This window comes from Micromonospora sp. NPDC047465 (assembly GCF_040643125.1).
GTDB lineage: Bacteria > Actinomycetota > Actinomycetes > Mycobacteriales > Micromonosporaceae > Micromonospora.
The window spans coordinates 1-56,728 of sequence record NZ_JBEYTP010000027.1 but is presented as its reverse complement, the minus strand read 5'-3'; the positions used below and the strand labels follow the sequence as shown (position 1 = coordinate 56,728).

Annotated in this window: 49 protein-coding genes and 1 pseudogene (1 of these 50 cut by a window edge); 25 read left to right on the top strand and 25 right to left on the bottom strand. The window is 73.6% G+C overall.

Features of this window, described 5'->3' with window-relative positions; translation table 11 throughout:
• The 3 genes in view from ABZ793_RS23185 to ABZ793_RS23175 are tightly spaced (each overlapping or abutting the next) and all read left to right on the top strand, a layout consistent with a single transcriptional unit that may run on beyond the window.
• Positions 1-606, top strand: partial view of a carboxymuconolactone decarboxylase family protein gene (locus ABZ793_RS23185; protein ID WP_357460647.1) — the 3' portion only. The gene continues 51 nt to the left of window position 1, outside the view; the window shows 606 of its 657 coding nt (coding positions 52-657); its start codon lies beyond the left edge, outside the window; the stop codon is at positions 604-606.
• Positions 603-974 carry a DUF6285 domain-containing protein gene (locus ABZ793_RS23180; RefSeq protein ID WP_357460645.1) on the top strand — a complete coding sequence of 124 codons (372 nt, stop codon included), beginning with the start codon at positions 603-605 and terminating at the stop codon, positions 972-974. The genes ABZ793_RS23185 and ABZ793_RS23180 overlap by 4 nt, the downstream gene beginning before the upstream one ends.
• Positions 971-2,161, top strand: a complete 1,191-nt coding sequence (locus ABZ793_RS23175) for an acyl-CoA dehydrogenase family protein (protein ID WP_357460643.1) — start codon at positions 971-973, stop codon at positions 2,159-2,161. Before ABZ793_RS23180 ends, ABZ793_RS23175 begins: the two co-directional genes overlap by 4 nt.
• A gap of 108 nt (positions 2,162-2,269) precedes the next feature.
• Here the strand turns inward: ABZ793_RS23175 and ABZ793_RS23170 are convergent, their stop codons facing one another.
• Positions 2,270-3,259, bottom strand: a complete 990-nt coding sequence (locus ABZ793_RS23170) for a phosphotransferase family protein (RefSeq protein WP_357460640.1) — start codon at positions 3,257-3,259, stop codon at positions 2,270-2,272.
• Between the two features lie 132 nt (positions 3,260-3,391).
• Positions 3,392-4,114, bottom strand: coding sequence for a GntR family transcriptional regulator (locus ABZ793_RS23165; protein ID WP_357460638.1), 723 nt, complete (start codon positions 4,112-4,114; stop codon positions 3,392-3,394).
• A gap of 136 nt (positions 4,115-4,250) precedes the next feature.
• Here ABZ793_RS23165 and ABZ793_RS23160 point away from each other — a divergent pair, with 136 nt between their 5' ends.
• The 5 genes from ABZ793_RS23160 to ABZ793_RS23140 all read left to right on the top strand — a co-directional run bounded on the left by ABZ793_RS23160 (position 4,251) and on the right by ABZ793_RS23140 (position 9,519).
• A complete protein-coding gene (locus tag ABZ793_RS23160) occupies positions 4,251-5,465 on the top strand; it encodes a CoA transferase (protein WP_357460636.1) in 1,215 nt (404 codons plus the stop codon).
• A gap of 59 nt (positions 5,466-5,524) precedes the next feature.
• Positions 5,525-5,935, top strand: coding sequence for a nuclear transport factor 2 family protein (locus ABZ793_RS23155; protein ID WP_357460633.1), 411 nt, complete (start codon positions 5,525-5,527; stop codon positions 5,933-5,935).
• Entirely contained in the window at positions 5,932-7,125 is a 1,194-nt protein-coding gene (locus tag ABZ793_RS23150; RefSeq protein ID WP_357460631.1) for a CaiB/BaiF CoA-transferase family protein, read from the top strand. The genes ABZ793_RS23155 and ABZ793_RS23150 overlap by 4 nt, the downstream gene beginning before the upstream one ends.
• 77 nt (positions 7,126-7,202) lie before the next feature.
• Positions 7,203-8,738 (top strand): acyl-CoA synthetase, encoded by a 1,536-nt coding sequence (locus ABZ793_RS23145; RefSeq protein WP_357460629.1) that lies wholly within the window; start codon positions 7,203-7,205, stop codon positions 8,736-8,738.
• 10 nt (positions 8,739-8,748) lie between these two features.
• Positions 8,749-9,519, top strand: a complete 771-nt coding sequence (locus ABZ793_RS23140) for an enoyl-CoA hydratase-related protein (RefSeq protein WP_357460626.1) — start codon at positions 8,749-8,751, stop codon at positions 9,517-9,519.
• Between the two features lie 10 nt (positions 9,520-9,529).
• Here ABZ793_RS23140 and ABZ793_RS23135 read toward each other — a convergent pair whose 3' ends face one another.
• Entirely contained in the window at positions 9,530-10,294 is a 765-nt protein-coding gene (locus tag ABZ793_RS23135) for an SDR family oxidoreductase (protein WP_357460624.1), read from the bottom strand.
• Positions 10,291-10,914, bottom strand: coding sequence for a TetR/AcrR family transcriptional regulator (locus ABZ793_RS23130; RefSeq protein WP_357460621.1), 624 nt, complete (start codon positions 10,912-10,914; stop codon positions 10,291-10,293). Before ABZ793_RS23130 ends, ABZ793_RS23135 begins: the two co-directional genes overlap by 4 nt.
• 206 nt (positions 10,915-11,120) lie before the next feature.
• Between ABZ793_RS23130 and ABZ793_RS23125 the strand changes: the two genes are divergently transcribed.
• From ABZ793_RS23125 to ABZ793_RS23095, 7 genes are read left to right on the top strand one after another with little or no spacing between them, the layout of a single operon-like run.
• Positions 11,121-11,879, top strand: a complete 759-nt coding sequence (locus ABZ793_RS23125; RefSeq protein ID WP_357460618.1) for a 3-hydroxyacyl-CoA dehydrogenase — start codon at positions 11,121-11,123, stop codon at positions 11,877-11,879.
• A gap of 29 nt (positions 11,880-11,908) precedes the next feature.
• Positions 11,909-13,096: a thiolase family protein gene (locus ABZ793_RS23120; protein ID WP_357460615.1), complete on the top strand. Its 1,188-nt coding sequence runs from the start codon at positions 11,909-11,911 to the stop codon at positions 13,094-13,096.
• Between the two features lie 17 nt (positions 13,097-13,113).
• Entirely contained in the window at positions 13,114-14,295 is a 1,182-nt protein-coding gene (locus ABZ793_RS23115) for an acyl-CoA dehydrogenase family protein (RefSeq protein WP_357460612.1), read from the top strand.
• Positions 14,292-15,122: a crotonase/enoyl-CoA hydratase family protein gene (locus tag ABZ793_RS23110; RefSeq protein WP_357460609.1), complete on the top strand. Its 831-nt coding sequence runs from the start codon at positions 14,292-14,294 to the stop codon at positions 15,120-15,122. The genes ABZ793_RS23115 and ABZ793_RS23110 overlap by 4 nt, the downstream gene beginning before the upstream one ends.
• Positions 15,119-16,285 (top strand): CaiB/BaiF CoA-transferase family protein, encoded by a 1,167-nt coding sequence (locus ABZ793_RS23105; RefSeq protein WP_357460607.1) that lies wholly within the window; start codon positions 15,119-15,121, stop codon positions 16,283-16,285. The genes ABZ793_RS23110 and ABZ793_RS23105 overlap by 4 nt, the downstream gene beginning before the upstream one ends.
• 58 nt (positions 16,286-16,343) lie before the next feature.
• The gene (locus tag ABZ793_RS23100) at positions 16,344-17,396 is read left to right on the top strand and encodes a phosphotransferase family protein (protein WP_357460604.1); all 1,053 of its coding nucleotides are present in this window, start codon (positions 16,344-16,346) and stop codon (positions 17,394-17,396) included.
• Positions 17,397-17,446: 50 nt separating this feature from the next.
• Positions 17,447-18,607, top strand: coding sequence for an acyl-CoA dehydrogenase family protein (locus ABZ793_RS23095; protein WP_357460746.1), 1,161 nt, complete (start codon positions 17,447-17,449; stop codon positions 18,605-18,607).
• Between the two features lie 9 nt (positions 18,608-18,616).
• Here ABZ793_RS23095 and ABZ793_RS23090 read toward each other — a convergent pair whose 3' ends face one another.
• The 3 genes from ABZ793_RS23090 to ABZ793_RS23080 are packed head-to-tail and all read right to left on the bottom strand — an operon-like array spanning position 18,617 to position 21,606.
• The gene (locus ABZ793_RS23090) at positions 18,617-18,997 is read right to left on the bottom strand and encodes a YccF domain-containing protein (protein WP_357460602.1); all 381 of its coding nucleotides are present in this window, start codon (positions 18,995-18,997) and stop codon (positions 18,617-18,619) included.
• A 51-nt stretch (positions 18,998-19,048) separates the two neighbouring features.
• Positions 19,049-20,008 (bottom strand): SMP-30/gluconolactonase/LRE family protein, encoded by a 960-nt coding sequence (locus tag ABZ793_RS23085; protein WP_357460600.1) that lies wholly within the window; start codon positions 20,006-20,008, stop codon positions 19,049-19,051.
• 59 nt (positions 20,009-20,067) lie between these two features.
• Positions 20,068-21,606 (bottom strand): long-chain-fatty-acid--CoA ligase, encoded by a 1,539-nt coding sequence (locus tag ABZ793_RS23080; RefSeq protein ID WP_357460598.1) that lies wholly within the window; start codon positions 21,604-21,606, stop codon positions 20,068-20,070.
• Positions 21,607-22,014: 408 nt separating this feature from the next.
• Here ABZ793_RS23080 and ABZ793_RS23075 point away from each other — a divergent pair, with 408 nt between their 5' ends.
• A complete protein-coding gene (locus ABZ793_RS23075; protein WP_357460596.1) occupies positions 22,015-22,914 on the top strand; it encodes a hydroxymethylglutaryl-CoA lyase in 900 nt (299 codons plus the stop codon).
• A 244-nt stretch (positions 22,915-23,158) separates the two neighbouring features.
• Here ABZ793_RS23075 and tnpA read toward each other — a convergent pair.
• Positions 23,159-23,582 (bottom strand): annotated as a pseudogene (gene tnpA / locus ABZ793_RS23070) (IS200/IS605 family transposase).
• A gap of 16 nt (positions 23,583-23,598) precedes the next feature.
• On the opposite strand from tnpA, the gene ABZ793_RS23065 reads away from it, so the two are divergent.
• Positions 23,599-24,834: a transposase gene (locus ABZ793_RS23065; RefSeq protein ID WP_357460593.1), complete on the top strand. Its 1,236-nt coding sequence runs from the start codon at positions 23,599-23,601 to the stop codon at positions 24,832-24,834.
• A gap of 13 nt (positions 24,835-24,847) precedes the next feature.
• On the opposite strand, the gene ABZ793_RS23060 is transcribed toward ABZ793_RS23065, so the two are convergent.
• From ABZ793_RS23060 to ABZ793_RS23040, 5 genes are all read right to left on the bottom strand, one after another.
• Entirely contained in the window at positions 24,848-25,249 is a 402-nt protein-coding gene (locus tag ABZ793_RS23060) for a DUF2267 domain-containing protein (RefSeq protein ID WP_357460591.1), read from the bottom strand.
• Between the two features lie 93 nt (positions 25,250-25,342).
• Complete coding sequence (locus tag ABZ793_RS23055; RefSeq protein WP_357460588.1) at positions 25,343-25,489, bottom strand: hypothetical protein; 147 nt, start codon at positions 25,487-25,489, stop codon at positions 25,343-25,345.
• A 174-nt stretch (positions 25,490-25,663) separates the two neighbouring features.
• A complete protein-coding gene (locus ABZ793_RS23050) occupies positions 25,664-29,050 on the bottom strand; it encodes a DUF4157 domain-containing protein (protein ID WP_357460585.1) in 3,387 nt (1,128 codons plus the stop codon).
• Between the two features lie 3 nt (positions 29,051-29,053).
• A complete protein-coding gene (locus tag ABZ793_RS23045; RefSeq protein ID WP_357460583.1) occupies positions 29,054-29,272 on the bottom strand; it encodes a hypothetical protein in 219 nt (72 codons plus the stop codon).
• A gap of 29 nt (positions 29,273-29,301) precedes the next feature.
• Positions 29,302-29,700, bottom strand: a complete 399-nt coding sequence (locus tag ABZ793_RS23040; protein ID WP_357460581.1) for a hypothetical protein — start codon at positions 29,698-29,700, stop codon at positions 29,302-29,304.
• Positions 29,701-29,890: 190 nt separating this feature from the next.
• Here ABZ793_RS23040 and ABZ793_RS23035 point away from each other — a divergent pair, with 190 nt between their 5' ends.
• The 6 genes from ABZ793_RS23035 to ABZ793_RS23010 are packed head-to-tail and all read left to right on the top strand — an operon-like array spanning position 29,891 to position 37,212.
• Positions 29,891-31,426: a phage tail sheath C-terminal domain-containing protein gene (locus ABZ793_RS23035; RefSeq protein WP_357460579.1), complete on the top strand. Its 1,536-nt coding sequence runs from the start codon at positions 29,891-29,893 to the stop codon at positions 31,424-31,426.
• A gap of 10 nt (positions 31,427-31,436) precedes the next feature.
• Positions 31,437-31,958 (top strand): phage tail protein, encoded by a 522-nt coding sequence (locus ABZ793_RS23030; protein ID WP_357460576.1) that lies wholly within the window; start codon positions 31,437-31,439, stop codon positions 31,956-31,958.
• Between the two features lie 43 nt (positions 31,959-32,001).
• A complete protein-coding gene (locus tag ABZ793_RS23025) occupies positions 32,002-32,721 on the top strand; it encodes a hypothetical protein (RefSeq protein WP_357460574.1) in 720 nt (239 codons plus the stop codon).
• On the top strand, positions 32,718-34,082 hold the full coding sequence (locus ABZ793_RS23020; RefSeq protein WP_357460571.1) for a hypothetical protein: 1,365 nt from the start codon (positions 32,718-32,720) through the stop codon (positions 34,080-34,082). The genes ABZ793_RS23025 and ABZ793_RS23020 overlap by 4 nt, the downstream gene beginning before the upstream one ends.
• A complete protein-coding gene (locus tag ABZ793_RS23015; protein ID WP_357460569.1) occupies positions 34,082-35,338 on the top strand; it encodes a DUF4255 domain-containing protein in 1,257 nt (418 codons plus the stop codon). Before ABZ793_RS23020 ends, ABZ793_RS23015 begins: the two co-directional genes overlap by 1 nt.
• Entirely contained in the window at positions 35,335-37,212 is a 1,878-nt protein-coding gene (locus tag ABZ793_RS23010) for an ATP-binding protein (protein WP_357460567.1), read from the top strand. The genes ABZ793_RS23015 and ABZ793_RS23010 overlap by 4 nt, the downstream gene beginning before the upstream one ends.
• Positions 37,213-37,257: 45 nt before the next feature.
• On the opposite strand, the gene ABZ793_RS23005 is transcribed toward ABZ793_RS23010, so the two are convergent.
• The 11 genes from ABZ793_RS23005 to ABZ793_RS22955 all read right to left on the bottom strand — a co-directional run bounded on the left by ABZ793_RS23005 (position 37,258) and on the right by ABZ793_RS22955 (position 52,981).
• Positions 37,258-39,216 (bottom strand): PQQ-binding-like beta-propeller repeat protein, encoded by a 1,959-nt coding sequence (locus ABZ793_RS23005; RefSeq protein ID WP_357460565.1) that lies wholly within the window; start codon positions 39,214-39,216, stop codon positions 37,258-37,260.
• Between the two features lie 84 nt (positions 39,217-39,300).
• On the bottom strand, positions 39,301-42,345 hold the full coding sequence (locus tag ABZ793_RS23000; RefSeq protein ID WP_357460562.1) for a DUF6519 domain-containing protein: 3,045 nt from the start codon (positions 42,343-42,345) through the stop codon (positions 39,301-39,303).
• 5 nt (positions 42,346-42,350) lie between these two features.
• A complete protein-coding gene (locus tag ABZ793_RS22995; protein WP_357460559.1) occupies positions 42,351-44,594 on the bottom strand; it encodes a phage tail protein in 2,244 nt (747 codons plus the stop codon).
• Positions 44,591-47,068, bottom strand: coding sequence for a hypothetical protein (locus ABZ793_RS22990; RefSeq protein WP_357460557.1), 2,478 nt, complete (start codon positions 47,066-47,068; stop codon positions 44,591-44,593). Before ABZ793_RS22990 ends, ABZ793_RS22995 begins: the two co-directional genes overlap by 4 nt.
• Positions 47,065-49,656 carry a hypothetical protein gene (locus tag ABZ793_RS22985; protein WP_357460555.1) on the bottom strand — a complete coding sequence of 864 codons (2,592 nt, stop codon included), beginning with the start codon at positions 49,654-49,656 and terminating at the stop codon, positions 47,065-47,067. The genes ABZ793_RS22990 and ABZ793_RS22985 overlap by 4 nt, the downstream gene beginning before the upstream one ends.
• Positions 49,653-50,027, bottom strand: coding sequence for a GPW/gp25 family protein (locus ABZ793_RS22980; protein WP_357460552.1), 375 nt, complete (start codon positions 50,025-50,027; stop codon positions 49,653-49,655). Before ABZ793_RS22980 ends, ABZ793_RS22985 begins: the two co-directional genes overlap by 4 nt.
• A complete protein-coding gene (locus ABZ793_RS22975) occupies positions 50,028-50,348 on the bottom strand; it encodes a hypothetical protein (protein ID WP_357460549.1) in 321 nt (106 codons plus the stop codon).
• Positions 50,345-50,842, bottom strand: coding sequence for a phage baseplate assembly protein V (locus ABZ793_RS22970; RefSeq protein WP_357460547.1), 498 nt, complete (start codon positions 50,840-50,842; stop codon positions 50,345-50,347). Before ABZ793_RS22970 ends, ABZ793_RS22975 begins: the two co-directional genes overlap by 4 nt.
• Positions 50,843-50,882: 40 nt before the next feature.
• Positions 50,883-52,016 carry a hypothetical protein gene (locus ABZ793_RS22965; protein WP_357460544.1) on the bottom strand — a complete coding sequence of 378 codons (1,134 nt, stop codon included), beginning with the start codon at positions 52,014-52,016 and terminating at the stop codon, positions 50,883-50,885.
• A 1-nt stretch (position 52,017) separates the two neighbouring features.
• Positions 52,018-52,284 carry a hypothetical protein gene (locus ABZ793_RS22960; RefSeq protein ID WP_357460541.1) on the bottom strand — a complete coding sequence of 89 codons (267 nt, stop codon included), beginning with the start codon at positions 52,282-52,284 and terminating at the stop codon, positions 52,018-52,020.
• 43 nt (positions 52,285-52,327) lie between these two features.
• Positions 52,328-52,981 (bottom strand): hypothetical protein, encoded by a 654-nt coding sequence (locus tag ABZ793_RS22955; protein ID WP_357460538.1) that lies wholly within the window; start codon positions 52,979-52,981, stop codon positions 52,328-52,330.
• A 206-nt stretch (positions 52,982-53,187) separates the two neighbouring features.
• Here ABZ793_RS22955 and ABZ793_RS22950 point away from each other — a divergent pair, with 206 nt between their 5' ends.
• Positions 53,188-53,970 (top strand): BTAD domain-containing putative transcriptional regulator, encoded by a 783-nt coding sequence (locus tag ABZ793_RS22950; protein WP_357460534.1) that lies wholly within the window; start codon positions 53,188-53,190, stop codon positions 53,968-53,970.
• Positions 53,971-54,001: 31 nt separating this feature from the next.
• Here the strand turns inward: ABZ793_RS22950 and ABZ793_RS22945 are convergent, their stop codons facing one another.
• Positions 54,002-55,261 (bottom strand): Gfo/Idh/MocA family oxidoreductase, encoded by a 1,260-nt coding sequence (locus ABZ793_RS22945; RefSeq protein WP_357460531.1) that lies wholly within the window; start codon positions 55,259-55,261, stop codon positions 54,002-54,004.
• A gap of 149 nt (positions 55,262-55,410) precedes the next feature.
• Between ABZ793_RS22945 and ABZ793_RS22940 the strand changes: the two genes are divergently transcribed.
• The gene (locus ABZ793_RS22940) at positions 55,411-56,652 is read left to right on the top strand and encodes a sugar ABC transporter substrate-binding protein (RefSeq protein ID WP_357460528.1); all 1,242 of its coding nucleotides are present in this window, start codon (positions 55,411-55,413) and stop codon (positions 56,650-56,652) included.
• Positions 56,653-56,728 lie beyond the last annotated feature (76 nt).

Genomic DNA, 56,728 nt, shown 5'->3' with positions numbered 1-56,728 from the left:
GTCACCATGTACGACCAGCTCTTCGGCCGCGACCGGGACCCGGTCGCCGAGCCCGGCACTGCCGCCGGCACCCCGGGCGACTGGTGGACGGTCTTCGCGCTGGTGCCGGACGTGCTCAAGCACGCCGTGCGCGGCTTCGCGCTCTACCGCAGCCCCAGGCGGCTGCTCGACCCGGTGCTCCGTGAGCTGGGGCAGACCCGCGCCGGCTGGCTGCGCGGCAGCCAGTTCGTCTTCTCCCAGCACTGCAAGTCGCTGCGCGCGCTGACGGTGAGCGAGGAGCGGATCGCCGCCATCCCGTCCTGGGGCGTGTCGGACCTGTTCACGCCGCTGGAGCGGGCGGTCCTGTCCTACACCGACAGCCTCGTCACCGGCGGCGGCCGGGTCGACGACGGCACCTTCGCGGTGCTCAAGGCGAACCTGACCGACGAGCAGATCCTCGAACTGACCTACATCACGTGCCTCTACGACATGCACGCCGTAATGAGCCGGGCCCTGCGCCTGGAGTTCGACGACCGCGAGGAACCGGTCGTGGAGGTCGCCGCGCCCGAGGGATACGAGGCCTTCGACGTCGGCGCGGCCACCAGCCTCGCCGAGGACCGCCGTTGACCACGACCGTGCCGCCCCGGGCCGCGCTGCACGACGTACCCACCGCCGCCGAACTGGTCGCGGCCGTGCGCGAGTTCCTCGCCGACGAGGTCCTCGGCGCCGTCGCGGGCGCCACCCGGTTCCATACCCGGGTGGCGATGAACGCCCTGGGCATCGTCGAACGCGAACTCGCGCAGGGTGGCGCCGACGTGCTCGCCCACCGGCAGCGGCTGGCCCGGCTCGGGTACGCCGACGACGCGGGGCTGGCGGAGGCCATCCGGTCCGGCGCCGAGGACGGCCGGTACGCCGAGGTGAAGGCCGCGATCGCCGAGAGCGTGGCCGCCAAGCTGCGTGTGGCCAATCCCGCGTACCTGAAGGAGACGCCATGACGTTCCAGGTCCCGGAGCACATCCGCCCACTGCGCGACAGGGTCCACCGGTTCATGGTGGAGCGGGTCGAGCCCCACGAGAGCGTCCTGCACGCCGGCGGGCCCGAGGCCGCGCGGCTCGTCGCGCAGCTCCAGGCGCAGGCCAAGGCCGAGGGGCTGTGGGCGTTGGGCCACCCGGCGGAGCTGGGCGGGGGAGGGCTGCCGTTCCTCGACTACGTCTACGTCAACGAGGTGCAGGGGCGCAGCGAGTTCGGGCAGCTCGCGTTGGGCACGTGGACCCTCCAGGACTCGATCATGCTGAACCGGCACGCGAGCCCGCACTGGCGGGAGGCGTACCTCGAGCCGCTGGTCGCGGGGGAGATCTCGCCGAGCTTCGCGATGACCGAGCCGGACGTGGCCGGGTCCGACCCCACCCGGCTGCGGACCACGGCCACCCTGGAAAACGGGGAGTGGGTGATCAACGGACGCAAGTGGTTCACCACCGGCGCGGCGAAGGCGGCATACACCACCGTGATGTGCCGGACCGAGACGGACGCCGCGCCGCACGCGTCGTTCAGCATGATCATCGTCCCGACCGACACCCCCGGCTACCGGATAGTCCGGGACACCCCCGTGCTCGGCATCGACAGCGGCCACTACGAGGTCGACTACGACAACGTGCGGGTGCCGGAGCAGAACCTGCTGGGCGAGCGCGGCAAGGGCTTCCTCATCGCCCAGGAGCGGCTCGGCCCCGGCCGGATCTTCCACGCGATGCGCTGGCTCGGCCAGGCCCAGCGGGCCTTCGACCTCATGTGCCGACGGCTCAACGAGCGGACCGCCTTCGGGGGGCCGCTGGCCGACAAGCAACTGATGCAGCAGCACGTCTTCGACTCGTACACCGAGATCCAGGCCAGCCGGCTGCTCACCCTGCAGGCGGCCGAGCAGATCGACCGGGGCGACCAGGCCCGGGTCGAGATCGGGGCGATCAAGGTCTTCGGGGCCCGCATGCTGCACAACGTCGTCGACCGGGCGGTGCAGGTCTTCGGCGCGGCCGGCGTCACCGACGACACCCCGCTCAGCCACATGTACCGCGCCGCGCGGTTCGCCCGCCTCTACGACGGCGCCGACGAGGTGCACATCCAGAGCGTCGGCCGGCGCATCCTCGGCGAGTACCGCAGGGGTGGGAACTGGGAGTTCGGGCTGCGCTGACCGCCCGCGCGAGGACCGGCCGGGACGCGTGGCGCCCGGCCGGTCCTCGCGTCGCCGGGCGGCTGCGCCGTTCCGTTCCGCCGACCGGCCTGGCGCCTCGTCGGCCGGTCAGGGGAGCAGCCGCAACAGCTCCCACTCGTTCTCGCTCACCCGGCGGCCGATCGTGGCCAGCTCCACCGAGCGGGTCGCCCCGGAGCGGTGCCGCTCGGTCTGGTGGATGCAGATGACGCCCCACTTCAGGGTGCCCATCACCTGCCACCAGTGCAGGGCCTCGCGGTCGACCGTCGTCCCGCTCTCCGCCTCGTAAGCCGCCACCAGGTCGTCGACCGCGCCGAAGCCGCCGACCACCGGTACCCGGCCGAACCGCCACGCCTTGACGCACAGCCAGCCGAGGTCCTCCAGCGGATCGCCGAGATGGGCCAGCTCCCAGTCCAGGACGGCGCGGATCCCCTCCGGCCCGACGATGAAGTTGCCGTTGCGGAAGTCGCCGTGCACGACCCGCGGCGGTACGGCCGCCGGCCGGTGCGCGTCGAGCCAGCGGATCGCGAGCTCGAACGCCGGGTGCGGGTGACCGTAGTCCGCGAGCGCCCTGCGCCAGGTGTCGAGTTCGTCGCGGGCCTCCAGCCCGGGCGCGGCAGCGGGGGGGATGCGTTGGATCCGGGCCAGGATCCGGCCACACTGCGCGGCCAGCAGCGGGCGGGCGGCCGCGTACTCCTCGTCGCGCAGGATCTTGCGGGGGATGGACTCGCCCTCGATCCGGGCCATCACGGCGTACGCCGCGCCAAGGTCGTCGGCATCGGTGCTGGACGCCAGGATGGCGGGTGACGGGACACCGGCCTCGCCCGCCGCGGCCATCAGCGCGGTCTCGCGGCCCATCGCGTCGGCCTCGAACCCGCCGGGAGCGTCCATCCGCAGGATGAGGCCCTGCGGGGGCGTGCGGTCACCGCGCAGGTCGAAGGACCAGGTGTGCCGGGACGCGCCGGCCGGCAGGCGGCGGAGGTTGTCGACCCGCACGCTCGGGTCGCCGGTGCGCTCGGCGAGCACGGCACGCAGCCGCTCCCCGAGCCGGCTCGCCTCGTCGGTCGTCGGTGCGGTCAAGCTGGGCACGTGCTTCCTCCCGGACCTGAGCTGCGGGGAACCCGCACGAGGATTGTATGCAATTCGCGGGCGGTTGTCGCGGGTGGAGACGGGCGGAGCGCTCAGGACGGGCCGCCCGCCGGTGGTACGGGGTCAGTCGGCGGCGTCCTCGACGGCCGTCGCCATCGCGAACAGCTCGCCCACCTCGGTGTCGTTGGCCTGGATGTGGGCGACCAGCACGTCGCGGCCCTGGAGCACGTGCTCGTACATGAGCGCCGACGCCCGTTGCCCGTCGCCGGCGACGATCGCGTCCCGCATCAACCGGTGGAACAGGTGCGACCGCTCGATCTGGGCGCGGTCGAACTGGCGGAAGGCCTGGAAGACCAGCGGCACGTCGACGGTGCGCTCCAGCAGCCGGCTCAGCCGCTCGTGCCTGGCCGCGGCCAGGATGGTGCCGTGGATCTGGTGGTTCGCCGCGTTGACGGCCCGGGTCAGCTCGATCGCGTCCGCGTGCTCGGTGTGCAGGGCGGCCTCGAAGGCGGCGATCCCGGCGTCGAGGAGGCCGACCTCCTCGTCCGTGATCCGCTCGGCCGCCAGTTCGGCGGCGTACGCCTCGAGGCGGGCGCGCAGGCCGTACAGGTCGGCCACGTCCTCGATCGACAGCCCGCGCACCACGGCTCCCCGGTTCGGCTCGCTGTGTACGAGTCCCTCGGCCTCGAGGCGGCGCAGGGCCTCGCGCACCGGTGTGCGGGAGAGCGCGAACTCCTCGGCGATCCGCTGCTCGACGAGGCGCTGGCCGGGCCGGTAGCGCCCCTCGACGATGGCCTGCCGGATGTGGGCGTAGGCCGCCTGGCTGTTCCCCTTGTGCGTCGTCACTCGTCACGTCGCCTTTTCGCGCTCGGTGGACTGATCGGGTGAAGTGTAGCGGCGCACACGCCAGTTGTATGCGATCTCCGATCCGTGTGGCGCAAAGCGGCGCGCCGGAGCCAAGGATTGTGTACAATTCTCGGCCATGGGTGGTTCCACAGGGCCGTTGCACGGCCTCCGCGTCCTTGAGTTGGGCAGTTTCATCGCCGGCCCGTTCGCCGGCCAGCTCCTCGGCGACTACGGGGCCGAGGTGCTCAAGATCGAGGCGCCCGGCACCGGCGACCCGATGCGCCGCTGGGGGATCACCGAGAATGGCGAGAGCCTCTGGTGGCCCGCGATCGCCCGGAACAAGAAGTCCGTCGCGATCGACCTGCGCCGGCCCGACGGGCGGGACCTGATCCGCAGGCTGGTCGCCGAGGTCGACATCGTGCTGGAGAATTTCCGGCCCGGCACGCTCGTCGACTGGGGGCTGGACTACGCCGCGCTGTCCGCGATCAACCCCCGGCTCATCATGGTGCACGTCAGCGGCTTCGGGCAGACGGGTCCGCGCGCCGGCGACGCCGGCTTCGGCAGCATCGGCGAGGCGATGGGCGGCATCCGGCACACGACCGGGAACCCGGGGCTCCCGCCCACGCGTACCGGCATCAGCCTCGGCGACTCCCTCGCCGCCCTCTTCGCCGTCATCGGCACCCTCGCCGCCGTACACGAGCGGGCGGCCAGCGGCAGGGGACAGGAGGTGGACGTCGCGATCTACGAGGCCGTCGCCGCGCTGATGGAGTCGACGATGGCCGACCACGAGGTCGCGGGCGTCACCCGTGGCCGGACCGGCTCGGTGCTGCCCGGCGTCGCGCCGTCCAACGTCTACCCGACCTCCGACGGCGCCGAGGTGCTGATCGCGGCCAACGCCGACACCGTGTTCCGCCGGCTCTGCGTCGCGATGGGCGACGAGACGCTGAGCGCGGACCCGCGGTTCGCCGAACACGGCGCCCGCGGTGGGAACATGGCCGAGATCGACGCCATCATCAGCGACTGGACGCGCACCATGACCGCCGAGGTGCTGCTGAAGGTCATGGAGGACAACGGGGTTCCGGCCGGCCGCATCTACACCGCCGGCGACATGCTGAACGACCCGCAGTACGCCGCCCGCGACATGGTGGTCCGGCTGGCCAACCGATTCGGCGTGCGGATCCCCGCCGCCGGCGTCGTGCCCAAGTTCTCCCGCACCCGTCCGGCGACGCCGGTGGCCGGCCCGGTGCTGGGCGGCCACACCCGCGACGTCCTGACCGGCCTGGCCGGCGTCGATGGTGCGGAGTGGGCCCGGCTGGCGGCCGACGGCGTCGTCGTCCAGCCGGCCGGATGACGCCCGCCGCCCGCGCCGGCGGGATCCGTCGCCGCTGCCCCCGACCATTGGAGAGACCCTTGACTGCTGTCCCGACCGCGTCCACCGCCGGTGGGTACGACGACATCGCCGAGCGCTTCTTCGACGCCGTCGGCAGGGGCGACCTGGCCGCGGTGACCGACCTGTACGCCGAGGACGTCGAGGTGTGGCACAACTACGACGAGGTGGACCAGACCAGGGAGCAGAGCCTGCGCACCCTCGGCTGGATCCACGCCAAGATCGGCCCGCTGCGGTACGTCGACGTGCGGCGCACCCTGCTGCCCGACGGCTTCTGGCAGCAGCACGTCGCCGAGATCGCCGGTGACGGGGTGACGACGCGCGTCCCGGCCGCGCTGCGGGTGTTCTGCCGGGCCGGGAAGATCGTCCGCATCGAGGAGTACCTCGACCCCGCGCCGTTCACCGCCCTGGTCGCCGCGAGAGCCACGGCGTGACCCACCGGTCCGGTCCCCTGCGGGGGCTCACCGTGGTCGAGCTCGGCGGCGTGGGGCCGGCCGCGTTCTGCGGCATGCTGCTGGCCGACCTCGGTGCGCGGGTGGTCCAGATAGCAAGGCCCGGTTCGGCCGCCGTGTTCTCCGACGCGCACCTGCGGTTCGGCGTCGTCAACCGCGGCCGGGAGTCGGTCGCGATCGACCTGTCCCGACCCGAGGGGGTGGCCGCCGCGCTGCGCCTCGTGGACGGTGCGGACGCCGCGATCGAGGGCTTCCGCCCGGGCGTCGCCGAACGGATCGGCGTCGGACCGGACGCCTGTCGCGAGCGCAACCCGCGGCTCGTCTACGGCCGGATCACCGGGTGGGGGCACGGCGGGCCGTGGTCGGACCGGGCCGGGCACGAGGCGAACTACGTCGGGCTGGCCGGCGGGCTCGCCCCCGTGTCGAGGGCCGGGGAGCCGGCGGCGCCGCCCGCCGGGCAGCACGGGGACATCGGGGCGGCGGCGACTTTCCTCGCCCTCGGCGTGGTGAGCGCGCTGCTCGAAGCCCGCAGCTCCGGCGAGGGCCAGGTCGTGGAGGCCTCCGTCGTGGACTCGGTCGCGGCCCGGATGGCCCTCGCGATCGGCGCTGCGGCGGCCAGGGCCGCCGACCGGGTGGAGCGGGACACGGGGGCCAACGCCCCGTTCGGCGACACCTACCGGTGCGCGGACGGTCGCTTCGTCGCGGTCGCCGCCATCGAGGAGACCTTCTATTCGCGGCTGCTGGGCAGGCTCGGACTGACCGGGCATCCGGCCTTGGTCGGCGACCGGTTCGACCGCGCGCGGTGGCCGGGGATGCGGCAGGTGCTGACCGAAGTGTTCCTGGCCCGGGCCCGGGACGAGTGGTGCGAGGTCTTCGCCGACGCCGATGCGTGCGTCTCGCCCGTGCTGACCGTGGAGGAGGCGATGGCGCACGAGCACAACCGGGCACGCGGGGTGTACGTCGACGTCGGCGGCTCCGTGCAGCCCGCCCCCACGCCCCGGTTCAGCCGCACCCCGCCGGCCACTCCCGGTCCCGCCGTCCCCGCCGGCGCGAACTCGACGAACGTGCTGCGGGGCGCCGGCCTGAGCGCCGAGGAGGTGTCCGCGCTGCTCTCCTCGGGCGTGGTCGTCGCCGGCCCGACCGGCGGCGACGGGGGCCGCGCGGCCACCTAGCGGGGGCTCGTCACGTTGTCATCGTGCCGTGGGCCGCACGGCACCGAAGCTGCGACAGGATCGCTGAGGAGCGGCGGATGTATCCCGGTACCCATGTCGACCAGTTCCCCGAGAAGCCCGCCGTGATCGTGGGCGAGACCGGCGAGACGCTCACCTACCGACAGTTGGAGGAGCGGTCACGCCGCCTCGCGCGCGTGCTGCACGACGCCGGACTGCGCCGCGGTGACCACCTGGCGCTGTTGACCGACAACACGCCGCGCGCGTTCGAGGTCTACTGGGCGGCCCTGCGCACAGGGCTCTACATCACGGCGGTGAACAGCCACCTCACCCCTGCCGAGATCGCCTACATCGTCGACGACTGCGACGCTGCGGCGATCGTCGTCTCCGCCGGCCTGCGGGAGGCGGCCGAACGCCTGGTCGCCGAGACGCCGCAGGTCACCCTCCGGCTGGTCTACGGCGGCCCGGCGGAGGGTTACTCGTCGTACGAGGAGGCGCTGGAGCAGGCGTCGGCCGAGGCGCTGCCCAGCCAGCCACGCGGCACCGACATGCTCTACTCCTCGGGCACGACCGGTTTCCCGAAGGGGATCAAGCCGCCGCTGCCCGACCACCAGGTCGACGAGGCCAACGCCGACGCCGCGCTGTACGGACCGATGTACGGCTTCGGCACCGACACCGTCTACCTGTCCCCGGCGCCGATCTACCACGCGGCGCCGCTGCGGTTCGCCGCGGTGGTCCAGGCCCTCGGTGGCACGGTGGTGATGATGCGGCGGTTCGACGCCGAGGCCGCGCTGTCGATGATCGAGCGTTACCGGGTGACCCACAGCCAGTGGGTACCGACGATGTTCGTCCGGATGCTGAAGCTCCCCGAGCCGGTCAGTCACAGGTACGACGTGTCCAGCCTGCGGTGCGCGGTGCACGCCGCGGCCCCGTGCCCGGTCGAGGTCAAGCGGGCGATGCTCGACTGGTGGGGGCCGATCCTCGTCGAGTACTACTCGGCGACCGAGCTGAACGGCGTCACGTACATCACCAGCGAGGAGTGGTGTCGCAGGCCGGGCTCGGTCGGCCGGGCGGTCGTCGGCGTTCTGCACGTCTGCGGCGACGACGGTGCGGAGCTGCCGGTGGGCGAGGTCGGCACCGTCTACTTCGAGCGGAACGAGCTGCCCTTCCGCTACCACAAGGACCCGGGCAGGACCAGGGAGGCCGTGCATCCGCGGCATCCGACGTGGACCACGACCGGCGACATCGGCAGGGTGGACGAGGACGGTTTCCTGTACCTCACCGACCGCAAGGGGTTCACGATCATCTCCGGCGGGGTCAACATCTACCCCCAGGAGATCGAGAACGCGCTGATCCTGCACCCCCGGGTGCTCGACGTCGCGGTGATCGGCATCCCCGACGCGGACCTGGGGGAGTCGGTGCGGGCGTACGTGCAGCCGGCCCCCGGCGCGCGGGCGGACGCGGCGCTCGCCGACGAACTGGTCGCGTTTCTCGGCGAGCGGATCGCCCGCTACAAGCTGCCGCGCAGCGTCGAGTTCGTCGAGCGGTTGCCGAGGACGCCGACGGGCAAGCTCGTCAAGCGCGCCCTGCGCCACCTCGCCGACGCCGCCGAGTAGGGCCGGCGGCGTGGGTATCGTCGTCGAGCGGCAAGGTGGCGTCGTCCGGGTCGGCCTGGACCGGCCGGAGCGGCTCAACGCGCTGGACCTTCCCGCGATGCGCGGCCTGGGCGCGGTCCTCGACCGGCTCGCCGTCGACCAGACGGTCCGCTGTGTGGTGCTCGCCGGGCGGGGGCGGGCCTTCTGTGCCGGGGCGGATCTCGCCGCCGCCGATCCGGCGACCCCGGTGGGCCTCCGGGAGGAGATGATGGCTGCGGCCAACCACGTGGTGCGGCGGCTGACCACGCTGCCGGCCCCGGTCCTGGCCGCCGTGGACGGCGGCGCGCTCGGGGTGGGTGCGTCGCTGGCCCTGGCGTGCGACCTGGTCGTCGCCTCGTCCCGGTCCTACTTCGTGCTGCCGTTCCTGTCCGTCGGTCTCATGCCCGACGGCGGGGCGTCGGTGACGGCCGCGGCGTCGATGGGTCGCGCCCGCGCCATGCGGGCGGCCCTGCTCGGCGAGCGGATCAGCGCGGGTGAGGCGGCCGAGATCGGCCTGATCGCCGAGGCGTGCGACGCCTCGACGTTCGAGGCCCGGGTGCGGGAGTTGGCGACCAGGATCGCCCAGGGGCCGAGGGCCGCCACCGCGCTGACCAAGCAGGCCGTCAACGCGGCGACGCTCCCGGACCTGGACGCGGCGCTGCGCCGGGAGGCGGAGGGGCAGACCACGCTGATGGGTACGGCCGACTTCCGCGAGGGCATCGCCGCCTTCGCCCAGCGCCGCGCCCCGACCTTCACCGACTGACGGCCGGCGCTCAGATCGCGGCGAGACCGCCGTCGACGAGGAGGGTCGTGCCGGTGACGTACGACGACGCCGGGCTGGCCAGGAACAGCAGCGCGCTGTCGACCTCGTGCTGCTCGCCGAAGCGGCCCAGCAGGCTGTGCTGGGCGACCATGTCGCGCAGCTTGTCCTCACCGTTCGCCGTCATCTCGCTGGCGAAGTAGCCGGGGCACAGGGCGTTGACCCGGATGCCCTTGCGGCGGGACCACTGCTGCGCGAGGTCCCGGGTCAGGCCGATGACGCCCGCCTTGCTCGCGGCGTACGACGCCTGCGGGAACCGCGAGGCCACCACACCGTGCACGCTCGCCACGTTGACGATGGCGGAACCGGCCGGCATCACCCGGGCGCAGGCCTGGGCCATCCAGAACGAGCCGTTGAGGTTCACGTCGATCACCTGGCGGAACGCGTCGGGGGTCTCCCGCGAGGCCGGTACGGAACCGCCCAGGCCGGCGTTGTTGACGAGCACGTCGACGCGGCCGTGTTCGGCCACCGCCGCGTCCACCAGTGCCTGGCACTCCTCGGGCACCGTCACGTCGGTCGCCCGGGCGAGCACCGTCGCGCCCCGTGCGCGGAGTTCGCCCGCCACCTCGTGCAGCCGGTCCTCGCGTCGGGCGGCGAGGACCAGGGTGCCGCCGACGTCCGCGACGGCCCGGGCGAAGCCCACCCCCAGCCCGGAGCTCGCGCCGGTGATCACCACGACCCGGCCGTCGAGTCGGAACGCGTCGAGCGGACCGGTCATCGGGTGGCCCCTTCCTGTGCCTGGTGTTGCACGGTTGCCAGCGCGAGGTCGGCGTACCTGCGGGCCATGGTCGGCGCGTCGACCGGGCCGCCCGGCCGGTACCAGCCGGCGACGCCCTGGCACATGGACAGGATCGCCCGGCTGCACTCCTCGGGATACGGGGTGCGGAAGACGCCCTGGGTCACCCCGCCGAGGATCGCGTCGCGCAGCTCGCCCTCGAGCTCGTCGCGCCGGGCCACGTAGTGCGCCCGGTTCTCGGGGGTGAGACTCCGGCGCTCGGAGTCGAGGAACGCCAGGTCGCGGTGCTGGGCCATGTAGAGGACGATCGCCTCCACCAGGGCGCTCAGGCGGGCCACGCAGTCCTCGCCGGCCTCCTCGAGGGCCGCCCGGGCGTGCGCCAGCACGATCCGCATCGCGTGGTCGAGCAGCTCCCGCAGCATGGCCTGCTTGTTCTCGAAGTGGTAGTAGAGCGCCGGCACGGTGACGCCGGCGCGGACGGCGATCTTGCGGACCGACGTCCCGTCGTAGCCGTGTTCGACGATCTCGGCCAGCGCGACCGACAGGAGCGGCGACAGCTCGAGCGGGGGGTAGCTCCGCCAGTCGAATGCGTCGTCGGTCACGTCGTCCTCGTCTCCGTCCGCCTCGGGGCCGGGTCGCCGGGGGAAGCCTAGAGCGTCCCGGAGGCGCTTAGCAAACGTTCGCTCAGTACCCGCCCAGTGCGGCTGTCCGGCGGGTCCGGCCGGCGGGAGGGGCTTGGCTTCCACACCGTCCAGGGGCTACTTTAGCGATCGCTCACTAAGTGCCGCTAGGTGTGGGAGGTCAGGGCATGGATGTCCGGGGCAAGCAGGCGTTGGTGACCGGAGGTGCCTCCGGGCTCGGCCTGGCGACGGTGGAGACGCTGGTCGCGGCCGGCGCCCGGGTGGTGGCACTGGACCTGCCCACCGCCGACCGCAGCCGGCTCGACGGGCTGGGGGACGCGGTCCGGTTCGCCGGCGCCGACGTGACCGACGAGGAGGCGGTGCGCTCGGCCGTCTCGCTCGCCAACGACGAGGGCGCCCTGGCCGTGCTGGTCAACTGCGCGGGGATCGGCAACGCGGTCAAGACCGTGGGCAAGAACGGCCCCTTCCCGCTCGCCGACTTCGAGCGGGTGGTCCGCGTCAACCTGCTCGGCACCTTCAACGTGCTGCGCCTCGCCGCGGCGGCGATGGCGGAGAACGAGCTCACCGGCGAGGAGCGCGGGGTCATCGTCAACACGGCGTCGGTCGCCGCGTTCGACGGTCAGGTCGGGCAGGCCGCGTACTCGGCCTCGAAGGGTGGCGTGGTCGGCATGACCCTGCCGATCGCCCGCGACCTCGCGGCACTGAAGATCCGCGTCGTGACCGTCGCGCCGGGCCTCTTCGAGACCCCGCTGCTCGGGCAGCTGCCGCAGGAGGTCCGCGACTCGCTGGGCGCGCAGGTCCCGCACCCCAGCCGGCTCGGCCGCCCCGCGGAGTACGCCCAGCTGGTCGCGGCGATCGTGGCCAACCCGATGGTGAACGGCGAGACCATCCGCCTCGACGGCGCCATCCGGATGGCCCCGCGCTGACCAGCAGCCCCCGACAGAAGGAAGCAACCATGCGTAACGCGGTCATCGTCGACATCGTCCGGACGCCCTCCGGCAAGGGCAAGCCCGGGGGAGCGCTGTCCGGGGTGCACCCGGTCGACCTGTTCGCCACCGTGCTCCGCGCGCTGGTGGAGCGCAACGACCTGGACCCGGGACGGGTCGAGGACGTCATCACCGGCTGCGTTGGGCAGGCCGGCCAGCAGGCGCTCAACGTCGGCCGTAACGCCGTGCTCGCCGCGGGCTGGCCGGAGTCGGTGCCGGCCACGACGATCGACCGGCAGTGCGGCTCCAGCCAGCAGGCGCTGCACTTCGCCGCCCAGGGGGTGATGGCCGGCGCCTACGACGTCGTCGTCGCCGGCGGCGTGGAGTCGATGAGCCGCGTTCCGATGGGCGTCGCCGCGATGGGCCAGGACGCGCAGGGGCCCTCGATCGCCCGGCGCTACCCGGAGGGGTTGGTCAACCAGGGCGTCTCGGCCGAACTCATCTCCGAGAAGTGGGGGCTCTCGCGGGAGCGGCTCGACGAGTACGCCGCCCGGTCCCACCGCCTCGCGGCCGAGACCGCCGCCGCGGGCGGCTTCGACCACGAGATCGTGCCGGTGCGCGTCGACGACGACGGCGACCGCTGGTTCGCCGCGGACGAGACGATCCGCCCGACGACGAGCGCCGAGGGGCTGGCCGGGCTGCGGCCGTCCTTCGGCGCCCCCGACCTGCGCGAGCGGTTCCCGCACCTGGACTGGCGGATCACGGCGGGGAACTCCTCGCCCCTGACCGACGGCGCCTCGGCGGCGCTGATCATGGGCGAGGATGTCGCCGAGAGGCTCGGCCTGCGGGCGCGGGCCCGCTTCCACGCGTTCGCGGTCGCCGGCGACGACCCGATGCTCATGCTCACCGCGCCGATCCCGGCCACCCGTCGGGTGCTCGACCGGGCCGGGCTGGGCATCGACGACATCGACGCCTACGAGGTGAACGAAGCCTTCGCCCCGGTGCCGCTGGCCTGGTTGGCCGAGTTGGGCGGTGACCTCGACAAGCTCAACCCGCGCGGCGGCGCGATCGCGCTGGGCCACCCGCTCGGCGCCTCCGGCACCCGCCTGGCGGGCACCCTGCTGAACCACCTCGAGGCCACCGGCGGCCGCTACGGGCTGCAGACCATGTGCGAGGGCGGCGGCATGGCCAACGCCACCGTCATCGAGCGACTCTGAGCCAGGGGAAGCAGACCATGGGCAAGGATCTGTGGGCCCGGCGCCCGTTCTTCACCGACGACCACGAGGCGTTCCGCGCGAGCGTCGCCCAGTTCCTCGACCGGCACGTCACGGCGCACGTCGAGGCCTGGGACGAGGCCGGCATCATCCCGCGTGAGCCGTGGCGCGAAGCCGGCCGGCAGGGACTGCTGGGCATCAACGCGCCCGAGGAGCACGGCGGCGGTGGGGCCGTCTCCGACTTCGGCTTCCGCTGCGCGATGATCGAGGAGTTCGCCCGGGTCAACGCCACGTCCCTCGGCTCGGGCTTCTCCTGCCACGCGGACATCGTGCTGCCGTACGTCTTCGACCTGGCCACCCCCGAGCAGGCCGAGCGGTGGGTCCCCGACCTCTGCGCGGGCGGGAAGATCGGTGCCATCGCAATGACCGAACCGGGCACCGGCTCGGATCTGCAGGGCATCCGGACGACGGCGCGGCGCGACGGCGACAACTGGGTGCTCAACGGCGCCAAGACGTTCATCACCAACGGCATCCACAGCGACCTCGTGATCGTCGTCGCCCGGACCGACCCCGACCCCGGGGCCCGGAGCCGGGCGTTCAGCCTGCTGGTCGTCGAACGGGGGATGCCCGGGTTCAGCCGCGGCCGCAAGCTCGACAAGATCGGCCTGAAGTCGCAGGACACCGCCGAACTGTTCTTCGACGACGTCGTCGTGCCGGCCGACAACGTGCTCGGCGAGGTCGGACGAGGGCTGCCCTACCTGATGGGCCACCTGCCGCTCGAACGACTGGGCATTGCCGTGGCCGCCTGCGCCGGGGCACGCGCGGCACTCGGCTGGACCCTCGACCACGTCCAGCATCGGCAGGCGTTCGGTACGCCGATCGCGTCGTTCCAGAACACCCGCTTCGCCGTCGCCGAGATGCTGACCGAGCTGGAGGTGACGCAGGCGTACGTGGACGACGCCGTGCGGCGGTTCGACCGCGGCGAGCTGGGCGCGGTGGACGCCGCCAAGGCGAAGTGGTGGTCGACGGAGATGCACAAGCGCACCGTCGACCGCTGCGTCCAGTTGTTCGGCGGCTACGGCTACATGCGGGAGTACCCCATCGCGCGGGCCTACGCGGACACCCGCGTCACCACCATCTACGGCGGGACCACCGAGATCATGAAGCACATCATCGCCCGCGACGTGCTGGAGTCGCGATGACGACCACGAGCGACCCGATGCCCGACGGCACCGCACCGGCCGCACTGTACGAGCGGTCCGGCCACGTCGCCGTGATCCGACTCAACCGGCCGCAGGCCCTGAACGCCGTCAACGCCGCGCTGTCGACCGCCGTCGGGGAGGCGCTGGAACGGGCGGCCACCGACCCCGAGGTGCGCGTCGTGGTGGTGACCGGCAACGGCCGGGCCTTCTGCGCCGGAGCCGACCTCAAGGAGTTGGCGGCCGGACGCTCGGTCGCCGCGCCGGAGCACCCCGAGTGGGGCTTCGCGGGCCTCGTCCGACACTGGATCGACAAGCCGTTGGTCGCGGCCGTCAACGGGTTCGCCATGGGTGGCGGCACCGAGATCGCGCTGGCCTGCGACCTGGTGGTCGCCGCCGAGGACGCCAGGATGGGCCTGCCAGAGGTCAGGCGAGGGCTCATCGCCGCCGCGGGCGGGGTGGTGCGGCTCCAACGGCAGATCCCGCTCAAGCGCGCGTTGCAGATGGCGCTGACCGGGGACGCCGTCGACGTGCGCCAAGCGGCCGAGTGGGGCCTGGTCAACGTGGTCGCCCGGCCCGGCGCGGCGCTGGAGGAGGCGCTGGCGCTGGCCGAGCGGATCGCCGCCAACGCGCCGCTGTCGGTGCAGCACACCAAGCGGGTCATGCACGCCGTCGCCGCCGCCGGCTCGGACTGGAACCCGGACTGGTCGCGGCGGGAGGTGTGGGCGGTCAACGACGAGGCCACCGACGTCGTCTTCGCCAGCCGCGACGCGGTCGAGGGTCCCACCGCCTTCGCCGAGAAGCGGCCGCCGGTCTGGGAGGGCCGGTGAGCAGCCGCGGCCGGGGACCGTTGGCCGGGATCAGGGTGATCGAGCTGGGCGGCATCGGCCCGGGCCCGTTCGCCGGCATGATGCTGGCCGACATGGGCGCCGACGTGGTGCGGGTGGACCGGGCCGGCCACGTCGGCGTCGCCGCGCCGCACCGGTCCAGCCACCAGGTGCTCGACCGGGGTCGGCGGTCGCTGGCGGTGGACCTGAAGCATCCCGCCGCCGCGGACGTCGTGCTGAACCTCGTCACGACCGCCGACGTCCTGCTGGAGGGCTTCCGTCCCGGCGTGGCCGAGCGCCTCGGGGTGGGCCCGGCCCAGGCGCTCGGCCGCAACCCCAGGCTGGTGTACGGCCGGATGACCGGGTGGGGACAGCATGGGCCGTACGCCCGGCGGGCGGGCCACGACATCAACTACGTCGCGGTCACCGGGGCGCTCGAGCCGATCGTGGGCGCGGACGGCGCCCCGACCGCCCCGCTCAACATGCTGGGCGACTTCGGCGGCGGAGGCATGCTGATGGCCTTCGGTGTCGTCGCCGCCCTGCTGCACGCCCGGCGGACGGGGCAGGGCCAGGTCGTGGACGCCGCGATCGTGGACGGCACCGCCCTGTTCACGGCGATGCTGCACTCGATGCGGGCCCACGGCGAGTGGACCGAGCCGCGCGGCGGCAACCTCTTCGACGGGGCGGCGCCCTACTACGGCGTCTACCGCACCGCGGACGACCGGTGGATCTCGGTGGGCGCCATCGAGCCGCAGTTCTACGCCCAGTTGCTGGAGGGCCTCGGTCTCGCCGAGGAGCTGGCCGGCGTACCCCAGGACGACAAGGCCGCGTGGCCACGGGTCCGCGCGACCTTCGCCCGGCGCTTCGCCGAGCGGACCCGGCAGCGGTGGATGGACACCTTCGCGGGCTCCGACGCCTGTGTCGCGGAGGTCCTCAGCCCCGCGGAGGCGCCCGGCCACGAGCACATGGCCGCCAGGTCCGTCTTCGTCGAGCACGACGGCCTGACGCATCCCGCCCCGGCACCCCGGTTCTCGCAGACCCCCGGGGCATGGCCGGGGCCGGCGCCCCGCTACGGCGAACACACCCGTGAGGTGCTCGGCGAGACGGGCCTGGACCGGGCGGCCGTCGACGCGCTCGTCGACGCCGGGGTCGTCCGGCAGGCATGAACCCGGGCGGGCCCGGGCCGAACCCGGCCCCGCCGGACACAACTGAGAGGAGCGGTGGGTGAACGCGTCGTCGGCTGAGCCGGACCTGCGGGAGCTGGTGCGCCCGGAACGGGTGGGACGGGCGCTGGCCGAGGCTCTGGAGGACGACCGGTGGCGGGAGCTGGACGTCACGCTGATCGCGGGTGGCAAGTCGAACCTGACGTTCGAGCTGGTCAGCGCGGCGGGGGCGGTGGTGCTGCGCCGCCCGCCGACGGGTGAGCTGCTGCCGAGCGCCCACGACATGGGCCGTGAGGCGCGGGTGCAGCAGGCCCTCGCGGGGACGCCGGTGCCGGTGCCCCGGGTGATCCTCGTTGACCGGACCGGTGACCTGCTCGGCGTGCCGTGCTACGTGATGGAGAAGGTCGACGGCCACGTGGTCCGCGACGAGCTTCCCGCGGGGTACGCCCGGGACCCGGGGGCGAAGGCCGCGCTGGCCGACGCGCTGGTCGACGTCCTGGCCGACCTCCACCTGGTGGAGCCGGAATCGGTCGGCCTGGGCGACTACGGCCGGCCGACCGGGTTCGTGGCGCGGCAGTTGCGGCGCTGGCGCGGCCAGTGGGACGCGTCGAAGACCCACGAGGTGCGGGCGCTCGACGAGCTGGGGGCACGGCTCACCGACGCGCTGCCGGCCGCCGGGCGGCCGGCGATCGTGCACGGCGACTTCCGGCTGGACAACTGTCTGCTGGACGGCCGGGACCCCGCGCGGGTGCGGGCGGTGCTCGACTGGGAGCTGTCGACGCTGGGCGATCCGATGACGGATCTGGGGATGCTGCTGTTCTACTGGCGCGAGCCCGGCGAACCCGCGCCGCTGCTGACCCCGGCGGTGACCCGCCACGACGGTTTTCCCCGCCGCGCCCACCTCGCCGAGCGCTACGCCCGGCGGACCGGGGCGGGCCTGGACGACCTCGCGTTCTACGAGGCGTTCGCCCACTTCAAGTTCGCGATCATCGCCCAGGGTGTCGCCGCCCGGGTGGCGTCCGGGGCGATGGCCGGGCAGACGTTCGGCGACCTCGACGACGAGATCCGGCGGATCGCCGAAGCGGGCTTGACCACACTCGACCAGAAAGGCTGACCCAGGTGGATTTCACGCTCTCGCCGAAGGCGGAGGAGACCGTCGGACGGATGTGGGACTTCATGCGGGAGGAGGTCCTGCCCGCCGAGCGGAGCTGGGCCGCCCACCTGGCCGCGCACGGGGCGCACGCGTACCCGCCGGTGATGGAGGACCTGAAGGCCTCCGCGCGGCGGCGCGGCCTGTGGAACCTGTTCCTGCCCGAGCTGTCGGGGCTGACCAACCTGGAGTACGCGGCCGTCGCGGAGGTCTCCGGCTGGTCGCCGGTGATCGCGCCGGAGGCGATCAACTGCCAGGCCCCCGACACGGGGAACATGGAGACGCTGCACCGGTTCGCCACCGGGGAGCAGAAGAGGCGGTGGCTGGAGCCGCTGCTGGCCGGGACGATCCGCTCGGCGTACGCGATGACCGAGCCGGACGTGGCGTCCTCCGACGCCACCAACATCACCACGGCGATCGTCCGGGACGGCGACGAGTACGTCGTCAACGGGCGCAAGTGGTGGATCACCGGGGTCGCCGACGAGCGGTGCCAGGTGTTCATCGTGATGGGCAAGACCGACCCGGACGCCGAGGCGCACCGGCAGCAGTCGATGATCCTGGTGCCGCGGGACACTCCCGGGCTGGAGATCGTGCGGCACCTGCCGATCTTCGGATACCAGGACCAGCACGGCCACTCGGAGCTGGTGTTCCGGGACGTACGCGTGCCCGCGGCGAACCTGTTGGGCCGCGAGGGTGACGGGTTCGCGATCGCCCAGGCCCGGCTCGGACCGGGTCGGATCCACCACGCGATGCGGGCGATCGGGATGGCCGAGCGGGCGCTGGGACTGATGGTGGAGCGCGCCAAGTCGCGGGTCGCGTTCGGCCGGCACCTCGCCGACCAGGGCGTGGTGCGCGAGCTGATCGCGCAGTCGCGGATCGACATCGACCAGGCGCGGCTGCTGGTCTACAAGACGGCGTGGCTGATCGACAGGTACGGCGCCAAGGGTGCCCGCACGGAGATCGCCGCGATCAAGGTCGCCGCGCCGGCGATGGCGACCGCCGTGATCGACCGGGCGATCGAGGTGTTCGGCGGTGCCGGGGTCAGCGACGACACCCCGCTCGCCTACTTCTACGCTTGGGCGCGGGTGCTGCGCATCGTCGACGGCCCCGACGCCGTTCACCGCCGCTCCATCGCCCGGGAGGAACTCAGGCGCGAACGCCCGTACGTCGGGTGAGCGTCGCGGTCACGGTGCGTCGACGACCTCCCGCCCGAGGGGCCAGAACGCCGCCGGCACGAGCTTGAAGTTGGCGATGCCGAACGGGATCCCGATGATCGTGACGCAGAGCGCGACACCCGCGACGATGTGGGACAGGGCCAGCCACCAACCCGCGAGGATCACCCAGAGGACGTTCGCCAGTCCGGAGGCGACGCCCGCGCCCGGCCTGGGCACCACGGTGCGGCCGAAGGGCCACAGCGAGTAGGCGGCGAGGCGCAGCGACGCGACACCGAACGGGATGGTGATGACCAGGACGAAGCAGACCAGTGCGGCGATGCCGTAGCCGATCGCCAGCACGATCCCACCGCCGAAGACGAGCCACAACACGTTCAGAACGAAGCGAATCACTCCTCCAGCATGACCAGCCCGCGCCAGCCGGTCGGTGCGACGGCGCCCTCGTCACTGCGGGGCGGCGGAGGCGAAGTGGGGTTGCAGCCCGGGCCGCGGCCAGTCGACCGCCAGCAGGCGGCCGGTGCTGGAGGCGGTGATGTAGGCCGTCCGCAGGTCGGGGCCGCCCCAGGTGATGTTGGTGATTCCCGGGTCGCCGACGTCGATCGGCACGAAGTCCACCAGTCCGCCGTCCGGGTCGATCACCGAGATGCCCGGCGTGACCATCGACGCCACGCAGACGTTGCCGCCGGCCTCCACGCCGAGCGAGTCGAAGTTGGTGTACGTCGGCGCGGTGTGGAGGAAGTTGCCGCCGCCGGAGCCGCCGAGGGACTTCCCGCCCCGGATCTCACCCGGGGCTGTCACGTCCCACCACCAGACCCGCGCGGTGTAGGTCTCGCTCACGTAGAGCCGGCTGCCGTCGGGGGAGAGCCCCACGCCGTTCGGGCCCTCCATGCCGCCGGCGAGCATCCGGATCGACCGGCCGTCCGGCGTGGCGTAGAACAGTCGCCCACGGTCGCCGGTGACCCCGTCGCTCTTGCCGTGGTCGGTGAAGTAGAACCCGCCCTCGGCGTCGAAGACGAGGTCGTTGGGCCCGCGCAGCGCCACGCCGTCGGCCTCGGTGTAGAGCGTCTGCACCTCGCCCGTGGCCAGGTCGACGGCCTGGATGCTGCCCGAGGTGTAGCCGGCGGGAATGCCTCCGGCGAACACGAACCCGCCCACCTCGAAGGCGTGCAGGCCACCGTTGTTGGCGACGTACACCCGACCGTCCGGACCGACGGCGGCGCCGTTGGGCCCGCCGCCCAGCTCGGCGACGACGGACGTCGCGCCGTCCGGGGTGACCCGGGTCAGGGTGCCACGGTGGATCTCGACGACCAGGACGTCGCCGTCGGGCAGGGCGACCGGCCCCTCGGGGAACTTCAGGCCGGTGGCGACGGTGGTGACGGCGGTGGATGCGACGTGCTCGTCCATGGCTCGGCTGCCCTTTCCGATCGGCGTTGGTCCGGCGTCGGCTGCTCCGCCGGCGTCGGTTAATGTCCGGCGACGAACTGCTCGCGGAGTTCGTTCTTGCGGATCTTCCCGCTGACGGTCTTCGGCAGCGCATCGACGAAGTAGACCGCGCGCGGCTGCTTGTAGGACGCCAGCCGGCTCCTGGACTGGGCCACGACGTCCTCGGCCGTGATCTCGTGCCCGTCCTTCGGTACCACCACGGCAGCCACCTTCTCTCCCCACACCGGGTCGGGCAGGCCGATCACCGCGGCCTCCGCCACGGCGGGGTGCTCGTAGAGGGCGTTCTCGACCTCGCTGGAGTACACGTTCTCGCCACCGGAGATGATCATGTCCTTCAGCCGGTCGACGATGTAGAGGAAGCCCTCCTCGTCCCTGCGGGCGAGGTCACCGGTGTGGAACCAGCCACCCCCGAAGGCCGCCTCGGTCGCCTTCGGGTCGCCCCAGTAGCCGGTGGTGACCTGGTCGCCGCGCACCACGATCTCACCGATCTCACCGAGGTCGCAGTCCTCGCCGTCGGGGCGCACCACCCGCACGTCCACCAGCGACATCGGCTTGCCGACGGCGTCGAGCAGGTGCTCCTCGCCGTTGGCGGCCCGGATGTGCGCCTGCTTGTCGAGGGTCAGCATGTTCCCGCCGAGTTCGGTCATGCCCATGCCGGCGTAGACCACGGGCCCGAACCGCTCGATGGTCTGGCGGAGCACCTCCGGCGGGATCTTGGACGCGCCGTACCCCATCCACTCCAGGCTGCTGAGGTCGTAGCCGTCGATCTTCGGGTGGGCCAGCAGCATCGACATCATGGTGGGGGCGAACCCGCCGCTGGTCACCCGGTGGTCCTGCACGATCCGCATCCAGCGCTCCGGATCCCAGCCGGACATCATCAGCACCGAGCCGCCGTGGAACTGGTGCACGGGTACGAGGTAGCCGGCCACGTGGCACAGGGGCATGGCGTTGAGGAACGTGGTCCGGGGCGTGGGATCGTACGCGAGCGCCGACTGGATCAGCGCGACGTTCAGGTTGCGGTGGGTCAGCTGCGCGCCCTTCGGGAACCCCGTCGTGCCGCTGGTATAGAGCAGCCAGGCAACGTCCTCCTCGCCGACCCGGACGTCCGGGGTCGCCGCCGACGCGGCGCCGAGCAGATCCTCGTAGCTGCGGAAACCCGGCACCGGCTCGCCGATGACGATGATGTGCTCGACCGAGGCGAGTTCGTCGCGATGGTCGGCGATCGCCGCGAGGAAGGGCTGGGCGACGAGGAGCACCTTCGCGCCCGCGTTGTTGAGGATCCACACCCATTCCTTCGGGTGCAGGCGGTAGTTGAGCATGGTCAGGGCCATGCCCGCCGACGGCACGCCGTAGTAGGCCTCGACGTACTCGAGGCTGTTCTCGGACAGGATCCCGATCCGGTCACCGTGCGCGGCGATGCCCGTCAGGCCGTTGGCGAGGCGCATCGCGCGCTCGTGCAGTTCGGCGTACGTCCGCGATCCCGAGTCGTCGACCATGAGCAGAGCGGTGTGGTGCGGGTACCGAATCGCGTTGCGCCGCAGGATGTCGCCGTAGAGCACGGTGTCTCTCCTCTGTCCGGGTCGGTGGCCGAGGTGAAGGGTTGTCGGGCGACCAGTCGCGCGGGCGCGGCGAGGCCGGCGAGTTGCTCCTGAGCCGGCGGCGGGAGCACCGTGCCCGGGACGCCTGCCCCGGACGGGTGTCGCCGCACGTCCGCGCGGTCCACCCGGCTCGCTCCGGCGCCGAGGTGAGCGGGTGGGTCGGTAGGTGAATGAAACCACGGCGATACGGTCCCGTAAAGAGATCGCGGGCAGCTAATGCATACAATCCAGCTTCCCCGCGATCGTCAGATGATGTGTGGGTGGAGGGTGGCGGCTTGCCGCACTGGGCGGGGCGGCCTATCTTGCATACATTTGCGGTTGGTTTGGGCGGCGACTCCAGCCGGGCCGACCCGAAACCGAAGGACGGACATGACGGTCAGAATCTGTGAAGTCGGCCCCCGCGACGGCCTGCAGAACGAACCAGAGCACCTCACCGCGCGGCAGCGCGCGGAGTTCGTCAACCGACTGGCCGGCACCGGGCTGACCGCCGTGGAGGTGACCAGCTTCGTCAACCCGGCCCGCGTACCCCGGATGAGTGCCGCGGAGGAGGTCTGCGCGGGGATCGGGCCGGCGTCCGGCGTCGCGTTCGCCGGTCTCGTGCTCAACGAGCGCGGCTACGCCCGGCTCGCGGCGACCCCGCTGGTGGAGGCGCGGGTCGCCTTCTGCGTCACGGAGACCTTCAACCAGCGCAACCAGGGGCGCGGCGTGGGGCAGTCGCTGGCCGAGGCCGGCGCCATCGTCGCCGCGGCGCACGCCGACGGCCGGCGGGCCAGCGTCACCCTGGCGGCCTCCTTCGGCTGCCCCTTCGAGGGAGAGGTCGATCCGGGCCGGGTGCTGAGCATCGCCGAGCAGGTCGCCGCGATCGGGGCCGACGAACTCATCTTCGCCGACACGATCGGTGTGGGGGTGCCCGGACAGGTGACCCGCCTGCTGGGCGGCGCGGCCGGTTTCGGCATTCCGCTGGGGCTGCACCTGCACAACACGCGGAACACCGGATACGCCAACGCGTACGCCGGTCTGGAGGCGGGAGTGGCGGTGCTCGACAGCTCCGTCGCCGGCATCGGCGGTTGCCCGTTCGCGCCCGCCGCGACCGGCAACATCGCCACCGAGGACCTCGTCTACCTGCTCGAGCGCGAAGGCGTCGACACCGGTGTCGACCTGGACGCCCTCCTGTCGGTCGCCGCCTGGATCACCGACGTGCTGGGCCGGCAGTTGCCGGGCCAACTGCTGCGGGCGGGGCGGTTCCCGAGCGCGGACCGCGTGATCTGAGGCCGGACCGGCGACAGCGCGAAGAGGAGGCCGCCGACCACGGGCGGGGCCGGCCATGGCCTCGCCCGTGCCCGTTGCGCGGGCGTCGCGACGACCGGCGGGCAGTCGACCGACCTACGGCCGGACCACCGCCGACCGGGCGATACGACGGCCGGGTGCCCGCTACCAAGATGCGGGTCAGTGCTCCGCCCTTTAGGGCGGGGGTGAAGGCCCGCGCGGGAGGCCGGCTAGGCCCGAGCGTGCTCTAACCCGGCTGGTTCTGCTGCTCGATGTACTGGTGAAGGGCTGTCAGGGGTGCGCCGCCGACGGAGCCTGCGAAGTGCGAGGCCGACCAGAGTTTGTTGGCTCGGTAGAGGTGGCGGGCTAGGTCGGGAAACTTTTGACGTATCCGGCGGGAGGATACGCCCTTGAGGCTGTTCACCAGCCGGGTGAGGGCGATCTTGGGTGGGAGGTTGACCAGTAGGTGCGCATGTTCGGCCTGACCGTTGAACTCGATTAGGTCGCACTCGAAGTCGGCGCACACACCCGCGTTATCTCTTCCATGCGGGTCAGGTGTCGGTCGGTGAATACCTTGTGTCGGAACTTGGTCACGAAGATCAAGTGGGCGTGCAGGGCGAAACTCAGTGCCTGCCAGTGCGGATGTCTCCGGGGTCTTTGTCATAGGCCAATGCGAGACTGTCCGGTGTGCAGCTGCGGTACAACTACCGTGTCTATCCGACGCCCGGCCAGCAGGAAGCGTTGGCGCGGGCGTTCGGGTGTGCGCGGGTGGTGTTCAATGACGGGCTGCGCGCACGTCAGCAGGCCCGTGAGCAGGGTTTGCCGTACCTGTCGGACGGGGAGTTGTCCAAGCGGGTCATCACCGAGGCCAAGCGCACTCCGCAGCGGGCGTGGCTGGGTGAGGTTTCGGCGGTGGTGTTGCAGCAGGCCCTCGCGGACCTGAACACCGCCTACCGCAACTTCTTTGCCTCGATCACGGGCAAGCGCAAGGGCCGTAAGGTTGCGTCGCCGCGGTTGCGGTCCCGCAAGGACAACCGGCAGGCGATCCGCTTCACCAGCAACGCCCGCTTCCAGGTGCTGGACAACGGTCGGCTGCGGCTGCCGAAGATCGGTGACCTGCAGGTGCGCTGGTCGCGTCCGCTTCCGGCCGAACCGTCCTCGGTCACGGTGATCCGGGATGCGGCAGGCCGGTATTTCGCCTCGTTCGTCGTGCGGGTGGACGACTCGCCGTTGCCGCCGGTGGCATCCGAGGTGGGTATCGACCTTGGGCTGACGCATTTCGCTGTGCTGTCGGACGGTACGAAGGTCGCCGCGCCGAGGTTCCTGCGGCGCGCGGCCCGTAAGCTGCGTCGGTTGCAGCAAGGCCTTTCCCGCAAGACAAAGGGCTCGGCCAACCGTAGGAAGGCCGTGGTCAAGGTCGCTCGCGCGCATGCCCGGGTGGCCGACACGCGCCGGGACTGGCAGCACAAGCTCTCGACTCGGATCGTCCGCGAGAACCAAGCGGTGTACGTCGAGGACCTGTGCGTCGTCGGTCTCGGCCGGACCCGGCTCGCGAAGTCCGTGCACGATGCGGGCTGGGCGTCCTTCGTCGGGATGCTGGAGTACAAGGCCGTCCGCGCCGGACGCATCTTCGGCGAGATCAACCGGTTTGCGCCCACCAGCCGGACATGCTGGGAGTGCGGCCGGCTCGACGGACCGAAGCCGCTGTCCGTCCGGTCGTGGACCTGCCCGTGCGGGACGATCCACGACCGGGACGTCAACGCGGCCAAGAACGTGTTGGCCCAGGGACGCTGGGACAACTCAAACGCCTGTGGAGCGCAGGTAAGACCGGCACCCGTGCCGGCACCGCGCCGAGAAGCAGGAATCCACCCAGGCGCTGCGCGCTGTTCCGCGCGCAGCGCGGAGGGAATCCCCGTCCTTTAGGGCGGGGAGAACGTCAACCCCTGCGCCCGCCATCGTATCGCCCCGCCGAATCGGTGAGCTCCCAGAACTCGGCGGGGAGATGGGTGATGACGTCGTCGTAGTCGCCGGGCGGGATGGCCTCGCGGAGGGTGTCGAACACCGCCCGCATGCCGGCCTTCGCGGTCGTCCCGTCGACCTCGGCCCGTCCGCTGACCTGCTGGACGAACGCGTCGACCCCGAAGCGCTGGGCCTTGTCCCTGGGCGCGAACGCGTAGGCCCGCAACTCGTCGGGGAGCCGGGCGGCGAGGTCGCGCGCTTCGCCCCCGTCGATCCGCTCCGCCAGGGTCGTGAGCGTGGCGCGCGTGATGGCGGTGGCCTGCTCGGGCGACGTGCGCAGGCGTTTCGCCACCGAGTCGATGAACTCGCTGTTGTCCACCTTCCGGCCTCCCTCTCCGACGGGTAGCGCCGTCTACCCGGGTGCCGGCGCGGCAAACGGCCGGGCGCGGCATCCGGGTCCGGTCCGTGCCTGTCAGGAGGCGGCGGACGACGTCGTCCGGGCCGCGCCGGTCAGGAGGTGGGCGGTGGCGACGGGCTGTGAGGCTCCGCTCTGCGCCACCTTGGCGACCCGCCCCAGGACGCCGGTCCAGCCGCCGTCACCACCGACCGCGTCGTGCATCGCCCGGCCGCCGGCAGCCGGTCGAGGTGGCGGTGTGCGAGCTCGACGACGGTCTGGCCGGGCCGGGCGGCGGTGAACCGCACCCCGATCTCGCTGGCGCGTCCGGGGGCCCGGTCGTATTGTCACTCGCCGTTGACCTGCCAGGTCAGGACCAGCCGGTGCGGGGGCTCCCAGTCAGCGACCGCGGACAGTCGCCTGGATCCAGTCCTGGATGGTCCTGGTCAACGTCGCGTCCCGGGCCGTCCAGGTGGTGACGACGTAGGGGCCGTAGAAGGTCGACGACTGCCGCCACGCCGCCCAGCTGCGCTCACCCTTGGAACTGTTCGCGGACGCGTCCATGACGACGAGATTGTCCCTGCGTACGGCCAGGGCGGCGCGTTCGGTGGCCCTGAGCTTGTCGAAGCCCGCCATCTGCGACATCCGGTTGAGCGAGACGACGTGGTCCACCTCGAGTCCCTGGGGCGGCGTCCGCAGGGGGCCGACCTGGTCGGTCTTCACCTTCGCCAGCATGTCGGCGCGTTCCTTCGACGCGCCGAAGACCTGCCGCATGCGGGTGGTCGGGTCCAGCCGCGCCTGTTCGGCCAGTCGCTCGGCCTTGCCGAGCGCCTCCTCGGCCCGCCGGATCAGGCCCTCGCCGGTCGGTCGGCCAGTACGCAGGTCGAGGCCGTCGTACTCCGCGAGTTCCTGGTCGATCTCCCGGATCCGCGCCGTGTCCCGGCGGCCCGCCGTCTCCTGGCGCAGGGCGGTCCGTTCGGCCTCCAGCTCTGCTCTCGTCCGCCGCAGCGAGGCGAGCTGCTCGCTGGCAGCCGTGAGCCTGGTCTCGGCCAGGACCTGCTCCTGGGTGGGTGGTCGCCACGCCCTCATGTCCTTCAGCAGCGCCGCGAACGCCTCCTCGTCGGGCCGCTCGGCGGCGAACTGGTCGACGTACCGCATGATCGTCGCCTCGTCCATCCGGCGCCGCTCACCTGTGCTGATGATCCGCCGCACCCGGCGGAACGCCGTGGTGATCTCGGCGCGGCTGGCGCGGGTCATCGTCGTCACGTCGCCCATGAGTTCGATCAGCCGGGCGTCCCTGCGCAGCTCGGCGACCGTCTGTACGCCTCTGCGGGCGGCGTAGTACATGACCTTGACCAGGGGCCACGGGTCGACGGCGCCGCCGGAGCCCATCAGCCGACCGGCGGCCTCGCCGAGCGCCTTCCGGAAGCCGAGTTCCGCCGCCGAGCGCGCCTTGAGCGCGTCCTTCAGTTCCCGGTTCATCCCCTCGGCCGCCTCGATCTTCGCGGTGAGCGTCCTGAGCCGGGCGGCGGCCGACTCCGTGTCGGACGCGGCGGCGAACTCGCGCAGCGGCCCTTCGAGCGATGAGAGGCCCTTCGCCGACATCCTGAGCAGCGTGGCCGTCGTCAGGCCCAGCTCGAAGGCCGCGGAGGCGACCGCGATGCCGACCCACACCAGCGACGGTTCCTCCTGGATGAACGACAATCGGTACTCGACGGCCTGCCGCTGGTACTCCCGGACCGCCTCCAGGGCCTGGTAGGCGCTGAGCGTGGTGCCCCCGATCAGGGCCGCCGCGGCGACCCACCCGCCGCCGGGCACGAGGGCGGCGAGCACGAGGGCGACGATGCCGAGGACGACCGTGGAGAACAGGTGCGCCGACTGCGCCGCCGCGACGGTGTCCCGGACGATCCAGGCGTAGATCGTGCCGTCGCCGACCCCCTGGCTCTTCTTCGTGGCCTCCACGAGATCGGGCAGGCTGAAGATCCGCTCGGGGTCGGCGGTGAACTCTCCGCGGGCCCTCGCCGTGTCCGCCAGCCGTCCCTCGACGACATCGAGCAGGTACTGCTGCGCGGCGGGGGCGTCGAGTCCCGCGAGCTTCTCCCGGTCGGTGCCACGGCCCAGCTTCTCGGGGTCGACGAGCGGGTCCCCGCCGGAGCCGGTGACCACCGCGGTGCCGGCCGACGCCCGCAGCGTCCGGGCTTCGGCCTCGTACCGCTGCGCCTCCGTCCGGGCCCGGTTCCGTTCGGCGGCGGACTCCGCACCGGCCCGGATCGTCCGGGCCAGCGACTCCTTGCCGGCCGCGGCCCGGTAGTCGGTGCGGGCCGTCGTCCTGGCGATGCCGGCGACCATCGTCCGGACGTAGCCGGGCGTCCGCAGCTTCCGGCGTTCCTCGCGGAGCTGGTGGTCGTACCGGGCCAGCACGTCCAGCGCGATGGTGACCGCCTCCGCCCGGAACCGCACCCGGTAGGTCTCCACGGCGGCGGCGAAATCCGCCTCGTCGGCGAAGCCGTGCCGGGACAGGGCGGCGTCGAACTCCGCGTTGAGCCTGTCCAGTTCGGCGATCGGCCCGCTCTGGTGCGCGGCGCCGGCCGACGCCTGGATGACCCTCTTGCGCTGGTCGTTGCGGCGTTCCCGGAGCCGGTACAGGTCCTCGCACCCGAAGAGGGTCGCCTCGGCGGCCTCGGTCCGCGCCGTCTCGGTCTCGCGGCCCTGCTGGTCGAGCAGGTACCGCTCGATGGAGGCGTCGAGTTCCGCCCAGGTCGTCGCCGCGGCGGCCGTGCTCCGGTAGTCCGCCCGTTGCGCCTTCGTCAGGCCGCTCAGCTTGTGCGCCAGCGCGAGGACCGTGGCGTAGTCCTCCGGGGCCAGCGGCCGGTCGCCGGAGAGGACGATCTGCCGGACGTCCTCGGGCAGCGCGGCGATCTGGCGGCGCTGCTCCCGCTCCCGTACGACGTCGGCCCGCACCCCCAGCCACCGCCGGCGCAGGACGGCGTCGCCCGGGCCGGTGCCGAGCTTCGTGCCGGGCGCGATCTCGTTCTCCCGCCAGAACCGCACGTCCGTCTCCGTGTCGACCTCGGCCCGTTCGGCCTCGGAGAGTTGTTCCATCGCCGCCTGCGTCACGTCGACCACGGACAGCACGATGAAGCCACGGCGGACGTCCTCGGCGGTCGCCGCCCGCCCGCCCGCGGTGTCGAAGTGCCACAGCGGAAGGCGTCGGTCAACCTCCTGTTCGTTGCTGGTGCCGTAGTACTGCCGGACGAACTCGCGGAGCAGTTCCGGCGGCGACATGACCCGGGTCACCCGGAGCCGGAACGGGCGCGCGGTGTGCCGGCCGGCCGGTTGCGGCGTCTCGGGCTTGAGCTGGAGCCGGCCCCGGCCGTCGCCCCGGGCCTGCTGCGCCACGTGCGCCAACTCGTGCGCGAGCAGGCGCCGCCCGGCGTCCGACCCGGGCGGCGCCCCGTCGCCGAGGACGACGTGCCGGCCGGTGGTGTACGCCGCGGCGCCCTCCCGCCCGGCGTGCACCCGGACCTGGCCCAGGTCCCAGCCCAGCCGGGGTTCCATCGTCGCCCGTGTCGCGGCGTCCAGCGCGGCGCCGGTGGAACCGAGCGGGACCGCCGGCCCGTCGAGGTGCCGCATCGGGCGGACCGGGCCGGCGGCGCCGGTGGAGCGCCGGTCGGCGAACCGGTCGGCCTCCGACTCCAGGCACGGGTCGGGTGTCACGGCCGGCGGGACGGGACGGCGCCGCACCGTCGGTGCCTCGGTGCGGTCGGGGCCGTCGTGCGTGCGCATCCGTCAGGCATCCCCGGTGCGGTCGGCCGCCTCGGTCCGGGCCGGCACGGTGGCGTACTCGCACGCGGCCACGGTGCCGTTGGGCGGGGCGCCGCTGGCGTAGCGGAGCGCATGGCCCCGGCCGGCGAGGTCGGTGCCGGAAACGCCGTCGACGCCGACGTAGACGACGGGGGCGTCGGCGAGGACCGCCTCGTCGTACGCGGAGCGGGCGCCGGATGCCATCGGTGGACGGTGTCGGGGGTGCCCGAGGCTCAGGTCGACGGCTGGTCGAGGCAGGCCAGCATCTCGACCAGCACGCTCCGCTCTCCCCGGTTGGCCAGCGCGAGCGTGCGGGGCCCCCCGTCGACCAGGGCGTCGAGGGCGGTGGCGTTGGCGACCAGCAGGTGACCGGAGACGGAGAGCTTGTCCCCGGTGGCTTCGCCGCTCTTGGGCGTGACCTCGACGACGGCGCTCTTGCCGGCTCCGTCGACGGCCCGGACGGCCAGCAGCAGGGGTGTCCCGCCCGCCGGCAGCAGTGCGACCTCCTGGCTGTCGCCGGGCTCCAGGTCCACCGTGGCGAAGGCGTACGACGCCGGGTCCACCGTCGTCGCGACGGACACCGCGGGCCCGCCACGGACCTGCACCGATGTCGACACCGCCACCTTGACCATCCGGGAACCCCTCGACTCGATCCGACCTCGTACGACCACCGTGGCGTGTCCCCATCACCCGGGCGTCACCGCGTGGTCACCGTGGCGGGCGCCGGCCCCGGCCCGGTTCCTGACGAGCCGTTGACGACGTGGTGACGGTGTTCGGGCAGCGTGTCGGGCGACGGAGTTCGTCGAGACGAAGGAGCGGGCCATGCTGTTGCCGGCCATGCCGTACCCCGGGGTGCACCTGGTCGAGCTGCCCGGCGGCAGCCGTACCATCACCGGGGTCGCGACGGCGATCACCGCTTTCGTCGGCAGCGCCGACCGTGGGCCGGTCGACGAGCCGGTGCTGGTGCAGAGCTGGTCCGAGTTCGAGCGGACGTTCGGTGGCATCCGGCGCCACCGCGGCCTGGGGTACGCGGTTCGCGACTTCTTCCGCAACGGCGGCGGCAACGCCCTGGTGGTGCGTCTCGCCGGCGGCGCCCGACCGGCGATCGTCCGGGCCGACACCCTGGTGCTGGCGGCGTACGGGCCCGGCGCGTGGGGCAACGACCTGACGGTCGAGATCACGCATCCGGACCCGGCCGACGCCCAGGACGTGGCCGCCGGCCAGGGGGTCGAGCCCGGCGACCTGTTCCACCTGACGATCCGGGAGGTGCGGGCGGGCACCGAACGGGCCGTGGAGCGCTTTCTCAACGTGACGACGACCGACGGCCCGCGTCAGGTCGGCCTGGTCCTGGAGGGGTCCCGGTTGATGCGGGCGGGCACGCCGCTGCCGGCGGACCGACCGGCGCCCGGCACCTACGAGGTGGAGGCGGCCGACCAGGGAACGGACAGCGGGACCCTGACGGCGGACGACTATCTCCCCGGCCCGGACGACGCCGGGTCGGGCATCTACGCGTTGCGGGCGGCGGACCTGTTCAACCTGATGTGTCTGCCACCTCCGACGCCGGCCGGGTCGCTGCCCGTCCGGGTCTGGGCCGACGCGCTCGCGTTCTGCGTCGAACGGGACGCGGTGCTGCTGGTGGACCCGCCCGCCGACAGGACCGTCGACACGGTGGCCGACTGGGCGTCCGCCGCGCTCCCGCAGGGCGTGCAGAACCGCAACGCCGCGCTGTACTTCCCGCGGCTGCGGCAGCCCGACCCGGCCAGGGGTGGCACGGTCGCGGAGTTCGCCGCGTGCGGTGCGGTCGCCGGGGTGATGGCCCGCACCGACGCCACCCGGGGTGTGTGGAAGGCGCCGGCGGGCATCGACGCCGGCCTGGCGGCGAGCGGGCTGGCCGTGCCGCTGACCGACGGGGAGAACGGCCGGCTCAACCCGCTCGGAATCAATTGCCTGCGGACCTTCCGGGACGTCGGCACCGTGGTGTGGGGGGCGCGGACGATGCGCGGCGCGGACGCCCTGGCCGACGAGTACCGCTACCTGCCGGTGCGACGGCTGGCGCTGTTCCTGAAAGCCAGCCTGTACCGGGGCACGCAGTGGGTCGTGTTCGAGCCGAACGACGCGCCGCTGTGGGGACAGATCCGGATGTCGGTCGGCGCCTTCATGCAGGACCTGTTCCGGCAGGGCGCGTTCCAGGGCGGCAGCCCGCGGGACGCGTACTTCGTCAAGTGCGACGCGGAAACCACCACGCAGTACGACATCGACCGCGGGATGGTCAACATCCTGGTCGGGTTCGCGCCGGTGAAGCCGGCGGAGTTCGTGATCATCGGTCTTCAGCAGAAGACGTCGGACGCGGCGGCCTAGGAGGAGAAGGATGGCCGAGTTCACGGTCAACCCCACCCGCTTCGACCCGTATAAGAACTTCAAGTTCCGGGTGCGCTGGGAGGGGCGGTATGTGGCCGGGGTGAGCAAGGTGGGCGCCCTCAAACGCACGACGGAGGTCGTGCGCCACCGCCACGGGGGCGACCCCAGCAGCAGCCGTAAGTCGCCCGGCCGCACCGAGTACGAGGCGATCGTGCTCGAGCGGGGCGTCACGCACGACACCGACTTCGAGCAGTGGGCGAACAAGGTCTGGAACTGGGGCTCCGGGCCGGGCTCCGAGACGTCTCTCAAGGACTTCCGACGCGACATGATCATCGAGGTCTACAACGAGGCCGGACAGTTGGCGATCGCCTACAAGGTGTACCGCTGCTGGGTCTCGGAGTTCCAGGCCCTGCCCGACCTGGACGCCAACGCCAACGCGGTGGCCATCCAGACGATCCGGCTGGAGAACGAGGGCTGGGAACGTGACCAGGCCGTCACCGAGCCCGTCGAACCGACCCTCGCCGTGTCGTGACGGGCCCCGCGGGCTGCCGACCCGGTCGGACGAGGGAGGTGTGGTGCGGGTCCTCGCCGAGCCCACGGTCCTGCTGACCGCGTGGGAGGAGGCCGCCGCCGTCCCGGCCGCCGCGCGTGCCGCCGTACTCGTCCACCGGGCCGGGCTCGCCCCGGACCTGGACGCCGCGCTGGATCTCAGCATCGGGCAGTGCGCCGCCCTCGCGCTGGCCGCCCACGCGGCGGCGTTCGGCCGGGACGTGGACGTCGTGTTCCCCTGCACGTCCTGTGGGGCGCGGCTGGAGGCCGAGCTCCACCTCCCGGATCCGGCCGAGACGGATCCCGGGGCACTCGTCGGCGCCGTCCACCCCGACCGGGTGGACGACCTCACCGTGCACCCGCTGACCATCCGCGACCTGCTCGCCGCCGCCACCGGCGTCGACGGTCGCGCCCTGCTGTTCTCCCGGTGCGTCCGTCGCGCCGACGGCACCTCCGCCGTGCCGACCGACCTGTCGCCCGCACAGCGGGAGGCCGTCGACGCCGCCGCCGACCGGCTGGCCGGCTTCGCGGCGCTCGCGCTGCGCATGACGTGCCCGTCGTGCGGGGACGACGTCCGGGTCGCCCTCGACCCGGACGCGCTGCTGTGGGACCAGGTCGACGCCGCCGCGCCCGCGCTCCTGGACGAGGTGGCCACCCTCGCCCGCGCCTTCGGCTGGGACGAGGCCACCGTGCTGGCCCTCTCCCCGGCCCGGCGCGGCGCCTACCTGGAGCGCGCGGCGCGATGAGCGGGTTCTTCGACCGGATGGCCGCCCGGGCCCGGGGCCACGAACCACGGGTGACGCTGCGCCGCCGGTCCTGGTTCGAAGGCCCCGGCACCGACACGGGGATCGACTGGCTGTCGCTGGCCATGGCGGAGACCTCGACGGCCGGCCCCGGACCGGGCGGCCCCGCCCGGCCCGCGCCGGCCGGGGAGCGCGTTCCGCGGGTGGAGCCACCGCCACCCCCGGTCGACCGGCCGGGCCCCGTGCCCCCGGACCCGGCGGCGGTCGACCCGCGCAGAACGGCCGACGAGGTGCCGGCTCCGGCCGGCCCGGCGGCGGGGCAGGCCGCCGACCGGGCCGGGTCGCCGCCGCCCGCCGCGCCGGCCCCGGCGGTGGTGGGCGAGGCGGCGGCAGTGGCGCTGCCACCCGCCCGGCCCGGCCTCCGACGCCCGGTACCCCGGTCGCCGGCACCGCGGGTCGCGGCGGACGGGCCGAACGGCTCCCCGGGAAACCCGACCCCTGCCGAGAACACGACCGGTGCCGCCGCCGGCCTCTCCGACGAGGGCGACGACCACCGGCCGCAGGCCGGCCCCGCCCGCGCGGTCGGCACCCCGCCCGCCCCGGAGCCCGAGCCGCCGCTCTCCGCCGTCGGCTCCCCCGGCGGTCCGCCCTGGCGGGAGCCGGGGGACGCGGCGGCCCCGGTGGTCGCGCGCCCGGCGGTCACGCCGCCCGCCGGCACCGGTCGGGCCGTCCCCGCCGCGCCGGCCGCACCGGCCGGTCTCGCCCCGGTGCCCGGTGACACACCGGCGGCCGGTGCCGCCGCCCGGCCGGCCCGGCGCGCCTGGCATGGACCGGCCGACCTCGGCGGTGGGGCTGGCGCCGCGCCGGCCGGTCCGGGTGGGCCGCCGGCGCGCCGCGACCCACCGGCGGCCAACGGCGCCCCGGCCGCGGGCGCGGTGCGGGACGACACCGTCCCGGACCTGCTCGACCTCGTCCGCGACCACGTCGTGCCGGCACTGCGCGAGCGGGGCGTCGTCGCCGCCGGCGAACGCGTCGACGTCCGGGCCGCCCACCAGCCCGGGACGTCGCCGCCCCCGCCGGGCCGGGTGCAGGTCGTAACGGACCACCGCCGGGTCACTCCCGCCGCCCCCGCGCCGCCCCCCGACGCGGGGGCCGGTGCCACCGCGGCCGGGGGCGCCCCGGACGGCGCGGAGAGCCACCGCCAGGCGTACGGCGACGGTCGGGCGGCCCGCCGCGACGTCCACGTGCACATCGACCGGGTGGAGGTGATCCGGTCCGCGCCGGCCGTCCCGCCCACGCCGCCCGCCACCCCCCGAGCCGACCTCGACCGGTATCTCGCCCGCCGACGGGAGGACCCGTCCTGATGAGCAACGGCCTGGCGATCGCCGCCGTCACCTCGACCCTGCGGTACGTCCTCGATCGCGCGCTGCAACGCCCGCATCCCGGGCCGGTCGGCGGGGCCAGGGTCACCACCCTGCGTCCGGACCGCCTCGGCAGCTCGGCGCTCGTCCAACCCAAGGGCATCAACCTCTTCCTGTACCAGGTGACGCCGAACCCCGCCGGCGCCGTCGCGAACCTGCCCACCCGGCGTCCCGACGGGTCGCTGCACCGCCGCCCGGTGTCCGCGGTGAACCTGCACTACCTCGTCACCTGTCACGGGGAGGACCCGTCCCTGGACGGACAGCGGTTGCTCGGCACGGCCGTCACGGCGCTCTCCCTGACCCCGGTCCTGACCCGGGAGGTCATCAGGGCGGCGGTCGACGCCTACCACGGCGCGGACGAGACCGCCTTCCTCGTGGACACCGACCTCGCTGACCAGATCGAGCCGGTGAAGGTGTCGCCCGCGCCGCTCTCCGTGGAGGAGGTGGCCCGGCTGTGGTCGGTCTTCCCCCAGACGCCCTACCAGCTGTCCGTGGCCTACCAGGCGACCGTCGTCCTGCTGGAGGCGGTGGCGACGCCGCGCACCGCGCTGCCGGTGGACCGGCGCACCGTGTCCCTGTCCGCCGGGGGCTCACCGCGTCTGGTCACCGTCGCCCCCGAGGTGCCGGGGAGCGCGGTGACCACCGGCAGCGGCGTCGTCCTGCACGGCGTACGCCTGTTGGGCCCGATCACCCAGGTCCGGATCGGGCCGGCCCGGCTCGCCCCGGCGGACGACGCCACGCCCTCGACGCTGCGGGTGGTGCTGGACCGGACCGTGCCCGCCGGACGGCACGCCGTGCGGGTGCTGCACCTGAGCCGGCCCGACGCGTCGGGCGAGCCGTCCCGGGTCGTCGCGTCCTCCAACGCCGGACCGGTCACGGTGGTGCCGGTCGTACGGAACGTCACGGTCGGCGCCGAGCGGATCAGCCTCACGGTCGATCCGCCGCTGGTCGCCGGGCAGCGAGCGACCGTGTCGTTGTCGCGCGTGGCGGGCGCCCCCGCACCCGCCCCGGACGCGGTGAGCGTCGCGCTGCCGCCGGTCGCCGCGGACGCGGCACCGGTCGCCCGGCTGGACGTGCCCCGGCGGGACGTCCCGGACGGACAGTGGCTGGTGCGCGTCCGGGTGGACGACGTGGAGAGCCTGCCGGAACGCGTCGACGGCGTCTACCGCGCGCCCTCGATCACCCTGCCGGTCCCGTGAGCGCGCCCGACGGCGGGTGGGCGGACGCCGACCGCGACCACCTGCTCGCCGAACTCGACGTGCTGCGACTGGCGGTACGTCCCGACGCCACCCCGGCCGACCACCGGCAGGCCGAGGAGAGGCTGGCCGAGGCGGGCCGGCGGCTGGCCGGACCCGGCACGCTGGACCAGGTGGCGGTCGGGTTCGGCCTGACGCCGTTCGAGCGCGCGGTCCTGCTGCTGGCCGCCGGCCCGGAGCTGGTCTCGGCGGTCGCCGACGAACTCACCACGGCCTGCGGCCGGCCGGCGTTGACCTTCGGCGCGGCGCTGTCCCGGCTGCCCCAGCCGCACTGGAGCGCCCTGGTGCCCTCCGCGCCGTTGCGGGCGTGGGGGCTGCTGCGGCTCGCCGACCCCTCGTCGCCGACCCGTAGCCCGCTGGTGGTCGACGAACGGATCCTGCACCACCTGGCCGGCGCCGGTGACCTCGACACCGACCTCGCCCGGGTGGCCCGCACCGTCGAGGCCCGTCCGGAGCTGCCGGGCCCGTGGCATGCCGTCGTCGAGCGCCTCGTGGACGCCTGGGGCCGACGCCGGTCGGTGCTGTTGTGCGGCCCGCAACCGGCGAACCTACGGGTGGTGGCCGCGGCGGCGGCCGCGCGTGCCGGGTCGCGGCTGCTGCTGGTGCCTGCCGTAGACCTGCCGGTGGAGGCGACCGAGCGGTGGCGGACCCTGCGGCTGATGGCGCGCGAGACGGTGCTGACCGGCTGCGCCTGGGCCGTCGACCTCACCGACGCCGGCCTCCCGGCGGGGGAGGACGTCGCCCGCGTGCTGCCGGGCCTGGGCGCGCCGGTCGTGCTGCTCGCCGGTGAGGAGCCGATGTTGCCCGACCACGACCTCGTCCGGTTGACCCTCGCCCGGCTGGACGTCGCCGACCGCCGCCGCGTGTTCGCCGCCGCGCTGCGTCGGGTCGGCGCGCCCGCCGAGGCGGCGGACGAGGCGGCCGGCGTCTTCGATCTCTCCCTGGCCGACGTCGACACCGCGGCGTCCGACGCCGCCCGGGGCACCCCGCTGTGGCAGGCGTGCCGGGCCCGGGTACGACCGTCCTTCGGTGTGCTGACCCAGCTCCGCCAGCCGCGGGCCACCTGGGACGACCTGGTGCTACCGCCGACCCAACTCGCGCAGTTGCGGGCGCTGACCGCGTCGGTCCGGTTCCGCACCCTGGTCTTCGACGACTGGGGCTTCGCGCGGCGGACGGCCCGGGATCTGGGCACGACCGCGCTCTTCGTCGGCCCGAGCGGGACGGGGAAGAGCCTGGCGGCCGAGGTGGTCGCGGGCGACCTCGGGCTCGACCTGGTCACCGTGGACCTCAGCCAGGTGGTCAGCAAGTACGTCGGCGAGACCGAGAAGAACCTGCGGCGGCTCTTCGCCGCCGCGGAGGACAGCGCGGCCGTACTGCTCTTCGACGAGGCCGACACGCTCTTCGGCAAGCGCACGGAGGTACGCGACAGCCACGATCGGTACGCCAACCTGGAGGTCGGCTACCTGCTGCACCGGTTGGAGTCCTTCCGGGGACTGGCCGTCCTGACCAGCAACGCCCGTTCCGCGATCGACCACGCGTTCGTCCGGCGGCTCAGGACCGTGGTGACCTTCCCGTACCCCGACGCCGGCATGCGGGAGGCGTTGTGGCGTGCCGCGTTTCCCACGGCGACCCCGGTGGCCGACCTCGATCCGGCGGACCTGGCGCGCGCGGACCTGACCGGCGGCGGCATCGCGGCCGTCGCCCTCTCCGCCGCCTACCTCGCGGCGGGCGAGCAGAGCGCGATCACGCCCGCGCACGTACGCCTGGCCACCAGATGGGAGCTGGCCAAGTCGGGCCGGTCCGCCGTCGACGGATGACGGATCTCCCGACGGGTCGGTGTCGGGCCCGGGGGCGATCCCCGGTCAGCCGAACTGGACGGCGTCGAGATCGAAGACCCGGGTGGCCTCACCGCGGCCCGTCTGGTTGTTGGCGGTGTACCGGGCCGCGAGATGACGGCCGTCCGCACTCCACGACATCGACAGCGCGGGTGCCGTGCCGAGCCGGAGACGGGGGGCACCCGTCGCGGCATCGACGACCTGCACCTCCCTGTGGACCACTGCCAGCCATCTGCCGTCGGGGCTGAACACCCCAGGGCCGGACGACTCCACTCGGTACCGCTCGCTGCCGGTGGCGGCGTCGAACACCAATCCTCCGATGGCGATCAACCGCGAGTCGTGGCTCCACGCGGCGTGGGAGACGGGGTTGCCCTCGATCAGCGTGGTGACCCGGTCCCCGGTGGCGGCGTCGAACAGGTACGCGCCGTTGTCGGTGCCCACCAGCATCCGCTCGCCGTCCGGGCTCAGCGCGGACGCCCGGATGCTGAACACCTCGGCGGTGGACCGGATGTCACCTGTGCGGCCGTCGTGGATCGACAGGCCGTGCGCCAGCCACCGGTCATCGGCACTCCAGTCGAGACGGCGGTACCAGGGGGCGCGGCTGCCCCAGCGGACCTGCCCGTCCTTGGCGCTGCGGACGCTGATGGACGCGTATTCGTAGCCGCCCGGCGTCCGTATGTACGTCATCAACGCGACCCACTGGCTGCTCGGACTCCAGGCGTAGGTCACGACGCCGTCGCCGAGATCGGTGAATTGGCAGCGTCCGGACCCGTCATCGACCTTGACGACAACCGTGCCGTCGGTGAGCCACCGCCCGTTGGGGGAGAACGTCCCGCGGGGCAACCGGCACCGGTTGCCGGTGAACGTCTCGTAGACCGCCGCGTCGCTCCACGAACCGGTCGCCACCCACTGCCCGTCGGGGCTGAGGTTGAGCAGTTCCGTTTCGGTGCCGACATGATGCAGGCCGATGTGGCAGACCTCCCGCACGGTTTCCATGCCGTAGACGCACACCTGTCCACCGTCACCGGCGGCGACGACCCGTGATCCGACCCGGCTGAACACCACCTCCCGTACCGGCTTGTGCTGCTCGAGTTCGCAGCGTTCGGTGCCGGTCGCGGGGTCGAACATCACCGCCCGGTCGGCGCCCGTGGCCACCCACTTGCCGTCTCTGCTCCAGGCCACGGCGAAGGCGGGTCCGCCGTGGGTGTATCCGAACAGCCCGGCGCCGGTGGCCGTCTGGAACACCTGGGTGGTGCCGTCCTGGCCGGCGGTGGCCACCCACTGTCCGTCGGGGCTGAAGGCGACGGCGTTGACGGGGCCCGCGTGGGTGGCGCGGCTGACCTCGCGGCCGTCCGCCATGTCGAAGACCCTGGCTGTCGCGTCGTCACTGCCGGTCGCCAGCCACCTGCCGTCCTCGCTCCAGACGACCACGTTGACCGCGTCGTCGAGCGTCAGGCGGTGCCGCTCGGCTCCGGTCGACGCGTCGTGCACCCGCACCGTGCCGTCGTCGCCCGCGGTGGCGATCCACCGATCGTCGAGACTGAGGGCGACGTCGGCGACCGGGCCGTTGTGCGTGACCCGGAAGCGCTCGGCGCCTGTCGCCACCTCGAAGACCCGGGCGGTCTCGTCTTCACTGGCGGTGGCCATCCACCGGCCGTCGCGGCTGACGACGACGGCATTCACCGCCTTGTCGTGCCTGACCTGGCCGCGCCGGTCACCCGACGCCGCATCGAACACCTCGGCCGCACCGCGGCCGGCCACGGCGACGAATCTGCCGTCACCGCTCACCGCCACGTCGTTCACCGCGGCGATCGCCGTTCCCGCGCGGTCGAGACGCGTGATTGTCCGTCCCGTCCCGGCGTCGACGACGTCCGTGAACCCACCCTCGTGCGCCGCGACGAACCAACGCCCGTCCGGGCTGCACGCCACGGCACTCACCGGGAACCCCGTTTCGTGTACCGCCACCGTCTTGGCAAACCATCTCATCGAAGAAACTCCTGATCTCTGCTGCCGGGCAGTCGTCGTCTGCTCACACGTCTCGCCAGGCCACTGCGGACACGACTCGACGGGTCACTTCGTGACCATGAACCACTGGGAGTACTGCTGGCCGTTGTTGACGTGTCGAACCGGGCTGCCCCCGCTGGTGATCGCCCAGCCCTCGACGACCAGCCTTCCGGGGAGCTTGGGGGGACCGGAGGCCGAGCTCAGCTTGCTGGGCAGCTCATTTGTCAGCCATGTGCGCAGCTGGGTGTCGGGGGACCACTGGATCACCCTGGCGGTGGCGGTGGTGATGGTCGCCGCCGTGGTGATTTCGAGGGGCCGCCAGAAGCGCAGATTGGCTACGGTGATCCACGGATGCTGCTCGCCCGGGAGGGGGAACGGCAGGTCGAAGTAGATGTGGACGACGGGGTTCCCAGTGACGGTGGCGGTGTCGATGTCGGCGTCGAGTGCGATGTGGATGCCTTTGGCGAACTTGGCGGCCGGTACGTCCTGCCCGTTCTGAAGTTTCTCGGATGTCCCGATGAACGACACGCTGGTGATGGCGATACCGGGCAGGGTCTTCTGCGCGGTGACGGTGACCGGGGCGCGGGTGTCGCCGGGCATGGCCAGGCTCAGGGTGTCGGTGGCCTTGGCGGGGTCGGGTTGCCACCAGAATTCGGCTGCGCCCTTGTCGGTGGTGGTGGCGGTGTCGGTGGTGGCGGGGAGGGTGCCGGGTGGGGTGTCGCCGGTTTTGCGGGCGACGCGGGCGCCGCCGGTGGCGGTGGCGGTGACGTCCTGGTTGGCGACGGGTCCGCAGGGGCTGTCGACGATGACGCGGACGGGTTGGGGGAGGACCTTGTCGTCGGGGCGGAGGTGTTGGCCGTCGCCGCCGAGCAGGCGTAGTTCCTTCCGCTGGGACAGGCGGTTCAGTGCCTCCTTGACGGTGGTGACGCCGTCGAGGGGCGGGCACTGCGCCGGCGGCGTCCAAGTGATCGATCCCGCGTCGGTCGCAGCGGGCGGCGGGGCGGGCAGGCGTTGCGCGGTGACGGTGACCGGGGCGCGGGTGTCGCCGGGCATGGCCAGGCTCAGGGTGTCGGTGGCCTTGGCGGGGTCGGGTTGCCACCAGAATTCGGCTGCGCCCTTGTCGGTGGTGGTGGCGGTGTCGGTGGTGGCGGGGAGGGTGCCGGGTGGGGTGTCGCCGGTTTTGCGGGCGACGCGGGCGCCGCCGGTGGCGGTGGCGGTGACGTCCTGGTTGGCGACGGGTCCGCAGGGGCTGTCGACGATGACGCGGACGGGTTGGGGGAGGACCTTGTCGTCGGGGCGGAGGTGTTGGCCGTCGCCGCCGAGCAGGCGTAGTTCCTTCCGCTGGGACAGGCGGTCCAGCGCGTCCTTCACGGTGGCGACACCGTCGAGCGTGCCGCAGCTTCCACCTGGTGCCCACCCGACCTCGGACGCCACGCTGAGGCGTCCCGTCGCCACGACGGCGGGCGGGGCCGCGGTGGCGATGTCCGGGTCGAGGGTCGCCGTGAGGGTCTGCGTTGTCGCGCCCTGCCGGTCGAGCTTCCAGGTGACCGCGGCGATCCCGTCCTGGTCGGTGGGCACCGGCCCCGACACCGCCGTACCGTCGGGGGTGGCGAGGAGCCCGCCGGCCGCCTCGAAGCGCACCCGGGCGCCCTGCACCGGCTGCCCGCTGTTGCGCACCACCACCCGTACCGGTGCGGGAAGCCGCTCACCCGGTCGCGCCTCCTGGCCGTCCCCACCCGCCAGGTCGAGGGTGACCACGTCCCGCGCGACCAGGCTGGAGGTGGGCGGGAACAGCCGACGGCAGTCGGCGTCGAGGGTCCACCCGTCGGCGGCCCTGGTGAGGATGGCCAGCGCCGCGACGTGGCGGGTCGGGCCGGCCGGCGGGCACGCCTGCGGTGATCCGTCGGCTCCGGTCGGCCAGGTGATGGTGCCGGCGAGGGGGGTCGTCCCGTACACGTGGCGCGCGGTCCGCGCGGGGATCAGCCAGTGGTCACCCGTACGGTAGACGCCGCCGCCGGGGAAACGCACGACGATGCCGCCCTCCAGGTCCAGCGGTCCGGTGTCGACCGGTCGCGCCGGCCCCTCCCATCGGCGGACCAGGGGCGCCCGGCCGAGCGCGGCGAGCGACTCGGGTCCGGCGGCGGTGAACCGGACCTGGAGGCGCAACCCCTGCGACGTCGTCACGGTGGCCAGGAATCCCGGGTGGCCGGCGAGTTCCCGCTCGGCGCTGGTGACCTCGACGGTGTCCTCCCGGCGGATCGACAGCTCCTCGTCGCGGCCCTCCCGGTCGAGGACGAGTTCGGCCGACGTGCCGTCGCCGAGCCAGGTGAGCGCGGTGAGTCCGGCGGCGACGCTGCCGTTCTCCCTGGACCACAGGAACGTCGGCCGGGCCGGCGACCCGTCGTGGATCTGCACCCGGTAGAGCTGGTTGTCCAACCGGCGGTACGTGCCGTCGGGAACGTGCGGATCCGGGTCCTGGTCGGACTGGCTGTTCCGCAGCGCCGCCGACATCGTGCCCCGCGCCTCGGTGAACCGTCCCTGCCGGCGGACGTCGTCGCAGCCCTCGCCGATCCCGATGTCGGTCAGCCGCACCCGCCAGGCGGTCTGGGCGCGGGTGGTGGTGTCCGGGCCGCCCAGCGCCGGTTCGCGCAGCGACGGTTCCTCGTCGGCGGTGACGTGGTGGGTCCACGTGTCGAGCAGGGCGGCGTACCGCCCGTTGCGCAGTGGTTCCGGCTGGGCGCCGACCGGACCCCGGGCGTACGGCTGGTCGTCGAGCGGCCAGCCGTCGGCGGCGGCACGGGCCGTCGACGGCGGGACCGGCGACTCGGCCAGCACGCCGTCGACGTAGTACCGGCCGGGGGTGATCCGCAGGTCCGCCCACGGGGTCGCCTTGGGATCGGCGCCGGCCCGGTCGACCACGGCGAACCCGGCCCCGTCGAGGGGGCCGGCGCTGGGACCGACGACGTCGCGGGTGCGGATCTCGTCGTGGTAGGCGGTGATCTCGGCCTGCTCGTTCCAGTCGGCGTCGAGCAGGACGCGCCCCTGCTGCAACAGCACGGAGCGGTAGGCGCGCCGTGGCACGAAGGTCCAGCGGGTGAAATCTCCCTGCATGTGGTTCAGCTCCCGAAGACTCCGAGGTCCAGTCCGGCCGGTGCGTGCGGCGCGAGGTGCCGCCGGGCCGCCGCGCGCCGCAGCGGCCGGCCCAGGTGGTGGTGCACACCCATCTCGGATCCGTCCTCACCACCTTCGGCGAGGGTGGCCGGGCAGTCGCGGGCCAGCGCCAGGTACATGGGCGAACCCGGGTCCAGCGCGGCGTACACCGGCGGGCCGGCCGTGCCGGTGTCGTCCGGCGGGTGGCAACGGAACCGTTGCGGACCCCGGGAGCCCGGGCCGGCGTAGCAGTAGCGCAGGCAGCCGACCTGCCGGTGCTCGGCCGTGAGGCGCCCGTCGAACAGGCAGTTGCCGGCGTCGACCGACCGCACCGACACCGTGCCGCGGATGGTGCTCCCCTCGACCGACAGATGCGCACCCTCCGCGGCGAGTGCCACACCGTCCCCGGTGCCGGCCGCGTCCGTGACGCACTCGCTGACCGCCAGCAGCGGCACGACGGGCGCCAGCCGGACCGACCCGACGACGCTGCGGACCAGGCTCACCCGCAGGTCGCGGTGGCCACCGGCCGGGTCGTCGGCCACCGTGAGGCGCCCGGTGAGGGTGCACTGGGAGACGGTCAGCGCGGTGAGCGCGCCGGGTGCGACGGTGATGTCACCCTCGACCAGGAAGCCGTCCAGCACCAGGCTGCTGCCGGCACCGCCGGTCACCCGCAGACCGCCGCGCAGGTGCGGGCGCAGGCCGTCGGGCACGTAGACGCCCGGCGTCGGGTGCGGCACGCCCTCCGACCGTCCGCTGTCCGGCCACGCCGCCGCGACCAGGATCAGCCGGGTGGCAGCCGGGATCCGGACGTCCAGGTCGCCGAGGTAGGAGGCGTTGTCCCCGACCGACACCACGTACGTCGCGCCCACCGCCTGACCGGCGTCGGTGCTCCACGCCTGCTCCGCGCGGGCCAGCGCGTCGGTGACGGAGGGGACGGCCAGCACGGAGGCGGCGGCGTCCGAGCGTACGGCGACCTGGCCGGCGACCTCCCGGCGACCCCGGTACGGATCGGCGGCGAGCACCCGCGCGTGCACGTCGGAGCGTTCGTAGGTGCCCGCCCCGATGTCGGCCAGGCTTCCGTAGTGGTAGCGGACGAAGACCTCGTCCGGCGCCGTCGCCTGCCCGTCCCGGTAGACCCGCAGCCGGCCCTCGACGGCGTCCACACTCACCTGCGTCCCGGCCACCGGGGCCAGTTCCTCCAGCCCGGCGACCCGTAGCCGCTCGGGCGGCAGCGGGTCACCCGTGCGCCCGACCCGCACCCCGATCGGCAGGGTCTCCCGGGCGCCGGTCCCGCCGCGGGCCGCGGCCAGCATGGCCAGCAGCCGGCGGGGCCGCAGCGGCACCGGCAGGTGTTCCTCCCGCGTGAGGTGGTCCGTCCCGTCGCCGGCCGGCGGCGCGGCGAACAACGGGGTCCGGCGGCCGAGCGGGTCGATCCGGTATTCGTCCCCGACGAGCCGGGCCTGCGACCAGAGCGACGGGTGGGTGCTCCGGTCGGGGTCGCCGGAGCCGCCGCCCGCCGGCTCGGCGGGACCGACGCGGTAGGTGCGCAGCGGGAAGAGGAACACCCCGACGCGGGCGAGGCCGTGCCGGCCCCGACCGTCGGCGGTGTTGCGCACCTGCGGGGTACGGGGCAGCGGGTCGAGCGCCCCGCCGGTCGGATCGATCAGTTCCGGGGCGGGTGGTGTCCGGTCGCGCCGCAGATCGTGCCGGGCGCCGACGAGGTCCAACCGGGCCGCGTCGCGCAGCGAGGCGACCGCGGGACGTTCCGGCCGGGCGTCGACGAGGTGGGCGGTCGTGGTGAGCAGCCGGAAGTACTCGACGGCGACGGCCGGCCAGCCGGTGGCGTCCCGGGCGACCTGCTCCAGCACCGTGAGGGTGCCCTTGCGTCGGTGCCGGGCGACGGCGTTGGCGACCAGGGCCCTGCGGTTGCCGTCGACGCCGGGACCGGCCGGCAGCGGCTCCGCGAGGCCCACCAGGTCGGCGAGGTGGGGCAACGTCCGGTCGGTGCAGGTCTCCGCGAACCAGTCGTCGTAGAGGTCCGCCAGGTCCCCTTCCAGCACGTCCAGGTCGACGGCGACCGCGGACAGCAGCGCCCGCAGGACGCCTCCCCCCTGCTCGTCCAGGCCGCGCAGGTGGTCGGGGAGCAGGGCCAGCAACCGCTCGGTCGTCCGGCTGGCCTCGCCCGCCAGGGCTCCGATGGGTACGTTCAACGCGACATCGCCTCGATCCGTACCTCCTCCGGGGCCAGGTGCGGCAGCTGCGCCGGCCGGATCCTTCGGCCGTCCCAGTGGGCCGGCAGCGGCACCAGCACGTCGTCAGCGGTGCCGGTCGGGTCCGCCGGGCCGACCGGCACCAGCCGCGGCATCGTGCACGCGACGACGCCGGCGACGGCGCGGACGACGACCAGCACCGCTGACGCCGTGACCGGGGCGTCGAAGTCGGTCTGCGCGGCGCCGAACCGCCGTCGCAGCGCCGCGGCCACCTCGTCGCGGACCACGGGCCACCGGTGGCCGGGGTCGGGCTGCACCTCGACGCGCACCCCGAACCGCACCACGTCCGCGCGGAGCAGGACCAGCGGCGGTTCCGGCGGGCGGAGCCCGGCCAGCGCGGCGGCGAGGTCGGCCAGCAGGCCGTCGCCGACGGGGGACGCCCCGACGCCGACCAGCGAGAGGACGATCCGGTCCCGGTGGCCGTCGGTCACCAGGTCGGCACGGGCACCGCCGACTCCGGCGAAGCCGCGCGCCAGGTCGGCGTGGTCGGCCACGGACACGGCCCGGTCGAGCACCCGGGTCCGCACCGGGAGACTGCGCCGGGTCTCGGCGAGCGACTCCGGTGGCCCCCAGTCATGGGACGGGGCCGGGTTGGTCACCTCGCGGATGCCGGGCGGGCGCCGCAGCAGCAGGCTGACCTGCCCGGCGTCCACCGCGCCGTCGGCTCCCATCCCCACCCGGTACGTCGCGACGAGGTTCTCGACCCCGGTCGGCGGTCGCGCCCCCTTGACCCCGTCGCCGAAGACGACGACGGCCGTGCCGTCGGCGTTCTCCCGCACCAGGTAGACCCGGTCCTGCGGCCCGGCCGCCGCCAGCGACGGCACCTGCGTCCACGTCACACCGTTCACCTCGAGGGTGAACGTGCTGACGGTGCCGTGCGCCGTGGGGGCCCGTACGTGGGTGAGCGGGCCCCGCCGGGTGGCCACCTGGGCGAACGGGCTCTGCCCGTCCCCGCTGCCGAGCACCTGGGTGACGGTCTCGCCGTGGTCGGCGGTGACCACGTTGCCCCGGACGCGCACGCTGTCCGGGGCGTACGTGCCGACGAGTTCGCGGTCGAGCACGACGCGCATGTGCCGGCCGTCGGGCCGGACCTCGCAGCCGAGGATCGTGGCGGCTTCGACCCGTTCGGTGCCGGTGGCCGTGTCGAAGCCCCGTAGCTGGACGAGGCGGCCGGCGCGCAGCGGTGGGTCGGTGGGCACGAGGTCCACCACCCGGCCGGCGACCGGAGCCGTCCGGGGCCGCCACCGGGCGGGCAGCTCCACCGGAAGGTAGTGCACCAGGGTCCTGCGCCGGTCGAACGACGGCGGCGGTCGGTGACCGGTGGCGATCCGCACCCGGGTGATCCGGCCGCTGATGCCGTACCGGGTGGCGGCGGAGGGGACCACGGAGACCGCGCGGTACACCGCGCGGAGCCCGGGCTGCTCCAGCAGCAGCAGGGAGCCGGGCAGCAGCCGGGGGTGGTCGCCGTCGAGTTCGAGCACGTCAGGTTCGTCAGCGAACACCGCGAAGCCGTCCCGCCGGCCGTTGCCGGCGTCCGCCGGCGCACCGCCGAGCAGACCCGCGTCCGGCGCGTTCCAGCCGAAGAGCGGGCTGTTCTCGGTGAGGACGTGCACCGTGGCGTCCCCGGCGGGGGCCGGGTCGGCGTCGTCGTCGGGCGGCTCCTCGCGCGGGAGCAGCCCCAGCCGGGTCCAGCCCGGGTGACCGTCGGGGTCGGTGGCGACGGCGGTCACCACCCGGACCTCGTGCTGTGGCGGGCCGGCGTCCGCCGCCGGCCGCCCGCCGGCCGTGACCGGTGGCTCGGCGAGGACCAGCACCGGGTCGCCCGGGCGTACGCCCGCGGCGGTGCCGGGGACCCACAGCTCGGTCGCCCCGAAGGACGGCTGCTGCGGTTCGGTCGCCACGGCGGGTATCTCGTTCCAACCGGCCCGGGCGTCGATCGTGGCGTCGGTCTCGAAGACCTGCGGCTGCTCGCCCTGGCGGGGCACGGTCTGCACCGGGGTGCCCGACGGCACCGTGACGACGGGCGGCGCGCCCGGCGCGTCCTCCACCTCGAAGGCCAGCTCGACCTGCGCGGAGACGCCGGGCGCCAGTTCGTGCCCGAAGGCCCGGGCCAGTTCCCGCACCGACCGGGGTTCGGTCGCGGCCCGCAGGAAGCCCTCCCGTGCGATGCGGGCGGTGTAGAAGGCGACAGTGTCCGAGACCACCGCCCAGCTGTCCAGCAACGCGATCAGCGGGTCCTCGGCGGGGCGGCGGGCCAGCGCGCGTACCGGTGCGGGCTGCGACTCGTCCGCCAGCTTGGCGCGCATTCGCGCCAGGGCCGCGGCGTGGCTGGACGAGGGCTGGCGGAGTTCGACCGGGTCGGGCCCTCCGGAGCCCGGCGGGCAGGCGGCCCCGGCCCCGCGCGTTCCGGTCATGAGCCGCCCCGCAGCACCACGTCGAGGCAGCCCCCGTCCGGCGCGTCCGGGGTGCTGCCGCAGCGCAGCACCTCCCCGCCGTCGGCGTCGAGGCGGCCCCGGGCGATCGCCGCGAGCATCTCGGCGTCACCGGCACCGCGCCGGCCGAACCGCTCGACCCGCACCGAGGTGACCGCGGGGACGGACATGGCCGCGGCGACCAGGTCGCTCAGGAACAGGGTCCGCGTCACCGACAGGTTCTCCGGGTGCAGCGGCCCGCGACCGCCGTCGGGAAGCAGCCGGGCGGTCAGCGTCTCCCGCACCTGCCGTTCGGTCGCCGACCAGGGCTGTCCGGGCGCCAGGCAGCACACCAGACGGATGTCCAGCGGCACCGTCACCACCGGGGCGAGCGCGACGTCCACGCCGGCCATCCGTCTCGTCTCCAGCCTGCGGGCCACCCGGGCGAGGACCGCGCGGTCCGCCGCCGCGGCCGGGACGGGCTGCACGGTGACCTGTTCGACGTACCACGAGCCCACCCATCGCCGACGGGCCACCGCCCGCCGCACCGCGCGGTCCTCGACCGCGCAGGCCGCGTGGTCCGCGGACGTCACGGCGCGGAGCTGCCGGCCGATGGCGTACGGCGCCAGCTCCCGGACCTCCGCCAGGGGTTGCGGGTCGGTGCCGCCGGCGGCCGGCAGGGGATTGGTGACGGCCATCGGCGGCCCCGACCCGGCACCGGGTGCCTGGCGGAGTCTGCGCAGGACGTCGACTCCGACGTTGCCGCGAGTGCCACCACCGAGGCGGTACCGGGCGGCGAAGGCGGTGCCGGGATGGGGGCGCAGCCCGCCGGGACGGCCGCCGAAGCGCAGCCCGGTCCACCCCTCCGGTTCCGGTTCCACCACGAACACCGGGGCGGCCGGGCCGCTGTTGAGCAGGTCGGTGCGCGGCGACCACGCCCGTACGCCGTCGTGCAGGGTCACCTGGGCCACGGCGCGGGTCGGATCGGGGCGCAGCGCGGCCGTGGCGCTCTCCCAGCCGGCGGTCCCGCCGCTGCCGTCGACGGGGACGGGGCCGGTCGGGTCGGCCCAGGCGAGGCCGGTATGCGGTAGCTGCGGCCGGTAGTCGCCGTGTGGCGGCACCCGTGGCGGATCGAGGTCGGCGTGCGTGGTCAGTCCGTGGTCGGCGAGTACGACGTTGGCCAGGGCCACCGCCGTCACCTCCGTCCCGGCCGGGCCGGGCCGGGACACCCGCAGCGGCCCGGGCAGCGCGTCGTCGGTGTGCCAGCGCAGTTCCAGGACGCTCGGGCAGGCCGAGAGGCGATCGGTGTGCGGTACCGGGTCCGCGTTCAGGCGCACCGCGTACCGTCGGGTGGGGTCGGCCGCGGTCAGGCCGGCCAGCGGGTCGGCGGTCAGGTCGGCGGCCGGGTCGGACTCGGCGAGGACGACCACGTCGCCGGCGCGCAGCCCCGGTTCGACGCCGGGTGGCACGCGGACGAAGGCCGAGGTGGCTCCGGCCGGCAGGTGGTGTCCGGGGTCCCCCCAGGCGTGCAGGTCCAGACGGTTGCGGGCCGGCGTGAGGCGGATCGGCGCGCAGGTCTCGAAGACGACCGGTTCGCCGTCGGGCAACTGCTCGGCGGCCGGGTCGACCGCGCTGCCGGCAGCCGCGCTGGCGTCCGTGACGGCGGTGCCGGCCGGCAGCAGGACGGTCGTGCCGGTGGCGAAGGCGAGCCAGGTGCGGGCGGCGCATCCCTCGTGCACGCGGTAGTCGATGAGTCGCGCGTGCCGGCGCACCGAGGTGCGTCGCCGTGCGGTGCCGAGGTACGCCTCGCCGGCGATGGCGTCCTGCCGGTAGGCCAGCCGGTCTCCGAGGTAGGCGAACAACTCCAGCAGGGTGACCCCGATGTCGGCCGGGGAACGGTCGGCCCAGGCGGGCAGCAGCACCGCCATCCGGTCCAGCAGCCTGGTCCGCAACGCCTGGTAGTCCCGGGCGAGGTAGTCCGGCAGGGGAGATCCGGCGGGTGGCGGCGGGTCGGCGGCGGCGGGTGGGCGGCAGTCGACCGTGGCCGGGCCGTCGACGGCGAACCGGAAGGACACCCGCGTGAGCGGTTCGTCGAACTCCGCGGTGGCCGGGCCGAGCAGCCGCAGCACGTACGCCGAGTCGTCACCGCCGGTCGACGTGCGTACGACGAGGACCCTGGGTCGGGACGCCTCCGGTATCGCGGCGGCCACCAGCGCCCGGTCGCCCCGCGTGACGCCGGGGGGCGGGCCGTCCTGTTCCGAGGCGCCGACGACGGCGGTGGCGGGGTAGGCCCACTCGACCCGCACGGGGTCGGCACGCACCCCGCCCGTGATCATCACGTGGGGGTCGCCCGGCCCGGTGCCCAGCCCTTCGGCGACCGGCCCCCGGAGCAGGTGCACCGCGAGGGTCCGGCGCCGGGGGGCGTCGGGAACGTGGTCGCGCGCGTCCGCCCGGTTCGCCAGCACCTCGACGAAGTCGATGCCGTCGAGGGCGGGCGCCTCCCGGCTCTCCACCAGGGCCCGCCGGGCGTCGCGGCCGGCGCGGGCGCCGGGCGGGTCCGTCGCCGCCGACGGCTCGTGCGTGGTGGTCATCCCGCCTCCGAGCGGGTGACGCGGACGATCCGGGGCTCGCCGACGGCGGTCCCGTGGCGCAGCGGGGTGTAGACGATCAGCACCGTCAGGACGGCGTCGACGGTCTCGACCGTGACCTGTTCGACCCGGATGAGGTCGCCGAGCCACCGTTGCAGCGCGGCCTGCACCAGAGCGTGCGTGGTACGCGCCAGTTCGTCGCCGCCGGGGGCGAAGACCAGCCGGTCGACGCCGGCGCCGAAGTCCGGCCGGTTCACCCGTTCCCCGTACCGGGTGAACAGCACCGTCTCGACCAGGCCCCGCAGGTACTCGTCGTCGTCGACGGCGCTGAGCCGGCCGTGCCGGTCGAGGCGCAGGGGGAAACCCAGGTGCACTCAGACCACCCGGACCCGGTTCTGCGCGGCCAGGACCAGCAGCGGCGCGCCGGTGGGGACGCAGGTCGCGGTGCCTCCCTGCACGACCAGTGGCCGGCCGAGGCTGAGTACCCGGGCGCTGCCCGTCGTCCAGACGGCGGTGACGCACGGGCCGCCGGCGCTGGCGGGCAGGGGACAACCAGCGACCGTCCAGGTTCCGGTCAGGGCGTAGGTGACCCGGCCGGAGACGGTGATCCTGGGGTTCGGGGCCGTCGGGCGTGCCTCGCCGCCGTGCGCGCAGCGGACGGTGGCTCCCTGCTGGACGAGGAATCGGAAGGTCATTTCACCTCCAGGGCGCCGTTGTTCACCGAGACCGAGGCCGGGGTCAACTTCACGCTGGCGGTGCCGATCGACAGCTCGATGCCCGCCGCCGTGCAGGAGATCCTCATGGTCGTGGTGGTCACCGGCCGGCCGACCTCGATCGTCAGGCCGCCGAGCCTCGGCACGTCGCTCAGCGTGATCGAGGCCCCCTCGGTCTTCCAGGTCTTGACGAGGGGACTGGCGGGGGCGACCGGCGCTTCCCCCGCCGCCCAGAAGCACCCGGCGAGGATCGGCAGGTCCGGGTCGCCGGCCTCGAACTCGACCCAGACGTGCGCCCCGACCGGCGGCACCGCGAACAGGCCGACGCCTCGGCCGGCGTACGGGACGCAAGGCTCCGCCCAGCTGTGGCGGGTCTCGCCCAGCACCGCCGGCACGCTGACCTGGACACGCCCGCGGCCCAGCGGGTCCTGGTTCGCGGTGACCCGTCCGCGGTACTTGCCGTAGAAAGGGGTCATCGCCGCCCCGCCCACTCGACCCGGCCCGGTGCCCCGGCGGTCACGGGCGCACCCCCGGCGCCAGCGACCCGTAGCCGTCGCGGGCCAGCGTGAACCGTTGTGTGTAGAAGCCCGGCCCCAGCTCGTGGTCGACCCGGCGGACGTACCACAGGCCGTCGTGGGACCAGCCCGCGCCGCGCACCCCCACCACGGCTCGCGGGCGCAGCACGTCGCCGTAGCGCGCCCCGTCCAGCTCGCCCTCGGCGGTGACCGCGTCGACGCCGCGGTCCACCTCCGCCTGGGCGCGGCTCAGGCCGGCGACCGGGCTGACGCCGCTGAGCCGGATCCGTCGCCGCCGGATCGAGCCCTGGTGCGCGGCCCACAACGGGCGGGCGGCCAGGGGCGGGCGGGTGCTGACGGCGGCGGCCAGTGGCAGTCGCGTTCCGCTGCGGGGTTCCTGGAGGTCGCCGTCCACCGCCACCACCGACAGCGCGTCGGTCCGGAACCGCAGGGACCGTACGTTCGCCTCGGAGCCGGACCCGGCGGTCAGGGCGCGCTGCGGTGCTCCGGGACGTACCGGCCCCCAGTAGAAGGTGCTCGTGCCCGGCACCGGTCCGGGGCGGACGTGCGCGACGTAGCCGTGCTGGCGGGCCAGCGCCGTCAGGTGCGCGAGATCGGTGCCGTGCTGGGTCGGCACCCGCTCGACGGGCAGCGGCGGGTCGGCGGTGCGTGGTGGTACCACGTCGGCGGCGATGCCGTCGACGGCGTAGCGGGCGAGGATCGCGTGCACCTGCTGGTAGTGGTCGAGCCCCGGGTGGTCGGTGTCGACCTCTTCCCGGTCGAGCAGGTAGGAGACGTCCTCGCCGATGACGGTGAGGGTGGTGGCGGCCGTCTCCGCGCCGGGGGTGAAGTCGACGGAGGTCACGATCCCGTCGACCAGCACCCGCGACACGGCCCCGAACGTCACGACCACGCTCACCCGGGCGAACGGCGTGATCGGCGCCCGTTGCAGCACGGGCGTGTCCAGGGCGGCGCCCGGGCCGGACCGTCCGGCGTCGAAGGTGAGCGTGAAGCCGGAGCGGTCGTTCTCGCGTTCGCTGACCACGACCGAACGCAGTCGGGAGGTGAGTTCTGGCGGCAGCGGTACGGGTAGGACAGGCCCGGCGAAGACCCGCAGCAGAGTTGATGCCGGCATGTCACATCCCCGGCATGGGGATGACCAGGAGGCGGCCTTCGGCGCCCGGGGCGACCAGCTCGTCGGGATCGAGCGCGGCGTTGGCGTCGGCGATCTGCCAGAAGGCCAGCGGATCACCGAGGTGACGGTGGCTGAGCAGGTCGAGCCGGTCGCCGGAGACCACCTGGTGCACTGCGACGGCGCGGGCGGGCGGCAGGCCCGGCAGGAGCCGGGTGCGCAGGCACGCCACCGCGCGCCGACCGAGAGCATCGTCCAGCACCGTGGTCACGGTCGTCTCCACGTCGTCGTACCGACCCGTTCCGCCCAGCACGTCAGGCCCCCGGCAGACCACTCGACGCCGCCGCGGCGCCCGTGCGGCCCACGCCCGCCATGAGCTCCTTCGCCACCTGGTGCACGAGGAACAGCGCGTAGCCGGGGTCCGTCACCGGCAGGTCGTGGTACGAGAGCACCCGGGCGGACAGGTCGACGGAGGCTCTCGTGGGGAACAGCTCGGGGTCGAACGCCTGCTCGACGATGCTGATGCCCTCGATCCGCACCGGGAGGGCCCGGCCCGGGCCCCAGACCAGCAGCGTCAGCGGGCCCTGCGCCGGCAGAATCTCGATCGCGCCGGTGAGCAGCAGCGCCGCGTTCTCGATCATCCGGCTGCTGGGGGGATAGAGCAGCAGTTCCAGTGCGGCGAGGTGCGGCATGACGCCCATCGCCGCGGCGACCTCGTCGCCGTTGGCGAGCTGGTCCGCCGCGTCGACCTCCAGGGTCAGCGAGATGGTCTCCACCGGGGCCCCGGAGAGGCGGTGCGGGTCGGCCGGGCCGGCGGAGGGCGAGTCGGGGCCGCCGCGCGGGCGGACCGTCCGCGTGACCTGGTCAGGGTTGTACTGGAAGACGATGGGCCGGGTTGCCGGGGCGCCCAGGTCGACCGCGACGACGGCACCGTGCAGGGTGCGCGGACTTCCCGGAAAGCTGGTCATGGGTGCCAGCATGAGCCCCGGTCATCAACCGCTCGTCACGACCGCGTCACACGGGCGGGTGGAGGCTGGGTGCCGCCCGTGGCGGTGGTGCCGCCGTGCGGCCCGGTCGAGGTTCCGGGTAACCGCCGACCGAATGGGCACTTTTCGGATATAAAGTGCGTTGTCTCCGGTTTGGCCGGAAATTACCCGAGTTGAGGAGTTGGCGCATGTCGCGCAGCCTGGTCGATCGCGCCGTCGGCGGGCCGGGCGCACGGCGGAGCGCCGGGGCTGTTCCGCCGTCACCGGTCTCGGTCACCCTGTTCGGCTGCTTCCGCCTGGTCGTCGGGGGCGAGGATGTCGCGCTGCCCCTCGGGGTGCAACGGCTGGTGGCGTTGCTCGCCCTGCGCGGGCGGGCGGGCCGCAGCCGGCTGGCAGGCCAGCTCTGGCCCGACACCGAGGAGGACCGGGCGCTGGCGAGCCTGCGGACCGCCATGTGGCGCGCCAACCGGGCCGTTCCAGGACTCGTGGCGGGCGTCGGGCCGTCCCTGGACCTCGGCCCCGCCGTGACCGTGGACGCCCGTGACCTGGTGCGCGTGGCCCGACGGCTGACCCAGGGGGACCGGCCGGGGCCCGAGGCGATGACCTGCCTGCCGGACAACGACGCGGAACTCCTCCCCGACTGGGACGACGAGTGGCTCGTCGACGAGCGTGAGCGGATGCGGCAGCTGTGCCTGCACGTCCAGGAGGCATTCGCTGACCACCTGGCGGCCGATGGGCACTTCGGTCTGGCGCTGGAGGTGGCGTTCGCCGTGCTCCGCCATGACGCCCTGCGGGAGAGCGCCCACCGGTCGGTGATCCGGATTCATCTGGCCGAGGGCAACGTCAGCGAGGCGCGGCGGGCGTACGCCACCTGCCAACGGGTGCTGCAGCAGGAACTGGGCATCCCGCCGAGCCCGGCGACAGCGCGCATGATGGCGCTGCCGCCGGAGCGTGGCGTGCACAGGGCGTAGGGGAGGCGTGGGGGCGTGTGGCGCCCCCGGGTCAGCCGGCGGGCGCGAGTGCCACCGGGGCGCCGCCGGCGAGCCGGCTGCGTTCGGCGGCGAACGCCATCCGGTGGCTGTCCAGGGACTCCTGCGGCCCCGAGCGCATCCGGGACCGGTCGCCGGTGGCCACCGCCTCGACGAAGGCCGCCATCAGCGCCATGTCGCCGCCGCCGTGGCCGGAGCCGGCGTCCGCCCCGCCGCCCCGGGTGTCGATGGTGACGGTCTCGCCGGTGACGAAGTCGGTGACGGCGACCTGTTCGCCGTCGCCCTCCAGGTAGCCGTGGGTGCCCATGATCCGGGTGCGCCGGTGCCCGCCGGGGGTGAAGGCGCTCATGGTGAGGGTGGCGGTTGCGCCGCCGGCGAACGAGACGGTCACGCTCTGGTGGTCGGCGACGTCGTTCCCGCCGCCGTAGACGCACCGGCCGTACGGTCCGTCGCGGAGCGCGGCGTCCACTCCCTCCTCGGTCAGGTCGCGGGTCACCACCGCCAGCGGCCACTGGTGCCGGTCGGGGTCCGCGAGACAGGCGTGGTAGAAGCGGGCGGCCGAGTACGGGCAGGTCGACTCGACCCGGCAGTCGAGGCAGCGGTCGGCGGCGCCGCGCGGCCGGTTGTCGGGGTGGAAGTGGTGCAGCGCGCCGACGCTGCTGACCCGCGTCGGGGTGTCGTCGACGACGTAGCGCAGCCAGTCCAGGTCGTGGCAGCACTTGGCGAGCAGGCTGCTGGAGGAGTCCTCGGCGCGGCGCCAGTTGCCGCGGACGTAGGAGTGCGCGAAGTGCCACCAGCCGACCGGCTCCAGGTGCTCCACGCCGACGATCCGGCCCAGCGCCCCGCTGTCGACGTACCGCTTCACCGCGTCGGTGTAGCGGGTGTAGCGCAGTACGTGGCAGACGGCGAGCAGCACGCCGGTTCGCTCGGCCGCCGCGGCGACGGCGTGGCACTCGGCCTCGCTGGGTGCGATCGGCTTCTCCAGCAGGATGTGGTAGCCGAGGTCGGCGAGGCGGACGGCCGGTTCGGCGTGCTCCCGGTCCGGGGTGGCGAGGACGACGGCGTCGGCCAGTCGGGGTTGCGCGGCGAGGTCCTGCCATGATTCGAACGACGCGGACGCCGCGACGCCGTGGGCGTCGGCGAGCGCGGTGCGGTGGGCGGGCCGCGGGTCGGCGACCGCGACGACGCGGGCCCGCTCGGGGTGGCGCAGTGCGTATCCGGCGTATGTGCTGCCGCGGTTGCCGGCGCCGACGACGGCGAGGGTGACGGTCATCGGAGTCCTTCGCTATTACGGTTCTGGATCGATTTGTCCAGGCATTCACACGAACAGTAACGATGTGACCTCGGTGCATACGGGCTCTAGTATCGGCCCGGACCGTAAGTTAATGTACTGCGAACCTGACTCCCCCGGAAGGATGCGAGATGCGTGTTCGGAAGAGCCTGTCGGCCGTGGCGGTGGCGACCGTCGCCGCGCTCGCGGCTACGGGCTGTGGCGGTTCCGGCTCCGGAGACTCCGGCAAGGCGACCGTAACAATGTGGACATATCCGGCCATCTTCGACGAGGCGAAGCACCGCGCGCACTGGGACGAGACCATCAAGGCGTTCCAGGCGACCAACCCCGACATCAACGTCAAGGTCGAGATCTTCCCCTGGGCCAACCGCGACCAGGCGCTCGCCACCGCGATCGCGGGCAACAAGGGGCCGGACGTCGTCTACCTGATCCCCGACCAGCTGCCCAAGTACGCCCGCAACATCGAGCCCGTCGACAAGTACCTCGACGAGGCGACCAAGAGCGACCTGCACGCGAACGTGGTGCAGTCGGTGACCATCGACGGCAAGATGATGGGCGCCCCGATCCTCACCAGCGCCTCCACCCCGATCTGCAACAAGAAGGTCTTCGCGGCCGTCGGCGAGACGAACTACCCGACGAGCTGGAACGACCTGCTCACCCTGGCCCCGAAGTTCAAGGCCAAGGGCTACGACATCGTCTCGTACGCCGGTGACGCCAAGCAGACCCTGAACCAGACCTTCTACCCGCTGCTCTGGCAGGCCGGCGGCGACGTGTTCAGCCCGGACGGCAAGTCGGTCGCCTTCAACAGCGACGCCGGGAAGAAGGCGCTGAACTTCCTCAAGCAACTCGTCGACGGCGGCTACGTCGACAAGTCCATGATCACCGCCGTCCCGCCGATCGAGCAGACCCGCGTCGCACAGAACAAGGTCGCCTGCACCTGGTACACGCCGGTCGCCGAGATCGAGAAGTTCTGGGGCAAGGAGAACATCCAGGTCATCCCCCACCTCACCGAGACCAAGCAGATCGGCTACGGCACCGTCGGCTCGCTGTCGATGCTGAAGACCTCCAAGGACAAGGAGGCGGCCGGCAAGTGGCTGGCCTTCGCCACCAACGCCGAGAACACCAAGAAGTACGACATCGGTGCCAGCCTCTTCTCCCCCAGGAAGTCCAGCGGTCCGCTGTATGCCAGCGACCCCGTCCTCGGGGAGCAGGAGAAGCACGTGGCCACCAGCACGGTCGGCCCGCTGCACGAGAAGGCCCGCGACGTCCAGGGCGTCCTCTCCCCGGAGATCCAGGCCGCCCTGCTCGGCAAGAAGTCCGTGGACCAGGCGCTCGAAGACGCGGCGAAGGCCGCCACTCCGCTGCTCGGATAGTGCCGGCGCGGGGGGGGGGGGGGGGGGGGCCCCCCCCCCCCCCCCCCCCCCGCGGGGGGGGGGGGGGGGGTGGAAT

Excerpts from the sequence above, each read along its gene's own strand:
- ABZ793_RS22975 (WP_357460549.1), bottom strand. The coding sequence starts at position 50,348 with ATGACCTTCCGATTCCTCGTCCAGCAGGGAGCCACCGTCCGCTGCGCG.
- ABZ793_RS22940 (WP_357460528.1), top strand. The coding sequence starts at position 55,411 with ATGCGTGTTCGGAAGAGCCTGTCGGCCGTGGCGGTGGCGACCGTCGCC.
- ABZ793_RS23055 (WP_357460588.1), bottom strand. The coding sequence starts at position 25,489 with ATGCACGACGCGGTCGGTGGTGACGGCGGCTGGACCGGCGTCCTGGGG.
- ABZ793_RS23175 (WP_357460643.1), top strand. The coding sequence starts at position 971 with ATGACGTTCCAGGTCCCGGAGCACATCCGCCCACTGCGCGACAGGGTC.
- ABZ793_RS23040 (WP_357460581.1), bottom strand. The coding sequence starts at position 29,700 with ATGGTCAAGGTGGCGGTGTCGACATCGGTGCAGGTCCGTGGCGGGCCC.
- ABZ793_RS23045 (WP_357460583.1), bottom strand. The coding sequence starts at position 29,272 with ATGGCATCCGGCGCCCGCTCCGCGTACGACGAGGCGGTCCTCGCCGAC.
- ABZ793_RS23005 (WP_357460565.1), bottom strand. The coding sequence starts at position 39,216 with ATGAGATGGTTTGCCAAGACGGTGGCGGTACACGAAACGGGGTTCCCG.
- ABZ793_RS23020 (WP_357460571.1), top strand. The coding sequence starts at position 32,718 with ATGAGCGGGTTCTTCGACCGGATGGCCGCCCGGGCCCGGGGCCACGAA.
- ABZ793_RS22985 (WP_357460555.1), bottom strand. The coding sequence starts at position 49,656 with ATGACCACCACGCACGAGCCGTCGGCGGCGACGGACCCGCCCGGCGCC.
- ABZ793_RS23145 (WP_357460629.1), top strand. The coding sequence starts at position 7,203 with ATGTATCCCGGTACCCATGTCGACCAGTTCCCCGAGAAGCCCGCCGTG.
- ABZ793_RS23125 (WP_357460618.1), top strand. The coding sequence starts at position 11,121 with ATGGATGTCCGGGGCAAGCAGGCGTTGGTGACCGGAGGTGCCTCCGGG.
- ABZ793_RS22965 (WP_357460544.1), bottom strand. The coding sequence starts at position 52,016 with ATGCCGGCATCAACTCTGCTGCGGGTCTTCGCCGGGCCTGTCCTACCC.
- ABZ793_RS22970 (WP_357460547.1), bottom strand. The coding sequence starts at position 50,842 with ATGACCCCTTTCTACGGCAAGTACCGCGGACGGGTCACCGCGAACCAG.
- ABZ793_RS22950 (WP_357460534.1), top strand. The coding sequence starts at position 53,188 with ATGTCGCGCAGCCTGGTCGATCGCGCCGTCGGCGGGCCGGGCGCACGG.
- ABZ793_RS23110 (WP_357460609.1), top strand. The coding sequence starts at position 14,292 with ATGACGACCACGAGCGACCCGATGCCCGACGGCACCGCACCGGCCGCA.
- ABZ793_RS23135 (WP_357460624.1), bottom strand. The coding sequence starts at position 10,294 with ATGACCGGTCCGCTCGACGCGTTCCGACTCGACGGCCGGGTCGTGGTG.
- ABZ793_RS22955 (WP_357460538.1), bottom strand. The coding sequence starts at position 52,981 with ATGACCAGCTTTCCGGGAAGTCCGCGCACCCTGCACGGTGCCGTCGTC.
- ABZ793_RS22945 (WP_357460531.1), bottom strand. The coding sequence starts at position 55,261 with ATGACCGTCACCCTCGCCGTCGTCGGCGCCGGCAACCGCGGCAGCACA.
- ABZ793_RS23160 (WP_357460636.1), top strand. The coding sequence starts at position 4,251 with ATGGGTGGTTCCACAGGGCCGTTGCACGGCCTCCGCGTCCTTGAGTTG.
- ABZ793_RS22990 (WP_357460557.1), bottom strand. The coding sequence starts at position 47,068 with ATGACCGGAACGCGCGGGGCCGGGGCCGCCTGCCCGCCGGGCTCCGGA.
- ABZ793_RS23115 (WP_357460612.1), top strand. The coding sequence starts at position 13,114 with ATGGGCAAGGATCTGTGGGCCCGGCGCCCGTTCTTCACCGACGACCAC.
- ABZ793_RS23035 (WP_357460579.1), top strand. The coding sequence starts at position 29,891 with ATGCTGTTGCCGGCCATGCCGTACCCCGGGGTGCACCTGGTCGAGCTG.
- ABZ793_RS23085 (WP_357460600.1), bottom strand. The coding sequence starts at position 20,008 with ATGGACGAGCACGTCGCATCCACCGCCGTCACCACCGTCGCCACCGGC.
- ABZ793_RS23095 (WP_357460746.1), top strand. The coding sequence starts at position 17,447 with ATGTGGGACTTCATGCGGGAGGAGGTCCTGCCCGCCGAGCGGAGCTGG.
- ABZ793_RS23120 (WP_357460615.1), top strand. The coding sequence starts at position 11,909 with ATGCGTAACGCGGTCATCGTCGACATCGTCCGGACGCCCTCCGGCAAG.
- ABZ793_RS23030 (WP_357460576.1), top strand. The coding sequence starts at position 31,437 with ATGGCCGAGTTCACGGTCAACCCCACCCGCTTCGACCCGTATAAGAAC.
- ABZ793_RS23015 (WP_357460569.1), top strand. The coding sequence starts at position 34,082 with ATGAGCAACGGCCTGGCGATCGCCGCCGTCACCTCGACCCTGCGGTAC.
- ABZ793_RS23000 (WP_357460562.1), bottom strand. The coding sequence starts at position 42,345 with ATGCAGGGAGATTTCACCCGCTGGACCTTCGTGCCACGGCGCGCCTAC.
- ABZ793_RS23075 (WP_357460596.1), top strand. The coding sequence starts at position 22,015 with ATGACGGTCAGAATCTGTGAAGTCGGCCCCCGCGACGGCCTGCAGAAC.
- ABZ793_RS23050 (WP_357460585.1), bottom strand. The coding sequence starts at position 29,050 with ATGCGCACGCACGACGGCCCCGACCGCACCGAGGCACCGACGGTGCGG.